At 59.2% G+C, this 57,381-nt stretch carries 51 protein-coding genes and 1 other RNA gene (2 of these 52 only partly in view); 39 read left to right on the top strand and 13 right to left on the bottom strand.

The annotated features are described in order from the left end of the window. Window positions 1–1,180, top strand: the 3' portion of a protein-coding gene (locus ABFT80_RS12010) for a cystathionine gamma-synthase family protein (RefSeq protein ID WP_347972142.1). The gene continues 104 nt to the left of window position 1, outside the view; 1,180 of the gene's 1,284 nt are visible here — the last part of the coding sequence; its start codon lies beyond the left edge, outside the window; it ends in the stop codon at window positions 1,178–1,180. 309 nt (window positions 1,181–1,489) lie between these two features. Here the strand turns inward: ABFT80_RS12010 and ABFT80_RS12005 are convergent, their stop codons facing one another. From ABFT80_RS12005 to ABFT80_RS11995, 3 genes are read right to left on the bottom strand one after another with little or no spacing between them, the layout of a single operon-like run. After that, window positions 1,490–3,139, bottom strand: a complete 1,650-nt coding sequence (locus ABFT80_RS12005) for a thiamine pyrophosphate-binding protein (protein WP_347972141.1) — start codon at window positions 3,137–3,139, stop codon at window positions 1,490–1,492. Then, window positions 3,136–4,311 carry a CaiB/BaiF CoA transferase family protein gene (locus tag ABFT80_RS12000; protein ID WP_347972140.1) on the bottom strand — a complete coding sequence of 392 codons (1,176 nt, stop codon included), beginning with the start codon at window positions 4,309–4,311 and terminating at the stop codon, window positions 3,136–3,138. Before ABFT80_RS12000 ends, ABFT80_RS12005 begins: the two co-directional genes overlap by 4 nt. Window positions 4,312–4,365: 54 nt before the next feature. Then, a complete protein-coding gene (locus ABFT80_RS11995) occupies window positions 4,366–5,313 on the bottom strand; it encodes an alpha/beta hydrolase (RefSeq protein WP_347972139.1) in 948 nt (315 codons plus the stop codon). 120 nt (window positions 5,314–5,433) lie between these two features. Here ABFT80_RS11995 and ettA point away from each other — a divergent pair, with 120 nt between their 5' ends. The 5 genes from ettA (at window position 5,434) to ABFT80_RS11970 (ending at window position 10,253) form a co-directional block, all read left to right on the top strand. Continuing rightward, window positions 5,434–7,083, top strand: coding sequence for an energy-dependent translational throttle protein EttA (ettA, locus tag ABFT80_RS11990; protein ID WP_347972138.1), 1,650 nt, complete (start codon window positions 5,434–5,436; stop codon window positions 7,081–7,083). Window positions 7,084–7,094: 11 nt separating this feature from the next. Beyond that, window positions 7,095–7,862 carry a trans-aconitate 2-methyltransferase gene (tam, locus tag ABFT80_RS11985; protein ID WP_347972137.1) on the top strand — a complete coding sequence of 256 codons (768 nt, stop codon included), beginning with the start codon at window positions 7,095–7,097 and terminating at the stop codon, window positions 7,860–7,862. Between the two features lie 116 nt (window positions 7,863–7,978). Further along, entirely contained in the window at window positions 7,979–9,100 is a 1,122-nt protein-coding gene (locus tag ABFT80_RS11980) for a beta-ketoacyl-ACP synthase III (protein WP_347972136.1), read from the top strand. 91 nt (window positions 9,101–9,191) lie between these two features. Next, a complete protein-coding gene (locus ABFT80_RS11975) occupies window positions 9,192–9,617 on the top strand; it encodes a hypothetical protein (RefSeq protein ID WP_347972135.1) in 426 nt (141 codons plus the stop codon). 21 nt (window positions 9,618–9,638) lie between these two features. Beyond that, window positions 9,639–10,253 (top strand): MOSC domain-containing protein, encoded by a 615-nt coding sequence (locus ABFT80_RS11970; RefSeq protein WP_347972134.1) that lies wholly within the window; start codon window positions 9,639–9,641, stop codon window positions 10,251–10,253. Window positions 10,254–10,481: 228 nt separating this feature from the next. Here ABFT80_RS11970 and ABFT80_RS11965 read toward each other — a convergent pair whose 3' ends face one another. Together ABFT80_RS11965 and tsaA are read right to left on the bottom strand one after the other, a co-directional pair. After that, window positions 10,482–10,790: a DUF2293 domain-containing protein gene (locus tag ABFT80_RS11965; protein ID WP_347972133.1), complete on the bottom strand. Its 309-nt coding sequence runs from the start codon at window positions 10,788–10,790 to the stop codon at window positions 10,482–10,484. Then, window positions 10,787–11,290, bottom strand: a complete 504-nt coding sequence (gene tsaA / locus ABFT80_RS11960; RefSeq protein ID WP_347972132.1) for a tRNA (N6-threonylcarbamoyladenosine(37)-N6)-methyltransferase TrmO — start codon at window positions 11,288–11,290, stop codon at window positions 10,787–10,789. The genes ABFT80_RS11965 and tsaA overlap by 4 nt, the downstream gene beginning before the upstream one ends. A 173-nt stretch (window positions 11,291–11,463) precedes the next feature. Here tsaA and ABFT80_RS11955 point away from each other — a divergent pair, with 173 nt between their 5' ends. From ABFT80_RS11955 to ABFT80_RS11945, 3 genes are all read left to right on the top strand, one after another. Continuing rightward, window positions 11,464–12,471 (top strand): ArsR/SmtB family transcription factor, encoded by a 1,008-nt coding sequence (locus ABFT80_RS11955; RefSeq protein ID WP_347972131.1) that lies wholly within the window; start codon window positions 11,464–11,466, stop codon window positions 12,469–12,471. Continuing rightward, a complete protein-coding gene (gene metF, locus ABFT80_RS11950) occupies window positions 12,471–13,382 on the top strand; it encodes a methylenetetrahydrofolate reductase [NAD(P)H] (RefSeq protein WP_347972130.1) in 912 nt (303 codons plus the stop codon). The genes ABFT80_RS11955 and metF overlap by 1 nt, the downstream gene beginning before the upstream one ends. Before the next feature lie 627 nt (window positions 13,383–14,009). Beyond that, window positions 14,010–15,230 (top strand): alanine racemase, encoded by a 1,221-nt coding sequence (locus ABFT80_RS11945; protein ID WP_347972129.1) that lies wholly within the window; start codon window positions 14,010–14,012, stop codon window positions 15,228–15,230. Between the two features lie 156 nt (window positions 15,231–15,386). Here ABFT80_RS11945 and ABFT80_RS11940 read toward each other — a convergent pair whose 3' ends face one another. Both ABFT80_RS11940 and ABFT80_RS11935 read right to left on the bottom strand, forming a co-directional pair. Beyond that, complete coding sequence (locus tag ABFT80_RS11940) at window positions 15,387–16,565, bottom strand: lytic murein transglycosylase (RefSeq protein WP_347972128.1); 1,179 nt, start codon at window positions 16,563–16,565, stop codon at window positions 15,387–15,389. Between the two features lie 171 nt (window positions 16,566–16,736). Then, a complete protein-coding gene (locus ABFT80_RS11935; RefSeq protein WP_347972127.1) occupies window positions 16,737–17,564 on the bottom strand; it encodes a glycoside hydrolase family 25 protein in 828 nt (275 codons plus the stop codon). A 213-nt stretch (window positions 17,565–17,777) separates the two neighbouring features. On the opposite strand from ABFT80_RS11935, the gene ABFT80_RS11930 reads away from it, so the two are divergent. Continuing rightward, on the top strand, window positions 17,778–19,154 hold the full coding sequence (locus ABFT80_RS11930) for a serine hydrolase domain-containing protein (RefSeq protein WP_347972126.1): 1,377 nt from the start codon (window positions 17,778–17,780) through the stop codon (window positions 19,152–19,154). Here the strand turns inward: ABFT80_RS11930 and ABFT80_RS11925 are convergent. Together ABFT80_RS11925 and ABFT80_RS11920 are read right to left on the bottom strand one after the other, a co-directional pair. Continuing rightward, window positions 19,138–19,806, bottom strand: coding sequence for a class I SAM-dependent methyltransferase (locus ABFT80_RS11925; protein ID WP_347972125.1), 669 nt, complete (start codon window positions 19,804–19,806; stop codon window positions 19,138–19,140). The two genes, ABFT80_RS11930 and ABFT80_RS11925, sit on opposite strands and share 17 nt — an antisense overlap. After that, the gene (locus tag ABFT80_RS11920) at window positions 19,803–21,047 is read right to left on the bottom strand and encodes a DUF3419 family protein (protein ID WP_347972124.1); all 1,245 of its coding nucleotides are present in this window, start codon (window positions 21,045–21,047) and stop codon (window positions 19,803–19,805) included. The genes ABFT80_RS11925 and ABFT80_RS11920 overlap by 4 nt, the downstream gene beginning before the upstream one ends. A gap of 229 nt (window positions 21,048–21,276) precedes the next feature. On the opposite strand from ABFT80_RS11920, the gene ABFT80_RS11915 reads away from it, so the two are divergent. The 27 genes from ABFT80_RS11915 to ABFT80_RS11785 all read left to right on the top strand — a co-directional run bounded on the left by ABFT80_RS11915 (window position 21,277) and on the right by ABFT80_RS11785 (window position 52,210). Further along, window positions 21,277–21,471 (top strand): hypothetical protein, encoded by a 195-nt coding sequence (locus tag ABFT80_RS11915; protein WP_347972123.1) that lies wholly within the window; start codon window positions 21,277–21,279, stop codon window positions 21,469–21,471. A gap of 249 nt (window positions 21,472–21,720) precedes the next feature. Next, complete coding sequence (locus ABFT80_RS11910; protein ID WP_347972122.1) at window positions 21,721–22,440, top strand: DnaJ family molecular chaperone; 720 nt, start codon at window positions 21,721–21,723, stop codon at window positions 22,438–22,440. Beyond that, complete coding sequence (locus ABFT80_RS11905) at window positions 22,437–23,201, top strand: N-acetylmuramoyl-L-alanine amidase (RefSeq protein WP_347972121.1); 765 nt, start codon at window positions 22,437–22,439, stop codon at window positions 23,199–23,201. Before ABFT80_RS11910 ends, ABFT80_RS11905 begins: the two co-directional genes overlap by 4 nt. 172 nt (window positions 23,202–23,373) lie before the next feature. Next, window positions 23,374–24,186, top strand: a complete 813-nt coding sequence (locus tag ABFT80_RS11900) for a transglycosylase SLT domain-containing protein (RefSeq protein WP_347972120.1) — start codon at window positions 23,374–23,376, stop codon at window positions 24,184–24,186. A 234-nt stretch (window positions 24,187–24,420) separates the two neighbouring features. Further along, window positions 24,421–24,815: RNase P RNA component class A (gene rnpB, locus ABFT80_RS11895), an RNA gene on the top strand. A gap of 746 nt (window positions 24,816–25,561) precedes the next feature. Beyond that, the gene (gene mraZ, locus ABFT80_RS11890; protein ID WP_347972119.1) at window positions 25,562–26,017 is read left to right on the top strand and encodes a division/cell wall cluster transcriptional repressor MraZ; all 456 of its coding nucleotides are present in this window, start codon (window positions 25,562–25,564) and stop codon (window positions 26,015–26,017) included. Next, window positions 26,014–27,027: a 16S rRNA (cytosine(1402)-N(4))-methyltransferase RsmH gene (rsmH, locus tag ABFT80_RS11885; RefSeq protein WP_347972118.1), complete on the top strand. Its 1,014-nt coding sequence runs from the start codon at window positions 26,014–26,016 to the stop codon at window positions 27,025–27,027. Before mraZ ends, rsmH begins: the two co-directional genes overlap by 4 nt. Before the next feature lie 4 nt (window positions 27,028–27,031). Further along, window positions 27,032–27,403, top strand: coding sequence for a cell division protein FtsL (ftsL, locus tag ABFT80_RS11880; protein ID WP_347972117.1), 372 nt, complete (start codon window positions 27,032–27,034; stop codon window positions 27,401–27,403). Beyond that, on the top strand, window positions 27,400–29,127 hold the full coding sequence (locus ABFT80_RS11875) for a peptidoglycan D,D-transpeptidase FtsI family protein (protein WP_347972116.1): 1,728 nt from the start codon (window positions 27,400–27,402) through the stop codon (window positions 29,125–29,127). Before ftsL ends, ABFT80_RS11875 begins: the two co-directional genes overlap by 4 nt. A gap of 54 nt (window positions 29,128–29,181) precedes the next feature. After that, window positions 29,182–30,636: a UDP-N-acetylmuramoyl-L-alanyl-D-glutamate--2,6-diaminopimelate ligase gene (locus ABFT80_RS11870; protein WP_347972220.1), complete on the top strand. Its 1,455-nt coding sequence runs from the start codon at window positions 29,182–29,184 to the stop codon at window positions 30,634–30,636. Beyond that, the gene (locus ABFT80_RS11865; RefSeq protein ID WP_347972115.1) at window positions 30,633–32,063 is read left to right on the top strand and encodes a UDP-N-acetylmuramoylalanyl-D-glutamyl-2,6-diaminopimelate--D-alanyl-D-alanine ligase; all 1,431 of its coding nucleotides are present in this window, start codon (window positions 30,633–30,635) and stop codon (window positions 32,061–32,063) included. The genes ABFT80_RS11870 and ABFT80_RS11865 overlap by 4 nt, the downstream gene beginning before the upstream one ends. Window positions 32,064–32,082: 19 nt before the next feature. Beyond that, on the top strand, window positions 32,083–33,165 hold the full coding sequence (gene mraY / locus ABFT80_RS11860) for a phospho-N-acetylmuramoyl-pentapeptide-transferase (protein WP_347972114.1): 1,083 nt from the start codon (window positions 32,083–32,085) through the stop codon (window positions 33,163–33,165). 10 nt (window positions 33,166–33,175) lie between these two features. Beyond that, window positions 33,176–34,579, top strand: a complete 1,404-nt coding sequence (murD, locus tag ABFT80_RS11855; RefSeq protein ID WP_347972113.1) for a UDP-N-acetylmuramoyl-L-alanine--D-glutamate ligase — start codon at window positions 33,176–33,178, stop codon at window positions 34,577–34,579. Then, window positions 34,576–35,724: a putative lipid II flippase FtsW gene (ftsW, locus tag ABFT80_RS11850; RefSeq protein WP_347972112.1), complete on the top strand. Its 1,149-nt coding sequence runs from the start codon at window positions 34,576–34,578 to the stop codon at window positions 35,722–35,724. The genes murD and ftsW overlap by 4 nt, the downstream gene beginning before the upstream one ends. A 1-nt stretch (window position 35,725) precedes the next feature. Continuing rightward, entirely contained in the window at window positions 35,726–36,856 is a 1,131-nt protein-coding gene (gene murG / locus ABFT80_RS11845) for an undecaprenyldiphospho-muramoylpentapeptide beta-N-acetylglucosaminyltransferase (protein WP_347972111.1), read from the top strand. After that, on the top strand, window positions 36,853–38,259 hold the full coding sequence (murC, locus tag ABFT80_RS11840) for a UDP-N-acetylmuramate--L-alanine ligase (protein WP_347972110.1): 1,407 nt from the start codon (window positions 36,853–36,855) through the stop codon (window positions 38,257–38,259). The genes murG and murC overlap by 4 nt, the downstream gene beginning before the upstream one ends. Further along, window positions 38,256–39,221 carry a UDP-N-acetylmuramate dehydrogenase gene (murB, locus tag ABFT80_RS11835; RefSeq protein WP_347972109.1) on the top strand — a complete coding sequence of 322 codons (966 nt, stop codon included), beginning with the start codon at window positions 38,256–38,258 and terminating at the stop codon, window positions 39,219–39,221. Before murC ends, murB begins: the two co-directional genes overlap by 4 nt. 520 nt (window positions 39,222–39,741) lie before the next feature. Further along, the gene (locus tag ABFT80_RS11830; protein WP_347972108.1) at window positions 39,742–40,668 is read left to right on the top strand and encodes a D-alanine--D-alanine ligase; all 927 of its coding nucleotides are present in this window, start codon (window positions 39,742–39,744) and stop codon (window positions 40,666–40,668) included. Further along, window positions 40,656–41,597, top strand: a complete 942-nt coding sequence (locus ABFT80_RS11825) for a cell division protein FtsQ/DivIB (protein WP_455189919.1) — start codon at window positions 40,656–40,658, stop codon at window positions 41,595–41,597. Before ABFT80_RS11830 ends, ABFT80_RS11825 begins: the two co-directional genes overlap by 13 nt. Beyond that, the gene (ftsA, locus tag ABFT80_RS11820) at window positions 41,594–42,901 is read left to right on the top strand and encodes a cell division protein FtsA (RefSeq protein WP_347972106.1); all 1,308 of its coding nucleotides are present in this window, start codon (window positions 41,594–41,596) and stop codon (window positions 42,899–42,901) included. Before ABFT80_RS11825 ends, ftsA begins: the two co-directional genes overlap by 4 nt. Before the next feature lie 75 nt (window positions 42,902–42,976). Continuing rightward, window positions 42,977–44,653: a cell division protein FtsZ gene (ftsZ, locus tag ABFT80_RS11815; RefSeq protein ID WP_347972105.1), complete on the top strand. Its 1,677-nt coding sequence runs from the start codon at window positions 42,977–42,979 to the stop codon at window positions 44,651–44,653. A 277-nt stretch (window positions 44,654–44,930) separates the two neighbouring features. Beyond that, a complete protein-coding gene (lpxC, locus tag ABFT80_RS11810; protein ID WP_347972104.1) occupies window positions 44,931–45,875 on the top strand; it encodes a UDP-3-O-acyl-N-acetylglucosamine deacetylase in 945 nt (314 codons plus the stop codon). A 219-nt stretch (window positions 45,876–46,094) separates the two neighbouring features. Further along, window positions 46,095–46,961: an outer membrane protein assembly factor BamD gene (locus ABFT80_RS11805; RefSeq protein ID WP_347972219.1), complete on the top strand. Its 867-nt coding sequence runs from the start codon at window positions 46,095–46,097 to the stop codon at window positions 46,959–46,961. 3 nt (window positions 46,962–46,964) lie between these two features. After that, window positions 46,965–48,638: a DNA repair protein RecN gene (gene recN, locus ABFT80_RS11800; protein ID WP_347972103.1), complete on the top strand. Its 1,674-nt coding sequence runs from the start codon at window positions 46,965–46,967 to the stop codon at window positions 48,636–48,638. Window positions 48,639–48,968: 330 nt separating this feature from the next. Next, window positions 48,969–51,122 carry an NAD-dependent DNA ligase LigA gene (gene ligA, locus ABFT80_RS11795; RefSeq protein WP_347972102.1) on the top strand — a complete coding sequence of 718 codons (2,154 nt, stop codon included), beginning with the start codon at window positions 48,969–48,971 and terminating at the stop codon, window positions 51,120–51,122. An 81-nt stretch (window positions 51,123–51,203) separates the two neighbouring features. Further along, the gene (locus ABFT80_RS11790) at window positions 51,204–51,917 is read left to right on the top strand and encodes an AzlC family ABC transporter permease (protein ID WP_347972101.1); all 714 of its coding nucleotides are present in this window, start codon (window positions 51,204–51,206) and stop codon (window positions 51,915–51,917) included. Then, on the top strand, window positions 51,914–52,210 hold the full coding sequence (locus ABFT80_RS11785; RefSeq protein WP_347972100.1) for an AzlD family protein: 297 nt from the start codon (window positions 51,914–51,916) through the stop codon (window positions 52,208–52,210). Before ABFT80_RS11790 ends, ABFT80_RS11785 begins: the two co-directional genes overlap by 4 nt. Window positions 52,211–52,434: 224 nt before the next feature. Here ABFT80_RS11785 and ABFT80_RS11780 read toward each other — a convergent pair whose 3' ends face one another. The 4 genes from ABFT80_RS11780 to ABFT80_RS11765 form a co-directional block, all read right to left on the bottom strand. Then, entirely contained in the window at window positions 52,435–54,261 is a 1,827-nt protein-coding gene (locus ABFT80_RS11780) for an aminopeptidase P family protein (RefSeq protein WP_347972099.1), read from the bottom strand. Window positions 54,262–54,660: 399 nt separating this feature from the next. Then, the gene (locus ABFT80_RS11775; RefSeq protein ID WP_347972098.1) at window positions 54,661–55,533 is read right to left on the bottom strand and encodes a 50S ribosomal protein L11 methyltransferase; all 873 of its coding nucleotides are present in this window, start codon (window positions 55,531–55,533) and stop codon (window positions 54,661–54,663) included. A gap of 20 nt (window positions 55,534–55,553) precedes the next feature. Next, on the bottom strand, window positions 55,554–56,132 hold the full coding sequence (locus ABFT80_RS11770) for an SCO family protein (protein WP_347972218.1): 579 nt from the start codon (window positions 56,130–56,132) through the stop codon (window positions 55,554–55,556). Between the two features lie 25 nt (window positions 56,133–56,157). Then, window positions 56,158–56,319: a hypothetical protein gene (locus ABFT80_RS11765; protein WP_347972097.1), complete on the bottom strand. Its 162-nt coding sequence runs from the start codon at window positions 56,317–56,319 to the stop codon at window positions 56,158–56,160. Window positions 56,320–56,494: 175 nt separating this feature from the next. Between ABFT80_RS11765 and ABFT80_RS11760 the strand changes: the two genes are divergently transcribed. Beyond that, complete coding sequence (locus ABFT80_RS11760) at window positions 56,495–56,983, top strand: CreA family protein (protein ID WP_347972096.1); 489 nt, start codon at window positions 56,495–56,497, stop codon at window positions 56,981–56,983. 37 nt (window positions 56,984–57,020) lie between these two features. After that, window positions 57,021–57,381, top strand: partial view of a DapH/DapD/GlmU-related protein gene (locus ABFT80_RS11755; protein WP_347972095.1) — the 5' portion only. It continues 272 nt past the right edge of the window; the window shows 361 of its 633 coding nt (coding positions 1–361); its start codon is at window positions 57,021–57,023; the stop codon falls past the right edge of the window.

Genomic DNA, 57,381 nt, shown 5'->3' with positions numbered 1-57,381 from the left:
GGTCAAGCCGCCGGTTTTCCTGACGTCTACTTTCGTGTTTCAATCTGCCGAGGAAGGCCGCGATTTCTTCGACTTCGTTTCGGGCCGCAAGGAGCCGCCGAGCGGCACCGGGGCAGGGCTCGTCTATTCCCGCTTCAACCATCCGAACAGCGAAATCGTCGAGGATCGGCTGGCCGTATACGAAGGTGCCGAAGCCTGCATCCTGTTTTCGTCCGGCATGTCGGCTATCGCAACGACCTTGCTCGCCTTCGCGCGGCCCGGCGACGTGATCCTGCATTCGCAGCCGCTTTATGGCGGCACGGAAACGCTGCTTGCGAAAACGCTGTCGAATTTCGGCATCGAAGCGGTCGGCTTTTCCGATGGCGTCAATGAAGCAGCCGTACGCACCGCCGCCGAAGAGGCCGTTGCAAAGGGGTGCATCTCGGTGATTTTCATCGAAACGCCGGCGAACCCGACCAATACGCTGGTGGATTTCGCGCTCATCGGGCGCATTGCAGACGAGATCAAGGAAAAACAGGGCAGTCGCCCTGTTGTGGTTTGCGACAACACATTGCTCGGTCCGGTCTTTCAGCGTCCGCTGGAACATGGCATCGACGTGTCGCTTTACTCGCTGACCAAATATGTCGGGGGTCACTCCGATCTGATCGCCGGTGCCGTCATGGGCAGCAAGGCAGTCACCAAGCCGATCAAGGCGCTGCGCGGTGCCATCGGCACGCAGCTCGACCCGCATTCCTGCTGGATGCTCGGGCGCTCGCTCGAAACGCTCAGCATCCGCATGGAAAAGGCGAACGACAACGCCCGCATCGTCGCCGATTTTCTGGCCGAGCACCCAAAGGTCAAGCGCGTCGCCTATCTGCCCTATCTTGGCGAGGATACGCCTGCCGGGAAGACATTCGCGACCCAGTCGACCGGTGCTGGCTCGACATTCGCCTTCGACATCAAGGGCGGCGAGGCGGCGGCGTTTGCCTTCCTCAACGCGCTGCAAATCTTCAAGCTGGCGGTCAGCCTGGGTGGCACGGAATCGCTCGCCAGCCATCCGGCAGCAATGACGCATTCGGGTGTGCCGCTGGAAGTGCGCCAGCGGATCGGTGTTCTGGATTCGACAATCCGGCTCTCGATCGGGGTTGAGCATCCGGATGATTTGATTGCTGATTTGGCTCAGGCGCTTTCGCAGGTTTGAAGTGGTGCGGTGCGCGCTTCGACGGGCTCAGCATGAGGGAAGTTGGTTCTAGCTAAAGCGGTTCCTGCTTTGACGGAATCACGAGGCGCCCCCTCTGTCCTGCCGGACATCTCCCCCACAGGTGGGGAGATTAGATTTCATCTATGATTTCGCCAGTTTTGATCGTTGCAAAATATGGCGCCTGCAAAGCGGACAGCCAATCGCCCCACCTGTGGGGGAGATGTCCGCCCTTCGACAAGCTCAGGAGGACAGAGGGGGGCGCTGTCCCGCCAGCGTTTCTATTTAAAAATGAAGGGCCTAAGCCAAACCTCAGCGCTTCTCCCGGATCTGCGTCAGCGTCTTAGCTGGCGTAATCGCCTCCGGGTCCAGCTTGATCTCGATGATCGACGGTTTGCCGCTCTGGCGCGCGCGCTCGAAAGCTGGCGCGAAATCCGCAGTTGTTTCGACCGTTTCGCCATGCCCGCCATAAGCCACTGCCAGCGCCGCGAAATCGGGATTGCGCAGATCCGTGCCGATGACGCGGCCCGGATATTCGCGTTCCTGATGCATGCGGATCGTGCCGTAAGTGCCATTGTTCACGACGATGACGATGATCGGCAGATCATATTGCACCGCAGTCGCGAATTCCTGACCGTTCATCAGGAAGCAGCCGTCGCCTGCAAAGACCACGACTTCGCGTTCCGGGAACAGGCCTTTGGCGGCGACGCCTGCCGGTGTGCCATAGCCCATCGAGCCGGATGTCGGTGCCGCCTGCGAGTTGAATTTGCGGAAGCGGTGGAAGCGGTGCACCCAGGTTGCATAGTTGCCCGCACCGTTGGTGATTATGACATCCTCCGGCAAGGTGGTTTCCAGATAGGCCATGATCGGACCCATATGGACGTCGCCCGGACCGCTCTTTGGTGGCGTCGACCATTCGAGATAGCTTTCGTGCAGTTCGGCGGTCTTTTTCGCCCAGACAGGTTCGGCCTTCGGTGAAGTCTTGGCGAAGGCCTGCGCGAATGCGGCAGGGGTCGCGTTGATTGCAAGCGATGGACGATAGACGCGGCCAAGCTCATGCGGGTCGGGATAGACATGCACCAGCGGCTGGTCCGGGTAAGGGCTTTTCAGCAGCGTGTAATCGGCTGACGGCATTTCGCCCATGCGGCAGCCGACGAGCAGCACCAGATCCGAGTTTTTGATGTAATCGCCGAGCTTGGGGTTGATGCCGATGCCGACATCGCCCGCGTAGCTCGAATGCATCTGGTCGCACAGTGCCTGCCTGCGAAAGGAGCAGCCGACCGGCAGCGACCAGCGTTTCAGCGCGGCGCACATTTCCAGCACGGAATCCTCGCTCCAGCGCGTGCCGCCCAGAATGACGAAGGGCCGCTCGGCGCGCGAAAGCATGTCTTCCAGCGTTGCAATTTCTTCTGCGCCCGGACGTGTTTCGACCGGCTGGAACGGCAATGCCGCAGGCGCTTCGACCAAATCTCTCAGCATGTCTTCAGGCAGCGATATGACGACCGGGCCGGGTCTGCCGGACGTCGCGACCGCAAAGGCGCGTGTTACTAATTCCGGCACGCGGGCGGCATCGTCGATCTCGACGACCCATTTGGCGATGCTGCCGAAGAACTGCTTGTAGTCGACCTCCTGAAACGCCTCGCGTTCCTTGATGCCGCGCGCCACCTGTCCGATGAACAGGATGAGCGGGTTGGAATCCTGCGAGGCGATATGGATACCGGCGGAGGCGTTGGTCGCACCGGGACCGCGCGTGACGAAGCAGATGCCGGGCTTGCCGGTCAGCCTGCCGTGGCAATCAGCCATCATCGCCGCGCCGCCTTCCTGACGGCAGATCACCGTGTCGATGCTGGAATCGTGCAGTGCATCGAGCACCGCCAGATAGGATTCGCCGGGAACGCAATAGACGCGGTCGACGCCGTTTACTTCGAGTGCATCGACAATCAGTTGGCCGCCGGTTTTCATCGTCTGGTCTTCTCCAGTTCAGCAAGAATTTCCGCCGTGTGCTCGCCAAGACGCGGCGAGGGGCGATCGTAGATCAGAGGCGTGCCGCCCATCACCATCGGCGCGCGCACCGATGGCAGGCTGTTGCCATGCCCGTCATTAAGGTCGAGGCGCATGCCGCGCGCAACCGTCTGCGGGTCGGCGAACATCTCGCCGATATCGTTGATCGGGCTTGCCGGAACGCCTGCTTTTTCGAGTAGACCCAGCAATGTCGCGCGTTCGAACGTGGCCAGCCTTTCAAGCAAAAGCGGGCGCAGCCGCTCGCGATTGGCGACGCGGGCGGAGTTGGTCGCGAAGTCGGGATCGCCCGGCAAATCGCCCAGCCCGATCACCTCGCAGAACCGCTTGAACTGACCGTCATTGCCCACAGCCAGAATGAAATGCCCGTCCGCCACCGGCAGCACTTCATATGGCGCGATGTTGGGGTGCGCATTGCCCATCTGCACCGGCGGTTTGCCGGAAACCAGATAGTTCAGATTCTGGTTCGCCAGCACCGAGATTTGCGAATCGAAAAGCGCCATGTCGATATGCTGGCCTTGACCCGTGCTTTCGGCATGGCGAAGGGCTGCCTGAATGGCGATGACCGAATAGAGGCCGGTGAAAATATCGGTGACCGCGACGCCCACCTTCTGCGGCTCGCCGCCTGCCGGGCCTGTAATGGACATCAGGCCCGACATGCCCTGAACGATGAAATCGTAACCGGCGCGCGCCGCGTAGGGGCCATCCTGCCCGAAGCCGGTGATTGAGCAATAGACGAGCTTCGGGTTGATCGCCTTCAGGCTTTCATAGTCGAGGCCGTATTTCTTCAACCCGCCCAGCTTGAAATTCTCGATCAGCACATCCGCGTTCGCCACCAGTTGGCGCACGGTTTCAGCGCCTTCCGGCGTCGAGAAATCGACCGCTATGGAGCGCTTTCCGCGATTGCAGGCGTGGTAATAGGCAGCCGAAAGGTTTTCCCCGTCATGGCCGGTCACGAATGGCGGACCCCATTTGCGGGTGTCGTCGCCGCCGTCGGGATTTTCCACCTTGATGACGTCCGCACCAAGATCGGCAAGCTGCTGCCCGGCCCATGGACCGGCAAGAATGCGAGCAAGCTCGATGACGCGTATGCCGTTCAGGGGAGGAGATGCCATGAATACCGTTTCGAATTTAAGATGATCCGGTCTAACAAATATTCGCGGGCAATGTCACCGCCGAACCTCTGTACCAGGTAGAACGCGGACCGCCCAATCCACGAAATCCTGCATGATGATGTTTCGATTCAACTCGTTCAGGCTTTCATGTCGCGTTTGCGGGTAAATCGTTGAAACCAGATTCGAAAATCCCATTCGCCGCATGCGGCTGGCCAGCTCCTGCACAGCCTTTCCATTGTTGGTCGCCGGGTCTTTTTCGCCGCCGACGAGACTGAACGGCAAATCCTTGCGGACATTCGCAAAGTTCCGATCGTCCGCGCCGTAGAAGATGAAGTCGAACACGTCGAGCCACATGGAGACGGAACCGTCCCAGCCGCTTAGAGGGTCTGCCACATAGGCCGCAACTTCCTGCTCGTCGCGCGACAGCCAGTCGGCATCGGTCTTGCGGTCGGGAATTTTGCGCGACCAGTCGCGGAAGGTTAGTTTTGGAATGAGGCGCGATGGCACGTCAGCGCCCATCCTGAATCGCTCGTAGCGCAGGATTAAGCGCGCCGCATGGCCCAAAAGCCCGGCGGAAAAATTCGCATTCCAGATCGCCGCAGCGTCCACCCGCTTAGGGTGCCGCAGCACGAAATTGAGTGCGATCAGCCCGCCCATCGAATGGCCGAAGACGATGACGGGCAGTCCCGGATTTTCCTGCGCAATCAGATCGTGGATCGCGAGCACATCCTCGATCACCCGTTCCGCGCCGCCTGTGGCCGCCAGCCTACCTATCGGTGCATCCGGCGCTTTGGTCGCACCGTGGCCGCGATGGTCATGCGCGTAGGTGTGAAATCCATGGCCCGCCAGAAAGTCCGCAAAACGGGCATAACGAGCCGAATGTTCGGCAAAGCCGTGATTGATCTGCACCACGCCGCGCGGCTTTTCCACTGCGCGCTTTATGTGGAGATTGAGCGTCGCACCTGTCGGTGAAGCGATTTTCCTGATTTCATCGAATGGCATGACTGACCGCCCCCATCGGTCGTTTTCATGTGCGGCGAAGCGTCCTTGCGGCATTGCCCCGTGGCGCAGTTTCGCCTACATAGCGCCCAAACTCCTCAACAGATCAGGGATCAGCCGAGCGTGGCACGCCAATTCATTTATCATATGGCCGGTCTGAACAAGGCATACGGCACCAAGAAAGTTCTCGAAAACCTCAACCTCTCATTCTACCCGGATGCCAAGATCGGCATTCTGGGTCCGAACGGCGCGGGTAAGTCCACCGTTCTGAAGATCATGGCCGGTCTCGACAAGGAATGGTCGGGCGAAGCCTGGCTCGCCGAAGGCGCGACTGTCGGCTATCTGGCGCAGGAGCCCGATCTCGATCCGAACAAGGACGTGATGGGCAATGTGATGGAAGGGGTCGCCAAGAAAACGGCGGTGCTCGACCGTTACAACGAACTCATGATGAACTATTCCGACGAGACGGCTGACGAGGCCGCAAAGATTCAGGACATCATCGACGCGCAGAATCTTTGGGATCTCGAACAGCAGGTCGAGATGGCGATGGAAGCGCTGCGTTGCCCTCCGAGCGATGCCGATGTGACCAAGCTTTCGGGCGGCGAGCGCCGCCGCGTCGCACTCTGCAAGCTGCTGCTTTCGCAGCCGGACCTTCTGCTGCTCGACGAACCGACCAACCATCTGGACGCCGAGACGACCGCATGGCTTGAAAAGCACCTGCGCGAATATCCGGGCGCCGTGCTGATCATCACCCATGATCGCTACTTCCTCGACAATGTCACCGGCTGGATTCTCGAACTCGACCGTGGCCGCGGCATTCCCTACGAGGGCAACTACACCAAATATCTGGACGCCAAGGCCAAGCGCCTCGTTCAGGAAGGCCGCGAAGACGATTCGCGCCAGAAGGCGATCTGGCGCGAGCGCGAGTGGATCGGCTCCAGCCCGAAGGCGCGTCAGGCAAAGTCCAAGGCGCGTATCAAGGCCTATGAAGAGCTTCTCGAAAAGGCCGATCAGCGCAAGCCGAGCGACACGCAGATCGTCATCCCGCCGGGTGAGCGTCTCGGTCAGGTCGTCATCGAATCCGACAATATCAGCAAGGGTTATGGCGACCGCCTGTTGATCGAAGACCTCGAATTCAAGCTGCCGCCCGGCGGCATCGTCGGCGTCATCGGACCGAACGGCGCGGGCAAGACCACCATGTTCCGCATGATTACCGGTCAGGAAACCCCCGACAAGGGCGATTTCCGCGTCGGCGAAACGGTCAAGCTCGGCTATGTCGATCAGAGCCGCGATGCTCTGGATGCTGGCAAGACCGTCTGGGAAGAAGTGTCTGGCGGGGCCGAAATCATCAAGCTCGGCAAGCATGAAGTGAACAGCCGCGCCTACTGCTCGTCGTTCAACTTCCGTGGCAGTGATCAGCAGCAGAGGGTCGGAAATCTCTCCGGCGGTCAGCGCAACCGCGTTCACCTTGCCAAGATGCTGAAGAATGGCGGCAACGTGCTGCTGCTCGACGAACCGACCAACGATCTCGATACGGAAACGCTTTCCGCGCTCGAAGACGCGCTGGAAAACTACGCAGGCTGCGCCGTTATCATCAGCCACGATCGTATGTTCCTCGACCGTCTGGCAACGCACATCCTGGCATTCGAAGGCGACAGCCATGTCGAATGGTTCGAAGGCAATTTCGAGGATTACGAGAAGGACAAGATCCGCCGTCTCGGCCCCGAAAGCGTCAACCCGCGCCGCGTGACGTATAAGCGCCTGACGCGCTAAAGGATTGGAAAATGACTGACTGGTCCGCTTCTCAATATCTCAAATTCGAGGATGAGCGGACCAGGCCGTCGCGCGATCTTCTGGCCCAGATTCCTTTGACCAATCCGCGCCATGCCGTGGATGTCGGGTGCGGGCCGGGCAATTCGACCGAATTGCTGGCCGAGCGCTGGCCAGGCTCGAAGGTCAGCGGTTTCGATACATCGCCTGCGATGATCGAGGCGGCGCGCAAGCGTCTGCCGTCTCTGGAATTCGAGCTTGCCGATGCGGCGACATGGACGCCGGACGATCAGGTCGATGTCATCTTTTCCAACGCCGTATTCCAGTGGCTGCCGGAGCATCCGCAAATTCTGCAGCGTCTGTTCGGGCTTATGGCGCCGGGCGGCTTTCTTGCCGTTCAGATGCCCGACAATCTGGCCGAGCCGGTGCATGTGCTGATGCGTGAAACGGTGAAGGCGATGCCTTTTGCCGAAAAATTCGCTTCCATTTCGCGCAAGCCTTTGCCTTCGGTCGGGCAATATTACGATTTGTTCAGTTCCAACGCGGCGCGCATCGATATCTGGCACACGGTCTACAATCATGCGCTGGCGAACAATGATGCAGTTGTGGAGTGGGTGAAATCCACAGGCCTGAAACCCTATATCGATCCGCTTCCAGAGGATGAAAAACAGGCATTCCTGAGCGATTATCGCGCGCGGATTGCGGATGCCTATCCACCTTCTGCCGACGGCAAGGTGCTTTTGCGCTTCCCGCGCCTGTTCATCGTTGCCCAGCGGAAATGACGGCCGGTTTTTGAAAACTTGCTTAAGCGGACGTAAACTGTTGCGATGCGATTCTGGCTGGCGACAGCGATTCCGCGCCAAGTGCCGGATCAGATCGCGCACAGGACAGTAAAAGCATGAATCGGGTCATCATCAGCGGTATCGGCGTAAAAATTCCCGATGCATCGATCACCAATGAAGAACTGGTCGCAAGCTTCAACGCCTGGGTGGATCAGGAAAATCCCGAACGTGAAAAGCGGGGCGAGGAGCCTCTCCAGAAATCCGACGCCGATTTCATCTTCCACGCATCGGGCGTCAAAGCCCGTCATGTCATCGAGCGCGAAGGCATTCTCGATCCGAACCGCATGACGCCGCGCATTCCGGCACGCGGTGACGACGAACTGTCGCTGCAGGCCGAATTCGGCATCGCTTCGGCCAGAAAAGCTCTTGAGCATGCGGAACTCGACGGGTCGGAAATCGATCTGGTCATATGTGCTGCCGCGCATCAGCAGCGGCCCTATCCGGCAATCGCGATTGAAATCCAGCAGGCGCTCGGTGCGGAAGGCACAGGGTTCGATATGGGGTTGGGCTGCTCGTCGGCTGCCGCCGGGCTGCATGTCGCGGTCAATCTCGTTCGCTCCGGCGCGCATAAGCGCATTCTTGTCGTGACGCCCGAAATCATCACCGGCCATCTGAATTTCCGCGACCGGCAAACGCATTTCATCTTCGGCGATGCATCGACCGCCGTCATCGTCGAGAAATTCGACAAGCGCCGCGCCCATGCGGCGAAATTCGAGGTCATGGAAACGCGTACCTGGACGCAGTTCTCCAACAATATCCGCACCAATCTTGGCTACATGACGCGCACTGCCGCCAAAGACCCCTCCTATATTTCGATGGAAGGCAATCTCATCAAGCAGGTGGGCAACAAGGTCTTCAAGGAAGTGACGGTCGCGGGCCATCGCTTCATCGTGGATTTCCTTGCCGAACACGGGCTGACACCCGAAAGCATCCGCCGCTTCTGGCTGCATCAGGCCAATGCGCGCATGAATGCGATGATCCTGAAGCTCTCCTTCGGCCACGAGGTCGATCACGACCGCGCGCCGATGGTTCTGGAAAAGCTCGGCAACACGGCCGCTGCCGGCGCGATCATCGCGTTTTCGGAAAACCATGCCGATATGCAACCCGGCGATTTTGGCCTGCTCTGCGCGTTCGGCGCAGGATATTCCATCGGCGGCGTGCTGCTGCGGCGGATGTAGAGCCCTTATCTTCCCATCAAACATTTTGTCTGGACAAGCGGTGGTGGTGCGATCCAATTGACGCGTGATGGAAGGAGCATCGTTCGCACAAATGGAAACCAAGCCTCGTCATTTGCACATTTTCATCTCGTCATTCGCGACCAAGGCGGATGCGTTGGGCTTTTCGCAAGAACAATGGGAGCCCGAACCCGGAGAAAATGTTTCGGAGGAGGAATATAAAGCATGGGAGGATCGCAATCCCATCTGGGCCATGGAGGCTGAGTTAGGTTGCGGTTATCTCGACAGCGATATGATCGAAACGATCTGGGGTACGGACGGCAAGGGTCTCGACATCAACTGGACGTATCTGACCTCCTTGATCGGCCCCGAATGTGTTGAACAATGCAAGACCTTGGCATCTTCCGTCTCGAACACGCTTATCATCATTGATGAGACGGCATTGGGCGGGTTCGATTTCGTGTTTCATTCGACGCCGACCATGAATTACTGCGGTTCGTTTCGCGTGCGAGGCTCCTGATGCGGGTGTTCGGAGAAAATTATGCTTGATCTGTTCCAGGCCGACGACGCCGTCGAAATCCTGCCCGCGATGAAGCTCAATGCCGTCGCTGCGGGTGTTTACGATGCGCCGCGCGACCATTTCGAGACGCGCACGGTGCAATCGCTGACACTCGATTTTCAAGGCATTGCGGGCGATTTCCACGCCGGTTACACGCGCCGCTCCGGCGGACGCGAGCCGTGGTATCCGCGCGGCACGGAAATGCGCAACGAGCGGCAAATCTCCATCGTCGCGCCCGATGAACTGGCAATCGTCGCCCAGCGCATGGAACTCGATGAGATCAAGCCGGAATGGGTCGGTGCCAATCTTTTGATGGATGGCGTGCGCCAGCTTTCCATGCTGCCCGCCGGCACCATGCTGTTCTTCAAGGGCGGCGTAACGCTGAAGATCGATGCCCAGAACGGCCCGTGCCGCTTTGCCGGAAAGCTCATCGCCGAGCGCGCGGGCATGGCCGATATCGACGCCGGATCGCTGCTTTTCCCAAAAGTCGCGAAGCGCCTGCGCGGTGTTGTCGCCTGGGTGGAAAAGCCGGGCAAGATCGAGCAGGGCGAGGAGATTTCCGTGCGGGTGTCCGAGCAATGGGTTTATCGGCGTTAAAGCGGTTCCTGCTTGGAAGTAATCGCGAGGCACCCCCCTCTGCCCTGCCGGGCATCTCCCCCTCAAGGGTGGAGATTGGCTGACACAACTCTCAGCCTTCATTCTGCAACGTCAGAAATTGGTGCCGCTCGTTCATGACAAGATAATCTCCACCCTTGAGGGGGAGATGCCCGGCAGGGCAGAGGGGGGTGCTGTCCAGCCAGCGTTTCCGTTTAAAAAAGGAAGGCGCTAACTCTCATCCTCATCAGGATCGAGCAGGCGCGTGGCGCGCCAGCGTGTCAGCACGGCATTGATCTGATCGACCACGAAGAACCGCGCCGAATCCCGGTCGTAGCCTTCTTCGAGCAGTTTTTCGTAATCCGTGTGCTGATGCCGGACATGGGCGACCGTCGCCAGCCAGATCGCGATGCCCGGCGGCAATGTCTTCATATGCACGCGCGTCGCGTCCGTGCGGATCGCTTCGGTGTCCGCATAGGGCGCCATCGGCAGCAGTGCCGTCAGCGATTTGGCAATGGCGCGTTGCCGTCCGGTCGTCATGCGTCACGCCCGGTGATGCTCGCATCGGGAAAGGAATCGATGGACGCGAAATAGGGCTTGATGTCGATTAGCGGCGTTCCGTCCAGCACGTCGATCGCGTCGATTTCCAGCCGTCCCGTTTCAATGTCGAGCGACAGAAGCTTTGCTACATGCAGGCCGAGCGGGTTCGGGCGGGCAGGGGAGCGCAGCGCGAAAACGCCTTTCTGTTCCGTGGCATGGCGCGGTTTTTGAACAATCAGATTCCGCGGAGCGTGGTGCAGCCAGCTTAGCAGGATCACATGGCTGGCATTGGAAAGACCGGTCAGCCCCGGTCGAAACTGCGCATCGATGTTCACCCATGCACTCTGCTCGGTCTCGCGTGCCTGGCGCATGTTCTTCGGACATTCCGAGCGCTGCTTCCACGGCGAAACAATGCGTCCGATAAAGACGATATGCCCGTCTGCCGCTACATCCGCGGGATCGTCTGGCAGGGCAATCTCCCCCTCGCGCTTTTCGAACATGCTCAAGCTCCCGACCAATGCGGCATTTAAATTTGCTGCATCGTGCTTTCCTCAACCGATTCCGGTTTTCGGGCCGATGCAGTATCTTTGCCAGAAACGACAATTCCTATTGTCAAACCGGCTTTCATCACATAAAGATATGTTTATGTCTTTTTACAAAGAGAAATAGCGATATGCGTGTCACTCTCGATACGATGGTAGATACATTGAAGGCGGCGGCTGAATCCAGCCGCTTGCGTATTCTGTGGCTTCTTTCGCGCGGCGACCTCACCGTTTCCGACATCACCGAGATCCTCAACCAGTCGCAGCCGCGCGTCTCGCGCCATCTGAAGCTGCTTCTCGAAGCCGGTCTCATTGGCCGCTATCAGGAAGGCTCCTGGGCCTATTTCCGCCTGTCGGATTCAGACAGGGCGCGCGATTTCGTGCTTGGCCTCGTCTCGCAGCTTCATGACGACGACAAACAGGTCGAGCGCGACCTTGAGCGTCTCGCTGCCGTGAAGCGTCGCAGGCAGGATCGCGCCGCCGAATATTTCAGCGAAAACGCCGAGAGCTGGGACCGTATCCGCTCGCTGCATGTGCCTGACAAAGCCGTTGAAGCCGCACTTCTCAAGGTCGTCGGCAAGCGCCCGTTCCAGTCGATGCTCGATCTCGGCACCGGCACCGGTCGCCTTCTGGAAATTTTCGCACCGCTTTATCGTCGCGGCGTCGGCATCGACATGTCGCGCGAAATGCTTTCCGTTGCGCGTGCAAATCTCGACAAGGCGGGCGTCACCACCGCGCAGGTCCGGCAGGGCGATATTTTCTCGCCGCCGGTCGAACGCGACAGTTTCGACCTCGTCAGCATCCATCAGGTTCTGCACTATCTGGACGATCCGGCCCGCGCGGTGCGCGAGGCTGCAAGGCTTCTGCGCCCGTCCGGCCGCCTGATCATCGTGGATTTTGCCCCGCATTCGCTGGAGTTCCTGCGCGAGCAGCATGCCCATATGCGTCTCGGCTTCTCTGATCGCCAGATCGAGGAATGGTTTTCGGAAGCCGGTCTCGACATGGAAGAAACGCAGGATTTCGAGCCAGCCGGCCCGTCCGATGCGGGCCTCACCGTCAAACTCTGGCTTGGACGCGACCGCCGTCTGCTGATCGCCGATCCGGCCAATAATGAAACCCTTTTTCGGGAAACAGCCTGATGAACCAGTTCCGCTTCTCCCGTCAGCCTGACATTGGCGACAAGACCAGCGTTTCCTTCGAATTCTTCCCGCCGAAGAACGACGAGATGGAAGCAAGGCTGTGGGACACGGTCACGCGTCTCGCGCCCTTGCAGCCCGATTTCGTCTCCGTGACGTACGGGGCAGGCGGCTCGACCCGCGAACGCACCGCACGCACCGTCTCGCGCATCCTGAAAGAAACAGATTTGACGCCCGCCGCGCATCTCACCTGCGTCGATGCGGACAAAGCCGACGTCGATCAGGTCATCGCGGAATTCGCCGATATGGGTGTGAAGCGCTTTGTCGCCTTGCGTGGCGATCCGGCGGAGGGCGTCGGCGCGCGCTACAGGCCGCATCCCGATGGCTACACGAACGCTGCCGAACTCACTGGCGCGCTGAAGGCTGCAGGCGATTTCGACATTTCCGTCTCGGCCTATCCCGAAAAACACCCGGAAAGCCCGGATTTCGCGACCGACATGGATATGCTCAAGCGCAAGGTCGACAATGGCGCAACGCGGGCGATCACCCAGTTCTTCTTCGATAACGATCTTTACGAGCGCTATGTCGAACGCGTCCGCCGCGCAGGCATCTATATCCCGATCGTGCCTGGCATCCTGCCAGTGCATAATTTTGCGCAGGTCGCCAATTTCTCCGGCCGTTGCGGCACCCATGTTCCTGCCTGGCTTGCCGAGCGTTTCGACGGTCTGCAGAAAGATCCGCAGACGCATGCGCTGGTCGCATCCGCCGTTGCCGCCGAGCAGGTGCTGGATCTCATCGAGCGCGGGGTGAATGACCTTCACTTCTATACGATGAACCGCGCTGATCTCGTCTTCGCCATCTGCCACATGATCGGCATTCGTTCTCATGAGGTGGAGAATTCGGCTGCTGCTTGAGCTTGTCGAAGCACGCAACCTCAGAGCTGCCTCCTAACGAAAAGGCCGGGCGTTAAGCCCGGCCTTTGACGTAGTTTGATCCACCTGCTTTTGGCTATGGAAGGAATCCCATAATCAAGGCGCCGATAACTGCAAACGCAGCGCAAATCATTAATGTATTGATTGGCCGTGTCAGTCCCATAAGTCGCCTCCTCTTCCAACTGTTCCTACATCTAATGAATGCAGGTAAGCCTCTGTTTCCGCAGCGCTTTTTCCGGGAAATTAAAGTTTCCGTATCGGATTTTCGCGTCAGACCGGTGATTGGAGTCTAGGGGAGTTTCAGGCGCAGGCAAGCGTAAAACATGCTGCATTGCGACGGAATTGTGAATAAAGCGACGTTTTTGTGGCTCTTTCGCCTTGTTTTCGTTGCCCAATTCGCGCCGGAACATGGTTAAAAAATAATTCTTATCGGTGCCGTTCTACCGCTTCCGGATAGGCTCGAAAGAGGGATGCCGATTTGCCGGCACCATTTTTATCCGCGCTGCTAATCCGGCACGGCTTCGGCCAGGGCCATTCATCGAACGGAAAAGCGATTCCGATTTACCGCCTGATGCGTTAGGTTCAGACCAGCGCAAGCAAGGAGCATTCATGCAGCGATTCGAGAATGCACAGGAGGCGGCGCTTACGCTTCGCCCCGACGATCCGATTTACTGCTTTCGGCCCGAAGTGCTGAAGGCTGACGCCGTTCAGTTCATGGAGATGTTTCCGGGAAAAACCGCTTATGCGGTGAAAACCAATGGCGAGCATCTGGTTCTGAAAACGCTCGTCGAGGCGGGCGTCAAAGCGTTCGACGTCGCCTCGCCGGGCGAATTCGCAGCCGTGCGTCAGGTCGCGCCGGATGCCGAGATGCTCTACATGCACCCGGTCAAGGCGCAGTCCGACATTCGGCTGGCGCTGGAAAGCTACGGTATTCGCGTGATCGCGATCGATCATGAAGACGAAATCGCCAAGCTGACCCGCATCGTTCGTGCGCTCGACATCGATCCCGGTTCGATTACCGTTTTCGTGCGCATCCAGACCAAGGGACAGGCCGCCTACGAACTGTCGAAGAAGTTCGGTGCGGGACCAGCGAACGCCGTCGAACTCGCGCAGCGCCTGCATCGCACCGGCTACAAGGTCGGCATCTGCTTTCATGTCGGCAGCCAGATCGAAGACCCCGACACTTATGAGCGTGCGCTTGCGTCTGCCGACTGGGTGCGAAACCGCATCGGCTTTCCGCTGGCCGGTCTCGATGTCGGCGGCGGGTTCCCGGCCGAATATGGCCGCGACCCGAACAGCCGCAAACCCGAAATGCCATCCATCGGCCAGTTGATGTCGCGGCTGCGCGGCGATCTCAAGGAATGGCAGTTCGATGAAATGCCGCTGGTCGCCGAACCCGGACGCGTCATCGTCGCGCGCGCCTTCTCGCTGATCGTAAGGGTGCTGCTTCGAAAGGGCAGGCGGCTCTACATCAATGACGGCATCTGGGCGTCGCTGTCGGATTCGTGGACCGGCAAGATAACGCTGCCTGCGCGCTTCATTCCCGATCCGGCGATCCGTTCACGTAACGGTTCGGAAAAGACCATCGTGCCGTTCAAGGTCTGCGGCGCGACCTGCGATTCCGTCGATATCTTGTCGCGACCGTTCTGGCTGCCGGAGACGATCGACACCGGCGACTGGATCGAAATCGGCCACATAGGCGCCTATTCGCTGTCGCTGCGCACACGCTTCAACGGGTTTTATCCCGATACGTTTGTGGAGGTCACGACGCCGTTCGAGGAAGGCGAGGCCCCACAGGGATTGGCGAGTTTGGAGACGATGGGAAGTTGAGCGAATAGCGAATAGTAATTAGCGAATAGGGAAGTTCGATTTGATTTGACCTAACATCATGAATTCTTAGCCTATTCGCTATTCGCTATTCGCTATTCGCTATTCGCTATTCGCTATTCGCTATTCGCTATTCGCTATTCGCTATTCGCTATTCGCTTATAGATTCGCCAGCATCTCCTGCGTCGGCCAGCCGTCAACAGGCAAGCCAAGCTTGATCTGCTCCTGGCGAACCGCCTCGCGGGTGTTGGTGCCGAGAATACCGTCTATGCCGCCGACATCGTAGCCCTTGTCCTGCAGTTTCTGCTGGAGGGCTTTCATGGAGTCGCCGGTCAGGCCTTCCTGCGGCGAGCGCTTGTCGAAAGCGGGCTGTCCTGCAAGGCGGGCTGCGAGATTGGCAGCGGTCAGCGCATATGTCGCTGACTGGTTCCACTCAAGATAAACGTCGAAATTATCGTAGGTGAGGAAGGCAGGCCCCTTGTGGCCCATTGGCAGCACGACGCCAGCCTGCAGGCCATTGTCGTCGAGCGGCGAGCCGTCGCGCTTGGTAACGCCCCATTCGGAAAGCTGCTTCATGGAAAGCTTGTTCGTGCGGCCGGTCTGGTCCCACGGCATTTCGTCGGGAACGCGCACTTCCTCGATCCAGGGCTGGCCGCGCTTCCAGCCGCGCGACAGGATTTTGTTGCCGGTGGTCATGATAACGTCCGGTACGCTGTTGCGAAGATCGATGATGCCATCGCCATCGCCATCGACGCCGCGGCCCAGATAGTCGGAGGGCAGGATCTGCGTCTGGCCGATTTCACCGGCCCATGCACCCTTCACATCGGCTGGCAAAACGCCTTGGTCGATCAGTTTCAGGAGCGGGATGATCTGCTTGCGGAAAAGTTCGGGGCGGCGGCAATCATGCGAAAGGGTGATGAGCGCGTTCAGCGTGTCGAAATCGCCCTGCACGGCGCCGAAATCGGTTTCCAGCGCCCAGAATGCCGCGATGATCGGACCGGGAACGCCATATTCCTTTTCTGCGCGGTCGAATACATCGGCGTATTTCTTGAGGTTTGCCGCACCCTGTTTCAGACGGTAATCCGAAATCATACGGCTGGAGAATTCGACGAAGGTCTGGCTGAATACGTGCTGTGTGCGGTCGCGTTGCAGGACACGCGTGTCGATGTCGGCGCGGGTAAGCGCTGCATGGCCAAGCTCGCCGACATTGGCGGCGGTCGCTTCGGTCGAGAGGACCTCTTTCCACGCGTTGAAGTCGCCGCCGCACTCCTGCGCCAGCGCAGACGATGCCGCAGTCACGGAAAGCAGGGCCGCCAAGGCACTTACTCGAAAACCCATATTGTCGATCTCCTGTATGGATCAGGCACCTGTGCCCGCAGGAAATGTCAAAATGCGGGCAGAATGCTGGTCTCACGCACTTTGTGCGCGTTGTTCCACCGGAGATAGCATTTTACTTGGGCGCAAACACAGTGCTTAGATGCCACAGGTCGCCAATAAGTAAACGCAACCTTAATTTGTGTTTTCGCTCAGCCACTTCTTCCAGGCGGCTTCGCTTCCGTGGAAAACGTTGATGTCCGCATCGCCCTTGATGCCCGGAACGATGCCGGTGCCGGTGTACTGCCAGAAGGTGAAGGGGTGAGGGCCATAGCGTTCGGCGGGGTGGCCTGCGACCGAGCGCAACCAGTAGGGATAGCCCTTGAAGCTGGCAAGGTTGTTGTCGTCAAAAAAGTCGATTGATGTGTAGATGATCGGGCGCTTGCCGTAGTGGCGCTCGATTATGTCGAGGAATATCTTCATTTCGGCGCGCACGGTCGCTGGCGAAGGGCGCAGCTTGCAGCTTGGCGAAAGATGGTTCCATTCCATGTCGAGAACGGGCGGCAGGGCGGATGGATCGCGCGGCACGTTGCGGATGTACCATGCCGCCTGTTCGGATGCCGGACGGCAGAAATAGTAGAAATGGTAGGCGCTGCGCGGAATGCCCGCGGCTTTCGTGCCCTTCCAATGCTCATTGAAATATTCATCGAAGCGGTCGCCGCCTTCGGTCGCCTTGATGAAGGCGAAGGAAATGCCGCTGGCCTTTGCCTTCTCCCAATCTACAGAGGTCTGGTATTTCGAGACGTCCGTGCCATGCACCGCATGCTGCCACGGGTCGCGGCCGGTCCATGTGTGAGGCTTGCGATCGCCGAAGCGGGGATGGCGAACCATGACCGCGCCATGACCGGCAGAGCTGCCGCGCGACGCGACCGGGCTGGACGAGCCGCCGACAGGCGCCAGATCTTCAATGGTCGTGCAGGCTGCGAGCAGGCCGAGCATGATCATAATGGCGATACGGCGCATGGATGCTCCTGTTGACCGGGACTGACTGGCCGCATTGACGGCTTTTAATGATTTGCAAGACCGCCAACCCCAAGCAGCGAGCCTGCACCCATCCGTCATGGTCCAGTATGGTTGATTTTGTATTGATTGCGGATCGGCTGCGATAAAATTTGCGTCAGGACTACAAATTTTCCTGAAAATGTATGAGTTTCAGCGCGCTGGAGGAGCGTTTTCATGAAGTTTTTGCTGAAAATACTGAAATGGACTGCCGGGCTGGTGGTACTGGCTGTGGTTGCTCTGGTCGCCTGGCTCGGCTTTTTCCCGCCTGATCTCATTCGTGTCGGATCGGGTTATTCAGCGAAAATCGTATGCTCGAATGTCTTTCTTGCCGGGCGCAATCCGAAAGACGTCCTGGAGGTCGATGTGCAAGCGCCGGGGCATCCGCTGTTGCGGCTGATGTCCGTCGATGTCGATGAAGGTACCGGAACTGTTACCGCAGGGCTTTTCGGCTTGCTTGGCAAAAGCGTCGCGATCTACCGCGAAGGGCTCGGCTGCACCTCGTTCCCGAACGGTCCGGCAGATGTCGACCGGGTCGTGACCGGGCCGCTCGTGGAAGCCGCGCAGGGCGAGGGCATGTGGCCGGATGGCGGGCAGGTTCCGCCGCCATCGCCCGAAATTGCAGCGATCCTGAACGACAGCCAACTGGCCGGGCCGGGCATGCGCGCCATCGTCGTGGTGCGCGACGGCCAGATCGTCGGTGAAAAATATGCCGATGGCTTTTCCGACAAGACCCGGCTGCTTGGCTGGTCGATGACCAAAACGGTCAATGCCGCGCTGATTGGTACTGCGGTGAAGGCCGGAAAAATGAATATCGAGAGCGGCGGGCTTTTCCCGGCATGGAATGCGGACGGCCGCAGCGCAATCAATGTGGACAGCTTGATGGGCATGTCCAGCGGCCTCGAATTTAATGAGGATTATGGCGATGTTACCGATGTTACACGCATGCTTTTCCTCGAAAGCGACATGGCGCGGTTTGCCGAGACCAAACCGCTGGCCGGTGAGGCTGGCAAGCTGTTCAATTACTCCAGCGGCACGACAGTCATGCTTTCGCGGCTTTGGCAGGATGCGGTCGGCACCGATCAGGCTGTCGATTGGCCGAAGGATTCGCTGTTTTCGCCGATTGGAATGAACAATGCAGTGATGGAGATGGATGCCGCAGGCACATATGTCGGTTCGTCCTATCTCTATGCGACGGCGAGGGACTGGGCGCGTTTCGGACAATTTTTGTTGCAGGACGGGACATGGAAAGGCGCGGAAATCCTGCCGGAAGGTTTCGTCTCGTGGATGCGGCAGGCAGCACTGGCATCGGACGGATGGTATGGACGCGGGCAGCTATGGCTGAAAGGACCGGCGCGCGGGGACACCGACACCAACCCGGACAAACGTTTCGGCCTGCCTGCCGATACATATTGGATGCTTGGCCATGACGGGCAGTCGGCGGCAATCATACCGTCGAAGGGCTTGGTCATCGTGCGGCTTGGCCTGACGCCATCGAAATTCGGCTATCAGCCGCAGGGGCTGGTCTGGGCGGTGGTCAAGGCGTCCGAGTGACGGGGCCGATGGAGGCGAGCCAGGCATAGTCTTTATAAAGCGAGGTGAACTGGAACGCGCGGCCTTCTGCCTTTGCCTGGCCTTCCATTTCAACGGCAAGCGTCTGTCTCGGCTCGACATGAAATCTGGCAAGCCAGCCGTGCAGGGCTGAGCGAAACCATGATGGCAGGCGCTGCTGCTGGCCGAAATCGACGACATAGAGAAAGCCATCCGGTGCCAGCGCTTGCAATGCGGCAGCGATGGAGCGCTCCCAGCCCGGTATCATGGAGACAGCATAGGACAGGAAGATGCGGTCGAATTTCTCCTCGCCGAACAGTGCGAGGGGGTCGAAATCCGTCGCATCGCCGCGCGCCAGCGTAACCGCACGGAGATTTTGCCGGGCGAGCGAGTTTTTTGCCGTCTCAAGCATTTCACTGGAAATATCGAGGCCGAAAAATCGCGCTTCGGGATAACGCCGCGCGGCAAGCACGATGTTGCGCCCGGTGCCGCAGCCGAGTTCGAGCACGCTGCCGCCTGCCGGAACATCCAACTCCTCTATCAGCCTGTCGCGGCCAAGCAGATAATATTTGCGGGTCAGATCATAGATGTGACGCTGATGGCGATAGATGCCATCCATCATCGCCGAATGCGGGGTGGCCGCTTGCGTGCTCATCTCTTGCTTTCATAAAGATGGAAGCCGCCATAGATCGCCGAACGATCCTTGGCCGACAATTCGCGCGAGCGCGTCTCATTATAAGACCATTGGTCGAGCAGCGCAGGCGAGACGCGTCCGGTCAAAATGCTGGGTTCGGCTGCGGTGCGGAAAATAACACGCGCACCTGCATCCGCGGTGCGGGTGATTTCCGTCCAGAGCGCGTTCAATTGCTCGTCGCTCATCCAGTCCTGCGCGTCGAGCAGAATGAAGCGATCGACCGAACCGGCAGGCTTTTGCGCGAGAAGCTCGGTGAAATTGGCGTGGTGGATTTGAATGCGGTCGAGGTTCTTGCGGATGGTTCCGTAATTTTCAGTGGCCAGATAGGCCGGAACCGCCGCCTCACCATCTTTGGCATAATGGCGCGCAAACGCCTGCCAGGCGAAATAATTGTCTTTCAGCGGAAAATCGCAGGCGAGTTTTTCGAGGCGGGCGGAAAGCACCGACGCCATGGTTCCATCGCCCGATGTGATCAGCGAATCATATTGCGCAGGCGGAATGCCAAGACCGAACAAAGAAGATTTGCGCGATGTGGCGAAGCGCACGAGGCGGCGCTGAAAGATCGGCGCAAGCTTTTCATCGAAGAAGCGACGCTGCTCTTCCATCGTCTTTGCGTTCATCAGTTCGGAGACGTCCACGCCATAGAAGCGTGCGAGGCGGTGGCCCATCGCGATGCAAAGGCCCAAAAGGCCGCCGCGGTAGAAATTGTCGTCGAAAGCGGCGAGGCGTTTCTTGCCGCGCCAGTTGCGCTTTTCCCAATAGTCCCTGCTGGACGCATCGAGATAGGGCGCGACGAACTGTTCATAGGCGAGGGAATTGTGCGTATTGCCGGGGCTTCCGAAAAAGCGGAACAAATCCGCATGGCTCGGCAGATGCCGCATGGCGGCAAGTTTCATACGGTTCAGCGCGATGTGGGCGGCGTTCAAATCGACCGCATCGATATGGGCGGGAGAGCGGGTCAGATAGGCCAGCGCATTGCAGCCGCCCGATGCGATGGTGACGACGCGATGCCCCTCAGTAAGTTCCATCGCTTCCATATCGACTTCCGGGTCTTCCCATATCTGCGGATAGACGAGGCCGGAAAACAGAAGGGTGAAGAACCGCTCGGAAAGTCCTTCTTTCGACAAAACCCGGTTCTGGTAGACGGCGTTGCCAATTTTGCGTCGTCCGGCAACAGCGATTTCCGATGAAAGGCCGATCATGGCAAAGCGATTCCCCATTTGCTTTGAGGGATCGGGTAGCGCAGGGCCATGACAGTGCGGTGACAGGCGATTGTTGAAGGAGCGAGTGTCGCGGAAGAGTTTTCCAAGAAAAGCGCGTTCTGACGAAATGTTACTTCGAGTCAGGCGATGTGACGAAACCCTTTTGTTTTTTGCGCATTTACACCACGACCGCCCTTTAGAGGTGCGTTGGTTAAGTAGGAGAGATGTTATGAAAAAACTTATTCTAGCTTCAGTTTCCGCTATTGCGCTTTTTGGCGTCGCAGCATGCAGCGACAGCACGGATAACACGACCACGCAGAGCACGCCGCCTGCAGCAGATCAGGGCACGACCCCGCCTGCAGCAGCGCCTGAGCCGGCTCCGATGGAACCAGCACCGGCTGATCCGGCTCCTCCTGCTCAGTAAGAAGCTAGAGCATCGGACCGAAAAGTGGTTCCCGGTTTTCGGATTATTCCGATGCTCATTCAAAGTGTTAGATCGTCCTTTGTGCGTCCAATAGGACGCACGGCGATCTAAGCTTCTGAGTATGCGTAATTAAGCGTTAGGCGGCGAAAGCTGTCTCGGAAGGCCGGGCGAAAGCCCGGCCTTTCTTGTTTTTTAGATTTTCGACAAGGCGGACTTCTATAAGGCGCTTTGGCGGTCTATGAAGCGGCCATGTCGATCTGGCTCAGAATAGGCGACTTTGCCGCCAGCATATCCGCTTCAGCAACATCCGGCGTTGCCGATTTCGCGAAAGCGTTACGCACTGCTTTCAAAAACAATCAGGAACTTCGCCGCAAAGTCGCGTTTTCGGTGGCGATGATCGCGCTTTCCGCCAAAATGGCGAAGGCTGACGGCGTCGTTACGCAGGACGAGATTCGCGCGTTCCAGGAAATCTTCGTGGTTCCGCAGCACGAAACCCGCAATGTCACCCGGCTTTACGATATTGCGCAGGCCGATGTTGCAGGCTTCGAAAGCTATGCGAAAACCATGGCAGGGCTTTGCGGGTCAGGCCATCGCAATTGCGTGATGCTGGAAGACATTCTCGACGGGCTGTTCCATATCGCGAAGGCCGATGGGCTTTTGCACGAACGCGAGGACAGGTTCCTTCACAGGATCGCGGAAATTTTCGAGATCGGCGAAGAACACTACCAGACGATCCTGTCCCGGCACGTCAATCTGGGCGATGCAGACCCTTATGTCGTTTTGGGCATTGAGCGCGGTAAGCCCTTCACGGAAGTAAAAAAACACTATCGCTGGCTTGTCGCCAACAATCATCCCGACAAGCTGATCGCGCGCGGCGTGCCGGAGGAATTCATTGCCATCGCAACCACGCGGATCGCGGCGATCAATGCGGCTTATGAAATGATCGAACGGGGCCTGAACCCGATATGAGCGCATGGGCGCCGGACCATCCAGACGCCGAAGTGGTTCCATCGCCGAATTTCGGCCCGCGCATCGGCGTGACGGTGCCCGATATGATCATCCTGCACTATACGGGAATGGAAACGGGCGAGGGCGCGCAGAACTGGCTTTGCAATCCTGAAAGCCAGGTATCGTCGCATTACCTTGTTCATGAGGACGGGCGCATCGTACAAATGGTGCGCGAAAGCGAACGCGCCTGGCATGCGGGAAAGAGTTTCTGGGCCGGTGCGACCGACATCAACTCGCGCTCGGTGGGCATCGAGATCGTAAATCCGGGGCATATTCTCGGTTATTCCGATTTTCCGGCGGTCCAGATTGCGGCAGTTATTCGGCTTTGTAGGGGAATTGTGGCGAGATATGGCGTTTTTGCAGAGCGCATACTTGCACATTCGGACATTGCGCCGGGCAGAAAGGTCGATCCGGGCGAAAAATTTCCATGGAAAACGCTTTGTGATGAAGGCCTCGGGCGCTTCCCGATACCGGCCCACATCGGGGTCGATTTCGTGCTTCGCGCGGGCGACAGCGGCGAGAGCGTGCAAAACCTGCAGTCGCTGCTGGCACGCTACGGCTATAATATTGAAATCACCGGAAATTTCGACGCCGCGACCGAAACCGTGGTGACAGCGTTTCAGCGCCATTTTCAACCTGAGCGCGTGAACGGACAGGCGGACGCAACGTCTGTTCAAATACTGAAAACGCTGGTCGGCAGGACCGGTTCCGATATTGCCTGAAACGCTTTTCGTTACATCCTGTAATTGAATGTGATGCGGTGCGCCTTCATTGTCGCTATTTCCACCGTCAAACACCCTGTCAGTGAGGCGAGCGAAAACTTAATTCCGTTTCTCCTCAGTTTAATTTCTCATCTGCGAAGTCCTTCGCCTAGAAATAACTGAACAGGTCGTAATGAAAAACAGGAAGATATTGGCGGTAGCCTTCGCTACCGGTGTGGCAACTTTTGCGTTTATTGGATTTGCTGGGGCAACCAACAGCCTGAGGGCCGATAATTCGGGTCTTGCTTCAAAGACGATCGAGAAGACCGAGAAGGCTGCAAAGACTGAAAAGAGCGAGACGAAAGCAAAGAAGGTGACGTCCCGCTCCAAGAAAAATTCGAAGAGCAACCGGAAGACTGCCAGCACGACCCTGGTTTCGAAGAGCGAAAGCGGATACGCGTCCGGCGTTGATGAGATGAAGACTGCGGCTATCCCTAAAGCCGAAGCCAAAAGCGCGGGTAAATCCAAGGCTTCCGCAACGAGCCAGGCCAGGAAACAGTCCAAAAAGCAGAAATCCGCTGGCCGGAACAAGAAGGCCAAGGAAAATCAGGCTGCGGCGCCTGCAGTAACCGACAAGAAATACGGAACGATCGTGCAGCGCTATGCAGCGGCCTACGGTGTTCCTGTTTCGCTCGCTCATGCGGTTATCCGCGTCGAAAGCAACTACCGCCCGGATGCGCGCGGCAGTGCAGGCGAGATCGGCCTGATGCAGATCAAGCACGCGACGGCCCGTATGATGGGTTATTCCGGATCGGCCAAGGCGCTTTACGACCCCGAAACAAACATCAAATACGGCATGAAGTATCTCGGCATGGCCCGCAATCTGAGCGATGGCTCGACCTGCGGAACGATCCTGAAATACAATGCCGGCCACGCCGCAACCCGCAACAATCCGGTTTCGACCGCATATTGCGGCAAGGTCAAGCAGCTCCTTGCAGGCATTTAAGCGGCCGTTTGCAAATTCTACCCTGCCGGTCATCTGACGCGGTTTTCTGCGCTTCCGGTGCTCACGTACCAAATGTACGCTCCGCTCCGGTTCTCGAAAACCACGCCATATGACTCGCCAGGGCGAATTATCAAACAGCCTCTTAGAACTAAACTTTCAATTCCTCATAAAAAGCCGCGCTCGACGCGGCTTTTCCAATTGCGTTTTGTCCGTCAAACGTCTTTATACGCGTTGCCAGCCGGCCGGGCGGCCGCACCAGCGAGAGCCGAAAGGCTGCGGGTGAGGAAAGTCCGGGCTCCAGGGAAACACGGTGCCGGATAACGACCGGCGGGGGCGACCCCAGGGAAAGTGCCACAGAAAGCAAACCGCCACGCTTTATGCGGGGTAAGGGTGAAAGGGTGGGGTAAGAGCCCACCGCGCTGCTGGCAACAGGAGCGGCAAGGTAAACCCCACCGGGAGCAAAACCGAATAGGGATGGTACGAGGGGCAACTCTCAGGGCTGTTTCCGGCCCACCGTCCGGGTAGGTTGCAAGAGGCGCATGGTAACATGCGTCCCAGATGAATGGCCGCCACGTTGGACGCTTAGGCGTCTGGCCATACAAAACCCGGCTTATAGGCCGGCTGGCAGTCATATTTCAGTAAAATCAGATAGTTACAGATGGAATATCGACTGTGCGCCCCCGCGGCGCACGGCGATAAAGGTCGAGAGCATCGGACCGAAAAGTGGTCGCCGGTTTTCGGGTGATTCCGATGCTCACTCAAAGTGCTATAGCGTCCTTTGTGCGTCCAATAGGACGCACGGCGCTCTAGAATATCGACAGCAGCAACGGACCATGTTCCGAGCGCCATAGAAGATAGAGTGCTACGGCGATCAGTGGCATGCCGATCAACGATTTCTGAATAATGCGTTTTTCCATAATGCGCGGTGTTAGCCTCTTGTCTCTTGCGGTTCAATCCGCACCACACGCCCATTCCACCCAGTGTGTCATTTTAACAACGCCTGAAACGGTGTTTTGCTCCCGTTCTTTTTCGCGAAGCCTCGGGAGAATCGGCTTTCGCGCCGTCAATAAAGGGATCGTTAAGCTTAACAGAGCATAAAAGTCAGGGTGCCTTTTTCACTCCTCAAAGAGGGGCGAGGAAGGCTTCCGAGAAGCTGGTTCCCATTGACGCCCATAATGCCCCATGTTATCCCATTCGGATATTCAAGATATTGTTCTGGTAACGGGTGAAGCGTTCGCCAAATGCACGGCTGCAAAGGCTGTGGGTGGCGGCATTCGCGGTCGGAAGATTGTCTTCATTTCTGAAGCATCGGGTTGGGACGGCCTGGGCTTAATTTTCGAAAGGGGCAAGGCGGCGAAAGCCGCTGATTCGAAGTATGGATCGATTTCTGTCCAATGCGGTGAACAGGATAGACGGGAAGGGACGCGTTTCCGTCCCGGCTCACTTCCGCGCCGTATTGCAGAAGCAGGGCCACTCCGAGCTCTATGCGCTTCGCGCGCTCGAAACCCCGGCACTGGATGTCGGAGGTCCAAATCTCCTCGATCGTTACGAGCAGCGCATTGCCCAGGAAGACCCGTTTTCGGCGGCCGGGGACGACATGTCGTTCTTCTGCCATGGGGATGGGGTGTTTCTGAAACTGGATCAGGACGGCCGGATCACGGTCAGCGATTTTCTGCGCGAGCATACCGGAATTTCGAACGAGGTTGCATTTGTGGGGCGCGGACATTTCTTTCAGATGTGGGAACCGGAGCGCCTTCGCGCTTATGGCGCAGAAGTGCGTGCACGGCTTCTCAAGCTTCGGCAGGGGACGCCCGGGGAGCGACCGGAATGATGGCGGGTCACGGCGATGATATCGATGCCGTTGGCGGACCGGCCCGTCACATTCCGGTTCTCCTTGAGGAAGTTCTGGGAGCGCTTGCGCCTCAATCCGGGCAGACCATAATCGACGGGACGTTCGGCGCTGGCGGCTATACGCGTGCATTGCTGGAACGCGGCGCAAATGTCGTTGCGGTCGATCGCGACCCCGATGCAATCGAAGCCGGTCGCGCGATGGAAAAGGAATTCGACGGTCGCCTGCGGCTCGTTCATGGCCCTTTCTCGCAGCTCGACGATTATGCTGAGGGCGTTGACGGTGTCGTTCTCGATATCGGCGTGTCCTCCATGCAGCTCGATCAGGCCGAGCGCGGCTTCTCGTTTCGTGCCGATGGTCCGCTCGACATGCGCATGGCGCAGCAGGGCTTGAGCGCTGCCGATGTCGTCAACCGCTTCAAGGCTGGCGATCTGGCGCGCATTTTCGGATTTCTGGGCGAGGAGCGTCATGCGGGACGCATTGGCCGGATGATTGAAAAGCGGCGCGCTACGACCCCTTTCACGCGCACCCGCGATCTGGCCGAATCGATTGCCGATCATGTCGGGCGCAATCCCAAGGACAAGATCCATCCCGCCACGCGCGTTTTTCAGGCGCTGCGCATTTACGTCAATGACGAGCTCGGCGAACTGGCGCGGGCATTGTTTGCGGCGGAGCGATCGCTGAAGCCCGGCGGCCGTCTGGTCGTCGTGACGTTCCATTCGCTGGAAGACCGTATCGTGAAGCGTTTCATCGCGGACCGTTCGGGCTCCGTCGCCGGTTCGCGCTACTTGCCCGAAACGCAGACATCCGTCGCGACATTCGAAAAGGCAGGCAAGGTCATCGCCGCAAGCGAGGCCGAGACAGAAATCAACCCGCGTGCGCGCTCAGCCAAGCTGCGGGCGGCAATCCGGGCCAAAACGCCTGCGCGTGCTGCCGATTTTTCCATCTTCGGCCTTCCGAAGCTTCCTGAAATCCGATCAGGGGAGAAGTAATTCCGTGTTTCGCACCAGCGATATGATCCTCATTGCAGTCATGGTTTCGGCGGCAGCCTTTACCTACCAGACCAAGCACGACGCCGAGGAGCAACTCGGCAAGGTGCGCAGGCTGGAAGCGCAAATACGGTTTGAAGAAGAGTCGATCGATCTGCTGAAGGCGGATTGGAGCCTGCTTACCCAGCCTTCGCGCCTGCAGCGCCTCGCCGAAGTCTACAAGACGCAGCTCGATCTCGAGCAGGTGCAGGCACGCCAGATCGTCGGCCTGAACGAATTGCCGGAAAAGCCGATCGTGATACCCGACCCGTCCAAGCAGACCGAAAGCACGGCGGGACTTTCCATCGACGAGATCATCACCGGGGGTATCGACCAATGATCAGACGTTGGTGGCGCAAGAAGCCGATTGCTGGCGATACCGCGGAAAATGCCGAGCAGATCGTGCTGGACAGCGCGCGCAAGGCAACTGGCGGCAAGACGAAGACGCGCGTGGTCATGACCATGGCTGTGTTCTTCGGCATCTATGCGGTGATCGGCGGACGTCTCGTGCAGCTTGGCATGGCGGAACCGGACGCAGGCGCTGGCCCGGCTTCGCGCGTAACTGCGTCGCGCCCCGACATCGTCGATCGGAATGGCGAAGTGCTTGCGACCGACATCAAGACCGCGTCGCTGTTTGCCGAGCCGCGCCGCATCGTCGATGCGGATGAGGTGATCGAAAAGCTTTCCACCGTTCTGCCGGACATCGAAGTCGAGCAGACCTATCTGCGCCTGAAAAGCGGGGCTGGTTTCGTATGGCTGAAGCGTCAGCTCACGCCCAAGCAGCAGTCGGACATTATGGCGCTTGGCCTGCCGGGCATCGGGTTCCGTACCGAAAAGCGGCGCTTCTATCCGAGCGGCGAGACGGCTTCGCATATCGTCGGCCTGACCAATATCGACAATAAGGGCATTTCCGGTCTCGAAAAATATATCGACGATCAGGGCCTTGCAGACCTTCAGGCTTCCGGCCTTGCCGTCGCCAAGGATTTGCAGCCGGTAAAGCTGTCGATGGATCTGCGCGTGCAGCACATCGTACGCGACGAGCTGGTCGCGGCGATGGAAAAATATCACGCGATCGCTGCCGGTGCCGTCGTTCTCAATGCCAAGACCGGCGAGGTCGTGGCGATGGGTTCGTTGCCGGATTTCGATCCGAACAATCCTTATAATGCGCTTCAGAAGGACCGGCTGAACCGTATGTCTGCCGGTCTGTTCGAGATGGGCTCGACCATCAAGAGCTTCACGACCGCCATGGCGCTGGATTCCGGCAAGGTGACGCTCGACAGCACTTTCGATGCGCGCCGCCCGATCACCATCGGTCGTCAGACGATCCGCGATTTTCACGGCAAGGGCCGCATTCTGACCGTGCCGGAAGTCTTCATCTATTCATCGAATATCGGTTCGGCGCGCGAGGCAGATGTTGTCGGCATCGAAGGCCACCGCGAATTCCTGCACCGGATGGGCCTTCTCGATCGCATGAAGACCGAACTGCCGGAAGTGGCGCGCCCGACAGAGCCGCGCGTCTGGAAGAAGGTGCACTCGATCACGATCTCCTTCGGCCACGGCATGTCCACCACGCCGTTGCAGACGGCAGTTGGCGCAGCGGCACTTATGAATGGCGGCAAGCTCATGGAGCCGACTTTCCTGCCGCGCACGCAGGCTATGGCGGAAGCCAACGCGAAACAGGTCATCAACGAAAAGACCAGTGCCGAGATGCGCTATCTTTATCGCCTCAACGCCACGGCGCCGGGCGGTTCGGGCAAGCGCGCGACCGTTCCGGGCTACCGGGTCGGCGGAAAGACGGGTACGGCTGAAAAGGTCGTCAACGGACGCTACTCGAAGGACACGCGCTTCAACGCATTCCTCGCGGCGTTCCCGATGGACGATCCCCAATATATCGTTCTGTCCATTGTCGACGAGCCGAAGCCGGAAAAGCCGGGCATGGGCGCAACTTCGGGCCTGAATGCGGCACCGATCGTTGCGAATATCATCCGCCGTTCGGCTCCCATGCTTGGCGTGAAGCCAGATTTCGGCCATGAAAATGAACCACTGCTGGTATCCTACAGATGATTCTCAGGCGTGCCGGTGTTCGGCGCGCCATTTGTTTATGACGACTGGAACTCGATGAAGCTCAAGGATCTTGCCGGTATTCTGCCTGTCGAAGGGCCTGTTCCCGGCGACGTGGAAATTACCGGCATTTCGTCGGACTCCCGCAAGGTGTCCGCGGGCACCTTGTTCGTTGCCATTCCCGGCACGAAAGCCGATGGCGCGGCCTTTGCGAAGGATGCGGCCGCGCGCGGCGCAAGCGCCGTCATCGTTTCCAAAAATACCAGGCTCGAAGGCCTTTCCGTACCGGTTTTGACCGTCGATGAGCCGCGCCTTGCGCTTTCGCTGGCCGCCGCGCGCTTTTTCGAAAAGCAACCTGAAACCATGGTCGCCGTGACCGGCACGAGCGGAAAAACCTCGGTCGCCGCCTTCACGCGCCAGATTTGGGAGAAAGCGGGCCACGCCGCAGCCAGCATAGGCACGACCGGCGTGGTCGCACCCGGCCGCAACGATTACGGAGCGCTGACGACGCCCGATCCGGTCGATCTTCACCGTCTGCTGGCCGAACTTGCCGATGCAGGCGTCACGCACGCCTCTATGGAGGCTTCCAGCCACGGCCTCGATCAGCATCGCCTTGACGGCGTGAAGCTGAAGGCGGGCGGGTTTACCAATCTCGGTCGCGACCACATGGATTATCATCCGACCGTCGAGGATTATCACCGCGCCAAACTGCGGCTGTTCAATGAGCTGCTGCCCAAGGGTGCGCCTGCGGTGATCTTCGCCGACGATCCTTGGTCTGAGCCGACGATCGAGGCAGCGCGCGCTGCCGGTCTTGAGGTTTTGACGGTCGGCAAGCGCGGCTCGTTCCTGCGGCTGACGCGCGTCGAACATGAACGTTTTCGCCAGCGCGCCGAGATAGTTGCAAATGGAACTATCCATGAAATCGACCTACCGCTGGCTGGCGATTTCCAGATATTCAACGCGCTGGTTGCGGCAGGTCTCGCAATTGCGACCGGAACGGAAACCGGTATCGCCCTGCGTGCTCTGGAAAAGCTGAACGGCGCTCCGGGCAGGCTGGAACTGGTCGGCACAACCGTCAATGGCGCGCCGGTCTATGTCGATTATGCGCATAAGCCCGATGCGCTGGAAAACGTTCTCGCATCGGTTCGGCCTTTTACGACTGGCCGCGTGCTTGTCGTGTTTGGTTGCGGCGGCGACCGCGACCGGGGCAAACGCCCGATCATGGGTGAAATCGCGACGCGTCTTGCCGATGTGGTGATCGTTACCGACGACAATCCGCGTTCCGAAGTTCCAGCGGAAATCCGCTCTGCAATTCTCGACGCCGCTCCCGGCGCCATCGAGATCGGCGACCGGCGCAAGGCGATAGGCGAGGCGGTTTCAATGCTGCTTCCCGGCGATACGTTGATCGTTGCCGGTAAAGGCCATGAAGAAGGCCAGACGATCGGCGCGGAGACTTTTCCGTTTTCCGACCATGACGAGGTGCGCAAGGCGCTTCAGGGGCGGGCGGCATGAATTTGCTCTGGACTTCCGACGACCTCGTTGCCGCCATGGGCGGACGTCCGCTCGGCAACATGCCGGCTGGCATTACCGGCATTTCCATCGACAGCCGCACGCTGAAGCCCGGCGAAGCCTTTTTCGCCATCAAGGGCGACACGATGGACGGCCATGATTACGCGACCGCGGCGGTTAAAGCGGGTGCGGGACTTCTGATCGTCGCCGAAGGAAAACTGCCTGCGCTCGGACGGCTGACTGCGCCGATGATTGTCGTACCGGACGTTCTGGTGGCGCTCGAAAAAGTTGGGATAGCAGCGCGCGCCCGGGCCACCGGCAAGATCATTGCCGTTACCGGTTCTGCCGGAAAGACCAGCACCAAGGAAGCCTTGCGCCATGCGCTTTCTTCCGTCGGCACCGTGCATGCGTCGGACAAATCCTTCAACAATCATTGGGGTGTGCCGCTGACGCTGGCGCGTATGCCTGCCGATGTCGATTATGCGATCTTCGAAATCGGTATGAACCATGAGGGCGAAATTCGCCCGCTGGTGAAAATGGTGCGGCCTCACATTGCGATCATCACGCTGGTTGCAGCGGCCCATCTCGGCCATTTCCGTAGCCTCGACGATATTGCGGCTGCAAAGGCCGAGATTTTCGAAGGCATCGAGCCGGGCGGCACTGCACTTTTGAACCGAGACGATTCACGCTGGAAGCTTCTCGAAAAGCTGGCCACCGAAGCCGGTGTCGAACATATCGTCGGCTTTGGCGAACATATGCGGGCCAATGTGAAGCTGGTTCGCGCTTCGATGGAAGGCGACCATTCGCTGATTTCGGTGAAGCTGAACGGCAAGGAAATCGACCTGCGCGTCGGCACTCCGGGCAGGCATGTCGTGCAGAACGTGCTGGCCGTTCTTGGAGCCGCGCAGCTTGCCGGTGCAGACATCACCAAGGTCGCGCTTTCGCTTTCGGATCTGAGTGCGGAAGCCGGTCGCGGCAAGCGCCATCAACTGCCTCATCTCGGCGGCACGATCACGCTGATCGATGAAAGTTACAACGCCAATCCCGCCTCGATGAAGGCGGCACTTTCGCTCCTGGCGGATTCTGCCGTGACGGGAGAGGGCCGCCGCATCGCGGTTCTGGGCGATATGCTGGAACTCGGCGCGCATTCGGAAAAGCTGCATGCGGCACTTGCCAATTTCGTGGTCGCGGCCAAGACGGACATGGCGTTTCTCGCCGGTCCCGAAATGAAGACGCTGGCTGCCGCGCTGCCTGGCGAATTGCATGTCGAGCATCGCGAAGCCGTTTCCGATCTGGCGCCTCTGCTTTTTGCGGAATTGCGGCCCGGCGACGTCGTGATGGTCAAATCGTCCAAGGGCATCGGACTTTCGAAGATCGTTGATGCACTCATCAAAAAATACCCGGCGAAAGCCGGAAACTCACCTGTTTGAACGGGGTTGGAGATAAATCATGCTGACCCTGCTAGTTGAATTTTCAGACCACATCGCGGCCTTTAACATCTTCCGCTACATCACGTTCCGCACCGGCGGCGCGCTGATTACTTCGGCGCTGATCGTCTTCATTTTCGGGCCGATGATCATTAACGCGCTGCGCATCCGGCAGGGCAAGGGTCAGCCGATCCGTGCCGATGGCCCGCAGACGCATTTCAAGAAGGCAGGCACGCCGACGATGGGCGGGCTGATGATCCTGTGCGGTATCGTCGGATCGTCTCTGCTCTGGGCGAATATCTCCAGCGTCTATGTGTGGGTGGTGCTTCTGGTAACGCTCGGCTTCGGCGCGATCGGTTTTTACGACGATTATCTCAAGGTCACGAAGCAGTCGCATCTGGGCTTTTCGGGCAAGGCGCGCCTTGCCGCCGAATTCGTGATTGCCGCGATTGCAGCCTGGGTCATCATGTATAATGGTCAGGCGCCGTTCTCTTCGTCGCTGACCTTTCCTTTCATCAAGGATTTCCTGATCAATCTCGGCTGGTTCTTCATTCCCTTCTCCTGCATCGTCATCGTCGGCGCTGGCAATGCGGTGAATTTGACGGACGGTCTGGATGGTCTGGCCATCGTGCCGATCATGATTGCAGCGGCGTCGTTCGGCGTTATTGCCTATCTTTCCGGTAACGCGGTTTTCGCGGAATATCTGCAGATTCATTTCGTTCCAGGCACAGGCGAACTGGCCGTCATTCTGGGCGCGGTGATCGGAGCGGGGCTTGGCTTCCTCTGGTTCAACGCGCCGCCTGCCGCCATTTTCATGGGCGACACAGGCTCGCTCGCCATGGGTGGTCTGATCGGGGCGATTGCGGTCGCGACCAAGCACGAGATCGTGCTGGCGATTATCGGCGGCCTGTTCGTCATTGAAGCGCTATCGGTCATCATTCAGGTCGGTTTCTTCAAGATGACCGGCAAGCGCGTGTTCCTTATGGCGCCGATCCATCATCATTTCGAGAAACTCGGCTGGACGGAAAGTCAGGTCGTGATCCGCTTCTGGATCATCGCCGTCATTCTGGCGCTGGTCGGTCTTTCGACCCTCAAGCTTCGATAGGACCGGCTCGGTGATCCCGGCTCGGACATTCGGCGGAAAGCGCGTCGCACTCTTCGGGCTCGGAGGCTCAGGGATAGCGACCGCGCGCGCTCTCGTGGAAGGCGGCGCAGACGTGCTTGCGTGGGATGACAATCCCGAAAGCGTGGCCAAGGCGAACGCCGCAGGCATCACGACGCAGGATTTGCGAACCGTCGAGTGGCACGGTTTCTCGTCCTTCGTGCTTTCGCCCGGCGTTCCGCTGACGCATCCCAAGCCGCACCGCACCGTAGAGCTTGCGCGAAGTGCCGGCGTCGAAATCATCGGTGACGTTGAGTTGTTCGTGCGCGAGCGCATTGCGCAGGCACCCGATGCCCCCTTCATCGCGATCACCGGAACCAACGGCAAATCGACCACGACGGCGCTGACCGCGCATATTTTGCGCTCCGCCGGACGCGACGTGCAGATGGGCGGCAATATCGGCCGCGCGGTGATGACGCTCGATCCGCTGAAATCCGACCGGCACTATGTCGTCGAATGCTCGTCCTACCAGATCGAGCTTGCGCCATCGCTGAACCCGACCGCCGGTACCCTGCTAAATCTGACGCCTGACCATCTCGACCGTCACGGCACGATGCAGCACTACGCGTCGATCAAGGAGCGTCTCGTCGCCGGTGCGGATACCGCAATTGTCGGTGTGGACGATGCCTATTGCGTGCAGATCGCCGACCGGCTCGAAAAGGCTGGCAAAAAGCTGATCCGCATTTCCAAGCGCCTGCCGCTGACCGATGGATATTTTGCCGCCGGAAACAATCTGATGGAAGCGGTCGATGGCAATTACAGCCGCATCGGTTTCCTTGAAGGCATCGGTTCGCTGCGCGGCCAGCATAATGCGCAAAACGCGCTTGCCGCCGTCGCGGCATGCCTGAAAGTCGGTCTCGACCTTGGAGAAATCCAGGCGGGGCTGGAAAGCTTTCCGGGGTTGGCGCATCGCATGGAACAGGTGGCGCGCAAGGATCGCGTTCTGTTCATCAACGATTCCAAGGCGACGAATGCGGATGCATCGGCACCAGCACTTTCCAGCTTTCCGCGAATCTATTGGATTGCGGGCGGGCTTGCGAAAGAGGGCGGCATCGAACCATTGCGTGGCTTCTTTTCGCGTGTCGCCAAGGCCTATCTGATCGGTGAGGCGGCGCCCGCGTTCTCGGCAACACTTGGTGAAGCAATTCCTTATGAAATTTCAGGCACGCTTGCGGCTGCGGTCGCGAATGCTGCGCGTGACGCCGCTGCCGATGATTCGGACGAAGCCGTGGTGCTGCTGTCGCCAGCATGCGCGAGCTTCGACCAGTTCAAGAATTTCGAAGTGCGCGGCGAGGCGTTCAAGGACGCCGTTGGCGCAATACCGGGCGTAATGCCTATCGGAGGGACAAAGCCATGATGAGCCGTCTGGACAAAAGCCCAATCGCTACCTGGTGGTGGACGATCGACAGGTGGTTCCTCGCGGCTTTTCTTTCGCTCATGGGTCTCGGCATCGTGCTTTCCTTCGCGGCAAGCCCGGCAGTCGCTGAACGCATCGGCCTCGGCAGCTTCCACTTCGCGACGCGCCAGATCATCTTCATGATCCCGGCATTGGCCGCGATGCTTTCGGTTTCCTTTCTCAGCCCGCGTCAGGTCCGGCGGCTGGCGATCGTCATGCTCAGCGTATCGCTGGTGCTGATGGTTGCGGTTCTTTACATCGGCGTCGAGGTCAAGGGCGCGCGGCGCTGGGTGTCCATGCTGGGCGTTTCGATTCAGCCTTCCGAGTTCCTGAAGCCCGCATTCGTTATCGTCTGCGCATGGCTCTTTTCGGAGCATACGCGCCGCCCCGATATTCCGGGCAATCTCTTCGCCATGATCCTGCTTGGTCTGGTGATTGCGCTTCTCGTCGCACAGCCTGATTTTGGCCAGACGCTGCTGGTGCTCGGCACATGGGGCGTCATGTTCTTCATGGCCGGTATGCCGTGGTTCTGGATCATCGTGCTGGGCGGCGCAGGCGTCGTCGGCGGCCTGGCGGCATACAGTCTCTTCCCGCACGTCGCAGGCCGTATCGACCGCTTCATGACCGGTGAAGGCGATACGTTCCAGGTGGATATGGGCCGTGATGCGGTTATCCATGGCGGCTGGTTCGGCGTCGGACCGGGCGAAGGCACGGTCAAGCGCGTCATTCCCGACAGTCACGCCGACTTCGTGTTTGCGGTGGCGGGCGAGGAGTTTGGCATCATCCTGTGCTTCATCATCATGTCGATCTTCGCCTTCATCGTGCTGCGCGGCCTGAACACGGCGCTGAAGGAGCATGACGATTTCACGCGATATGGCGTGGCGGGCCTCGTCGTGGTGTTCGGCTTCCAGTCGGTCATCAATATGGGCGTGAATTTGCAGCTTATGCCCGCCAAGGGCATGACGCTTCCCTTCATCTCCTATGGCGGTTCGTCGCTTATCGCGATTGCGATTTCGATGGGCATGGTGCTGGCGCTGACCCGCAAGAAGCCGGAAAAGCGCAAGCAGTTCGGCGGCACCTTCCATCGCGCTGTTCCGGCGGAATAAGATGTCGAAAGGCACGATCATTCTCGCCGCCGGGGGAACCGGCGGCCATCTTTTTCCGGCCGAGGCGCTGGCGCATGAGCTGATCGAGCGCGGCTGGACGGTGGAGCTGGCGACCGACGAACGCGCGGGCCGTTTTGCAGGCCACTTTCCGGCATCGGCCTTTCACACGATTTCGTCTTCGACGATCGGGTCCAGAAATCCGCTTGCGCTGGCAAAATCGTTCTGGAGCATCTGGCAGGGCGTTCGGCAGACCTCGAAAATCATCGCCAAGGTCAAGCCTGCAGCCGTTGTGGGCTTTGGCGGCTACCCGACTTTGCCGCCGCTCTATGCTGCGGTCAGGCGGCGCGTGCCGACGCTGATTCATGAACAGAACGCCGTGATGGGCCGCGCGAACCGCGCGTTGGCTGGTCAGGTGTCAGCAATCGCCGGTGGCTTCCTTACGTCTGAAAAGGGCGGTGCGAATGCAGCGAAAATCGTCGTTACCGGCAATCCTGTGCGGCCTGCCGTGCTTCAGGCTGCCAAAAGCCCCTATGTCGCGTCGATAGAAGCCGATCCTTTCCGGCTGCTGGTGTTCGGTGGCAGTCAGGGCGCGCAGTTCTTTTCGGATGCCATTCCGCCTGCAATCGCCTCGCTGCCCGAAAATCTGCGCAGGCGCTTGAAGGTCACGCAGCAGGCGCGTGTCGAGGACATGGAGCGCGTTCGCGCTGCCTATGCCGAGCTTGGCGTTGATGCCGAGGTCGAGCCATTCTTCAACGACATGGCGCACCGCATGGCGCTGTCGCATCTCGTCATTTCGCGCTCCGGCGCGTCGACGGTCTCAGAGGTGGCCGTGATCGGGCGTCCGGCGATTTTGGTGCCTTACCCGCATGCGCTGGATCACGATCAGGCGGCGAATGCCGCAGCGCTTGCGCAGGCTGGCGGGGCGGAAGTGCATAAGCAGGATACGCTTTCGCGCGAGAAACTGGCCGAGCTTATCGGCCGCCTGATGCAGGAGCCGAAGAAGCTTGCTTCGATGGCTGCTGCCTCGCGAACAGCAGGCAAGCCGGATGCCGCGCGGTTGCTTGGCGACCTCACAGAGGCTATTGCGTCGCGAACGCCGCTGGCAGACTACAAAAAAGGAGTGCATCCATGAAGATGCCCGAAACGATCGGACTGGTTCATTTCATCGGCATTGGTGGCATCGGCATGAGCGGCATTGCCGAGGTGCTGCACAATCTCGGTTATCGCGTGCAGGGGTCCGATCAGGCTGAAAGCGCCAACGTCCAGCGTTTGCGTGACAAGGGCATCGAGTGCTTCGTTGGCCACAAGGCCGAAAATCTGGGCGACGCCGAAGTCGTCGTGGTCTCGACCGCGATCAAGAAAACCAATCCCGAATTGAAGGCCGCGCGCGAGCGCCTGCTGCCCATCGTACGGCGTGCCGAAATGCTGGCTGAACTCATGCGCTTCCGCCAAGCCGTCGCCATCGGCGGCACGCATGGCAAGACGACGACGACCTCGATGGTCGCGACGCTGCTGGATGCAGGCGGGCTCGATCCGACCGTCATCAATGGCGGCATCATCAACGCCTATGGCACCAATGCGCGCATGGGCGAGGGCGAGTGGATGGTGGTGGAGGCCGACGAGAGCGACGGCACCTTCCTGAAGCTGCCTGCGGAAATCGCGGTCGTGACCAATATCGATCCCGAGCATCTCGACCATTATGGCAGCTTCGACAAGGTGCGCGAGGCGTTCCGGCAGTTCGTCGAGAATGTGCCGTTCTACGGCTTCGGCGTCATGTGCACCGACCACCCGGAAGTGCAGGCGCTGGTGTCGCGCATCGAGGATCGCCGCGTCATCACCTATGGCGAGAACACGCAGGCCGATGTTCGTTTCGTCAATCACCGCATGGTGGGCGCGACATCGCATTTCGACGTGCTGGTGCGCGACCGCAAATCCGGCAAAGACGAGATCATCAGCGATCTGGCCTTGCCGATGCCTGGCCGCCACAATGTTTCCAACGCCACTGCGGCAATCGCCGTTGCGCATGAGCTTGGGCTTACGGCCGAGCAGATCCGCAAGGGCCTGTCGTCCTTCGGCGGCGTGAAACGGCGCTTCACGCATACGGGTTCGTGGAACGGTGTCGAGATATTTGACGATTACGGACACCACCCGGTCGAGATTAAGGCTGTGCTGGGAGCCGCGCGCGATGCCACGAAAGGCCGCGTCATTGCGATTGCCCAGCCGCACCGCTTTACGCGTCTGCGCGACCTGTTCGACGATTTCTCGTCCTGCTTCAACGATGCGGATACGGTGCTGCTCGCGCCGGTCTACACGGCTGGCGAGGAACCGATAGAGGGCGTGAATTCCGAAACGCTGACCTCGCGCATCCGCGCAGGCGGCCATCGCGACGCGCGCTACATCGAAGGTCCGGGCGATATTGCGCCCATTATTCGTGACGTTGCCAAGCCTGGCGATTTCGTCATTTTCCTCGGCGCGGGCAACATCACCCAATGGGCCTACGCGCTCCCCAAGGATCTTGGCGGGCAGTCTGTATGACGCGGGGTGAAGAGCTTCTTGCCTCGCTGGGGGACCGTCTTTCAGGACTGCGCGGGCGCTTAACGCCCGACGCGGAGATGGAAAAGATCACCTGGTTCCGCGCGGGTGGCGTGGCGGACGTGCTTTTCCAGCCTGCCGACGAGGCCGACCTTGCAGCTTTCCTGAAAGCCGTGCCGCGTGAAATCCCGATCCTCGTCGTCGGCATCGGCTCCAACCTTCTGGTGCGCGAAGGCGGCATCCGGGGCTTTGTCGTGCGTCTCTCGGCGAAGGGTTTCGGCGAAGTCGAAATCATCGATGCAACGCATCTGCGCGCCGGTGCTGCAACGCCCGACAAGCGGGTCGCGTCGGCAGCGCTCGAAGCTGGCATTGGCGGCTTCCATTTCTATTACGGTATTCCCGGTGCCATCGGCGGCGCGCTGCGCATGAATGCAGGCGCCAATGGCGTCGAGACGCGCGAGCGTGTTGTCGAAGTGCGCGCGCTGGATCGCAAGGGCGAGCTTCACATCCTGTCCAACGCCGATATGGGCTATGCCTATCGTCATTCCTCGGCATCAGCGGACCTGATCTTCACCTCGGCGCTGTTCGAAGGTTACCCCGAAGACAAGACCGTCATAAAAGAGGCGATGGACGCCGTTCAGCATCATCGCGAAACGGTGCAGCCCATTCGTGAGAAGACCGGCGGCTCCACCTTCAAAAATCCCGAAGGCACGTCTGCCTGGAAGGAAATCGACGCTGCGGGTTGCCGCGGACTGATGATCGGCGGCGCGCAGATGTCGCCGATGCACTGCAATTTCATGATCAATACCGGCACGGCGACGGGCTACGATCTCGAATATCTGGGTGAGTCCGTCCGCGTCCGCGTTCTGGAAAATTCCGGCATCCGCCTGCATTGGGAAATCAAACGGATCGGCGAGTTCCTGCCGGATCGGCACATCGACGAATTCCTCGGCCAGCTTCTTTAGCCGCTTCCTGTTTTGATGGAATCGCGAGGCCGTCTCGTGGGAAGGACAATTGCATATGGCACAGCCTACCCCCACTCCGCCTCGCTTTGCTCGGCACCTCTCCCCTCAAAAGGGGAGAGGAAACGCCGTCCGCAATGTTGGCACCCTTCCTCTCCCCTTTTGAGGGGGAGAGGTGGTTTGCGAAGCAAATCGGAGTGGGGGGTAGGCTGTGCCATATCCGATTGCCCTGCCTCGTGGGGCGCTGTCTCGCCAGCGTTTCTATTCACTCCGCTTTTGTGCCGGAATGAATCATGCCGAAGGCCTTTGATGCGGAATTTTCATACAAATTGAATCTCATTGAATCATAAGGGCTTGTCACGGAATCAACTCTCTGATTCTTTGGCTCTCAAGCGTTTCCTGATTTGAGTCGTCCGAGTGTCGGCCGCGTTTTTCGTCTGGGGGATTGGTCCCGCCGGAAGTGTAAGACTCAAGCCTGCGAAACATTGTTTCTGGACCTGCTCGATGAGGGGAATGTCGGGGTATGGCGTCTAAGCACGTGGCTGTATTGCTGGGAGGATTTTCGTCGGAGCGCCCTGTGTCGCTCTCTTCCGGAAATGCCTGTGCAGATGCCCTTGAAGCGGTCGGTTACAAGGTGACGCGTGTCGATGTGGCGCGTGATATTTCCTCGGTGCTTTCCGATCTGAAGCCCGATGTGGTGTTCAATGCGCTGCATGGTCCGTTTGGCGAGGATGGCACCATTCAGGGTGTTCTCGAATATCTCCAGATTCCCTACACGCATTCGGGTGTGCTTGCGTCCGCGCTTGCCATGAACAAGGAGCAGGCAAAGCGCGTCGCGAAGGCTGCGGGCATTCCTGTTGCCGAATCGAAAGTCATGAGCCGCTTTGCCATCAAGGGCGCGCACCCGATGCCTGCGCCCTATGTGGTCAAGCCGATCAGCGAAGGGTCGAGCTTCGGCGTCGTCATCGTTCATGAAGGGCAGTCGCATCCGCCGCAGATTTTGTCGTCTTCCGAGTGGAAGCTTGGCGATGAAGTCATGGTCGAGCGCTACATCCATGGCCGTGAGCTGACATGCGCGGTGATGGGCGATGTGGCCCTTGGCGTCTGCGAGATTATCCCGACGGGCCATTCCTTCTACGATTACGATTCAAAATACGTCGCCGGAGGATCAAAACACGAATGCCCGGCAAAAATTTTACCGAATATTTACCAAAAAATACAGACACTGGCACTCAAGGCTCATCAAGCAATCGGCTGCCGCGGGGTTTCCCGCTCGGACTTCCGCTATGACGACCGCCATTCGGAAAATGGCGAGTTGATCTGGCTGGAGGTTAACACGCAGCCGGGCATGACGCCGACGTCGCTGGTGCCCGAGATCGCAGCGGAAGCTGGGCATTCCTTCGGTGATCTCTTGAGTTGGATGGTGGAGGACGCATCGTGTTTGCGTTGAAACAAGGATATTCCGGAAGGCCGGGCGGTAAACGCCTGGGGCTTTTTGGCATGTCTTTTTCTGCCGACGGTTTCGTCCTGCCGCGCTTGCTTCGCAAGCCGGTGCGCATGCTTGGTCGTATGGTCAGCGGCGAGGTCGAGGCGCCCCGTTTTGCCGCGACGATCATGACCGCAACCTTTCTCGGCGCGTCGAGCGCTTACGGTGCCTATCTCGGCGGGCACATGCCGTCGGTCGTTCAGGCTGTCACGGCGCGTACGGGTTTTGCTGTCAATCAGGTGCGCGTGCTGGGTTATCGCCAGACGTCCGAAATCGACATTCTCGACAAGCTCGAACTCGACGGCTGGACCTCGCTGATCGGCTTCAGCGCGGATGCCGCACGCACGCGCATTGCCGATCTTCCATGGGTTCAGGAAGTCTCCGTCCGCAAGGTCTATCCCAATACGATCGAAGTGAAGATCGAAGAGCGCGACGCCTTCGCCGTCTGGCAGCAGGGCAGCCAGCTTTCGGTCATCGAATCGTCGGGCCGCATCATCGCGCCCTTCGTTCTTGGCCGTCACACCGATCTGCCTTTGCTGGTCGGTTATGGCGCGGCTGACGACGGTGCCGCATTCATCGCGCGAGTGAAGAAGTTCCCCGAACTCGCATCGAAAGCGCGCGGCTATATCCGCGTTGCGCAGCGCCGCTGGAACATCCGCCTCGACAATGGCGTGACGGTAAAACTGCCGGAGCAGGGTGAAGAGCGCGCAATGGCGGCACTTGTCGCTATGGACAAGGAAAACGGCCTGCTTTCGCGTGATATCGCAGCCGTCGATATGCGTCTCGACGATCGCGTCGTCGTTCAGCTTACCGAAGAAGCAGCCGAAAAACGCGAAGCTGCCCTCAAAGAACTCATGAAGCCAGGCAGAAAGCCGGCGGAGAAGCGGATATGAGCTTGTTCGGCGGTCAAAAGGACATTTCCTCAAAACAATCCGGCATCGTCACCGTTCTGGATGTCGGCTCCAGCAAGGTCTGCTGCATCGTTGCCGAACTCAAGCCGTGCGAGGAGCGCCAGATTCTGCGCGGACGCACTCATAAGGCGCGCGTCATCGGCATCGGGCATCAGAAGTCGCAGGGCATGAAATCCGGCGTCGTGGTCGATCTCGACCGTGCCGAACGCGCGATTCGTCTGGCTGTCGATGCCGCCGAGCGCATGGCCGGGCTGACGGTCGATTCGCTGATCGTGAATCTCAATGCCGGGCGCCTGAAAAGCGAAGCGTTTTCGGCGACGATCAATCTCGGCGGCCATGAAGTCGAGGCAAGCGACATCAAGCGCGTTCTGGCGGCAGGCGCAAAGCAGGCATTGAAGGCGGAGCGTGAAGTCGTTCATTCGCTGCCGGTCGGCTTCTCGCTCGATTCGGAGCGCAGCATTCGCGATCCGCGCGGCATGGTCGGTGATACGCTGGGCGTGGACATGCATGTGCTGACCGGCGATTCCGCGCCGATGCGCAATCTCGAACTTTGCATCAACCGTTCGCATCTTTCGGTCGAGCGCATGGTTGCAACGCCTTACGCGAGCGGCCTTGCCGCACTCGTCGATGACGAGTTGGAAATGGGTGCCGCCTGCGTGGATATGGGCGGCGGCACGACGACGATTTCGGTCTTTTCGGAAGGCAAATTCGTCTATGGCGACGCAATCCCGATCGGCGGCAATCATGTGACGATGGATATGGCGCGCGGTCTTTCGACGCGCCTGGAAGACGCCGAGCGCCTGAAAGTCATGCATGGTTCGGCGCTGCCCGACAGCGCGGACGACCGCGATCTCGTGACAATCCAGCCGATTGGCGAGGATGGCGACGTGCCCACGCAGATCCCGCGCTCGGTCATGACGCGCATCATCCGCGCCCGCATCGATGAGACACTGGAGCTGCTTCGCGACAGGCTCGCGAAATCTGGCTATGGCAATGCTGTTGGCAAGCGAGTCGTTTTCACCGGCGGTGCGAGCCAGCTTTCGGGGTTGCCTGAAGCCGCGCGTCGCATTCTGGGACGGAATGTTCGAATCGGTCGGCCACTGGGCGTTGCGGGTCTTCCCGAAGCGGCAAAAGGCCCGGCCTTTTCAGCAGCAGTCGGACTTCTGATCTATCCGCAGGTTGCGGATTTCGAGATCAATCAGGTCAAGGGATTGTCGAGTTTGCGTATGACGGGGACAGGCGGTCGGTTTCACCGCATGGGTCAGTGGTTGAAAGACAGTTTTTAGAGTTTGACGGGGACAGCCCCATAGGCGGCCGCGGCGGCGAAGCGGCGTTCAAGGCGAAAAAAAAGGACGAGGACTATGACGATCAATCTGCAGAAGCCAGACATAACCGAGCTAAAGCCACGCATCACCGTTTTCGGTGTTGGCGGCGGCGGCGGAAATGCCGTTAACAACATGATCACGGCGGGCCTGCGCGGCGTTGAATTCGTGGTCGCAAACACCGATGCTCAGGCGCTGACGATGTCGAAGGCCGACAGGCTGATCCAGCTCGGCGCGCATGTAACCGAGGGTCTCGGTGCCGGTTCGCAGCCTGAAGTCGGTCGCGCCGCCGCTGAAGAATGCATCGACGAATTGATCGATCATCTGTCCAACACGCATATGTGCTTCGTCACCGCAGGTATGGGCGGCGGCACCGGCACCGGTGCTGCTCCCGTCGTCGCCCGCGCCGCCCGCGAAAAAGGCATCCTCACCGTTGGCGTCGTCACCAAGCCTTTCCACTTCGAAGGCCAGCGCCGCATGAAGACTGCAGACCTCGGTATCGAGGAACTGCAGAAGTGCGTCGATACGCTGATCGTCATCCCGAACCAGAACCTGTTCCGTCTTGCCAATGACAAGACGACCTTCGCCGATGCATTCGCAATGGCTGACCAGGTGCTGTACTCCGGCGTTGCCTGCATCACCGATCTGATGGTCAAGGAAGGCCTGATCAACCTCGACTTCGCCGACGTTCGCTCGGTGATGCGCGAGATGGGCAAGGCGATGATGGGTACGGGCGAAGCTTCGGGCGAGGGCCGTGCAATGGCTGCCGCAGAGGCCGCAATTGCCAACCCGCTGCTCGACGAGACCTCGATGAAGGGTGCCAAGGGCCTGCTGATCTCCATCACCGGCGGTCGCGACCTGACCCTGTTCGAAGTGGACGAAGCAGCAACCCGCATTCGCGAAGAAGTCGATCAGGATGCCAACATCATCCTCGGCGCGACCTTCGATGAAGATCTCGAAGGCGTCATCCGCGTCTCGGTCGTGGCCACCGGCATCGACAAGACGGCAGCCGAAATCGCTGCCGCCCCGATCGCCATTCGCCAGCCGCAGCAGCCGAAGCCCGGCCTGCAGCGTCCTGCCGAAGCGCGTCCGATTGCGCAGCAGCCGATCCAGCAGGAGCCGATCCGCGAGTTTCGTGCGGCAGCAGATCCGGTAGCCGATGCGATCCGTCAGGCGGAAGTCAGTGCAGCACAGCGTCCGGCCGCTGCCCCGCAGGCGGATTTCCGCCCGCAGAGCAAGCTGTTCCAGGCACCGCCAGCAGCGCTTCAGCAGCCGCAGGTCCAGATGCAGCCACAGCCTGCACCGGCCCCCGTTCAGCTTCGCGAGCCGCAGCAGGCAGCGCCGGTTCAGCCGCGCATGCCGCGCGTCGAAGACTTCCCGCCGGTCGTTCAGGCAGAGCTGGAAGCCAAGTCGCGTGTTGCAGAGCCTTCGCACGACCATGACGAGCGCGGCCCGATGGGCTTGCTCAAGCGCCTGACCAACGGCCTTACCCGCCGTGAGGAAGAGCCTGCCCGTCTTCAGCCTGCGCAGCCGCGCGAGCCGAAGCTGCGCCAGCCTGCTCCTGAGGCCCGCCGTCTCGCCAGCCAGGACCCGCAGCTTTACGCTCCGCGCCGTGGCCAGCTCGACGAACATGGCCGTCTCGCACCGCAGGCACGTGCGCAGCACGAGGACGATCAGCTTGAAATTCCTGCCTTCCTGCGCAGGCAAGCCAACTAAACTTTAACGAGTTGGTAACGAAATGTTACAGGCGGGCATCAAGGTGCCCGCCTTATTTTTTGTAAAACCTTTTTAAAACAGAGATTTGCGTGGCTTTCCTGAGTTATCCACGGCGTTACAAAGGGAAAGAAACAGTGATTTGGAGACTCTCCGCGGCGCTACTATCTTCCGGCCAACTGAATAGTTGTGCCGGATTCCTTGGGGTTGGTGCCGGGCTGCTATTGCAAACGTCGTATTTTGACGGCGTATTTTTAGCTTTGGAAAGCTGGCGGATATAATGGGTACTGATTTGTTCGATCGTCAGACCACAATCAAGTCGCGCGTTTCCTTGTCCGGTATAGGTGTTCACAGCGGCAAGGATGTCGCGGTGCACTTTCACCCGGCAAGCGCGGATACGGGCATTGTGTTTCGCGGCATGGATAGCGCGGGGCAGGAGCTTCGCGCGTTGCATTCCGAGGTCGGCAGCACCGATCTCTGCACCATGCTGGGTGATCCTTCCGGCTATCACATCGGTACGGTCGAGCATCTGATGGCCGCCGTCTTCGGCCTCGGCATCGACAATCTGGTGATCGAAACGGATGGCAACGAAGTTCCGATCCTCGACGGAAGTGCCGCACTTTTCGTCGACGCCTTCGATCAGGTCGGGCTGGAAATTCTTGCGAGCCGCCGTCGTTATATCCGCGTCACCAAGCCGGTTCGCATCGAGAATGGCGCGTCATGGGCGGAGTTCAAACCTTATGACGGCACGCGTTTCGATGTGACCATCGATTTCGAAAGCCCTGCCATCGGGCGCCAGAATTTCGCGGTCGATCTCAACGCTGATGTGTTCCGCCGCGATCTTTCGCGCGCCCGCACCTTCGGTTTCATGAAGGATGTCGAGCGCCTCTGGGCTGCGGGCTATGCGCTGGGTTCATCGCTGGAAAACTCCGTCGTCATCGGCGAGGACAGCCGCATTATCAATATGGGTGGCTTGCGCTATCCCAACGAATTCGTGCGCCACAAGATGCTCGACGCCATGGGCGATCTGGCGCTTGGCGGCGCACGCTTCATCGGTGCGTTCCGCTCCTATCGTGGCGGTCACAAGTTGAATGCGGCAGCACTTCATCGTCTGTTGTCGGATCGTTCGGCGTTTGAAATCGTCGAGACGTCGAGCCCGGCGCGGGGACGTTCGGCGGAGATGATCGTGGTGAATGCGCCGGTTCACGCACCCTGGGTTTTGTGATTCGCGCGACTGCAATTTCGATGCGAAGCCATCGATCTGTTGCTGGAGCGTCGCATAAATCACGAAAAAACCCTGCAGGCGCCGCTAATGCGCCGATAAGGGTTCAGCGTGCCACAAAAATGCGCCATTGCCGGATGATAGCGTTGCCGTGCAATGGCACTTATGATTTATGGCACAATGCTTTCGAGTGAAATAATGCCGAAAGGGCGGAATACGATCATGGTCTTCCAGAAAGCCGCTCCTTCGGGCAGGCAGTTTCGTTTGGCGCTTGTTGCGCTTTCAGCATTTGCCGGCCCGGTCCTGCTTTCAGGCTGCATGTCTTCCGAGGCAGACGTCGATCTCTCTACCTATGTGGAGCAGACGGAGCCTGCGGACGTGCTCTACAATCAGGGCCTCGCCAATCTGAATTCCGGCCGCCTTACCGAAGCCAGCCGCAAGTTTGATGCCGTCGATCGCCAGCACCCCTATTCGGAGTGGGCGCGCAAATCGATGGTGATGGGCGCATTCGCGAATTATCGCCAGGGCAAGTATGAGGAAGCGGTCGCTTCTTCGCAGCGTTATCTGTCGCTCTACCCGAACACGGATGATGCGGCCTACGCGCAGTACATTATCGGCCTCAGCTATTTCCGCCAGATCCGCGACGTGACGCAGGACCAGAAGGAATCGCGCCGCGCCATTGAGGCGATGCAGGAAGTGGTCGATCGCTGGCCCGAATCCGAATATGTCGAAGACGCCAAGGAAAAGATCCGCGTTGCCCGCGACCAGCTCGCCGGCAAGGAAATGCAGATCGGCCGCTATTATCTCGAACGGCGCGAATATATCGCTGCCACGAAGCGCTTCCGCGGTGTGGTCGAGAATTATTCCAACACAAGACAGGTCGAAGAAGCGCTCGCGCGTCTCGTCGAAGCCTATTACGCGATGGGTCTGACTTCGGAAGCCCAGACGGCTGCCGCGGTGCTTGGACACAATTATCCGGACAGCTCTTGGTACAAGGATTCCTACAAGCTGCTGCAATCCGGCGGGCTTGAGCCTCGCGAAAGCGCGGGTTCGTGGATTTCCAAGGCCGGGAAGCTTATCACCGGGTAAGCGATGCTCTCGCGCCTGTCGATCCGCGATATTGTCCTCATAGAACGGCTGGATATGGATTTCCTGCCGGGACTTTCCGTCCTGACAGGTGAAACCGGGGCTGGTAAATCCATTCTCCTCGATTCATTGTCGCTGGCGCTTGGTGCGCGCGGCGACGCTTCCCTTGTGCGGCATGGCGCTAGCCAAGGGCAGGTGACGGCCGTCTTCGACGTGCCGGCCAACCATCCCGCGCGGCAATTGCTGATCGACAACGCCATCGACGACGAAGGCGACATCATCCTGCGCCGCGTGCAGACGGCGGATGGGCGCACGCGCATCTTCGTCAACGATCAGCCGTCAAGCGTGACGCTGGTGCGCCAGATCGGGCGTGCTCTGGTCGAAATCCACGGCCAGCATGATGAGCGCGCGCTGGTCGATCCCGGCGCGCATCGCAATCTTCTGGATTCCTTTGGCGGTCATGTCGGAGAAACGCTGAATTGCGGTGCCGCATGGCGGCGCTGGCGCGACAGCGAACAAGAGCTTGCCCGCGCAAAGGCGAGGGTGGATGCAGCCGCGCGCGAGGCGGATTATCTGCGCGCAGCGGTGGCCGAGCTCTCCGGGCTCGATCCCCAGCCGGGCGAAGAAACCGAACTGGCCGACATTCGCCAGACCATGATGCGGGTCGAAAAGATCGCGTCCGAGATCAAGGATGCGCAGGACGTCCTGTCCGGCCCGACATCGCCATTGCCCGCCTTAGCGAGCCTGTTGCGCCGCTTGCAGCGCAAATCAGCCGAAGCGCCGGGTCTGCTCGATGATGTCGTGACCTCGCTCGATGAGGCCATGCTGTCGCTCGACGCCGCGCAATCGAGCGTTGATGCGGCGATGCGGGCGACCGAATACGATCCGGCGCGGCTCGAGAAGGCGGAGGAGCGTCTGTTTGCGCTTCGCGCCGCCAGCCGCAAGCACAATGTCCCGGTCGATGATCTGGCCGAGCTTCGCGATAAGATGGAGGCAGACCTTGCCGACCTCGATGCGGGCGAAAGCCGTTTGCACGGGCTGGAAAAACAGGCTGTCGCGACACGCGAAGCCTATGATTCCGCTGCTGCCGGGCTTTCCGAATTGCGAAAAGCCGCAGCCGCTGGCCTGCAGAAAGCCGTGATGGCCGAACTGCCCGCGCTCAAGCTGGAGCGCGCCGAATTCATCGTCGAGATTTCCAGCGAAAAGGACAATCGGCAGGAAGAGGGCATCGATCAGGTCGAATTCTGGGTGCGCACCAATCCAGGCACGCGGGCAGGACCGATGATGAAGGTCGCGTCCGGCGGCGAGCTTTCGCGCTTCCTGCTGGCGCTCAAAGTCGCGCTTGCCGATCGTGGTTCCGCGCCAACGCTGGTTTTCGACGAAATTGACACGGGCGTCGGCGGTGCGGTGGCAGACGCCATCGGCCAGCGCCTGTCGCGTCTTTCGGCGCGTGTGCAGGTTCTGTCTGTCACCCACGCGCCGCAGGTTGCTGCGCGCGCCGCAACCCATTTCCTGATTTCCAAATCCGGTGGCACCGACCGCGTTTCGACGCGCATTGCCGAAATGGACAAGCCCGCCCGCCAGGAAGAAATCGCCCGCATGCTTGCCGGCGCGACCATCACCGACGAAGCGCGTGCAGCCGCTGAACGTCTCCTGCGCGAGAATGTCGTACCTAGCTGATTTTGGCAGTAGGGCGGTTCCTGTTTTGACGGAATCGCGAGACACCCCCCTCTGCCCTGCCGGGCATCTCCCCCTCAAGGGTGGAGATTGGCTGACATAAATATCCGCCTTTTTTCTGCAACGCGGGCAATTGATGCCGTGCGTTCATGACGGAGTAATCTCCACCCTTGAGGGGGAGATGGCCGGCAGGCCAGAGGGGGGTGCTGCCCCGCCAGCGTTTCCATTTAAAAAATGAAGAGCTTTAGGTTGTGCGCCGACAAGAAACGGAATTCCACTTTCATCGCGCTAACTCTATTGTGCCGAAAACATCCAGAAGCCGGAATTTTCGACATGGCAGACACACAAAAACCGGTAGAGACTCTGACTGAAGATCAGGCTGCGGAAGAACTTGCGCGTCTGGCCGAAGAAATTGCGGGTCACGACAAGCGCTATCATCAGGAAGATGCGCCGACCGTAACGGACGCCGAGTACGATTCTTTGCGTCTGCGCAATGCCGAGATCGAGGCTCAGTTTCCGAGCCTGATCCGGTCGGATTCGCCGTCAGTCAAGGTCGGGGCAACGCCGTCAGCAGCCTTCAGCGCGGTCCCTCACGTCAAGCCGATGCTTTCGCTGGACAATGTGTTTTCCGACGGAGATGTCGTTGATTTCGTCGGTTCCGTACGCCGGTTTCTGAAATATTCGGCTGAAAACGAACTGATTTTCACGGCAGAGCCCAAAATCGACGGACTTTCCATGTCGCTGCGCTACGAAAACCGGCAGCTCGTGACGGCAGCGACGCGCGGCGACGGATCGACCGGCGAAAACGTCACCGCCAATATCCGCACCATCTCTGAAATCCCCGACCGTCTGCCCAAGGACGCGCCGGATGTCGTGGAGGTGCGCGGCGAGGTCTATATGCGCCGTGACGATTTTCTGGCACTCAATGAAAGAATGGCCGAAACGGGCCGTGTTTTCGCAAATCCGCGCAATTCTGCTGCCGGAAGCCTGCGCCAGATCGACCCCAACGTGACCAAGACGCGGCCTTTGCGGTTCTTCGCTTATGCGTGGGGCGATGCCAGCGAGACGCTTGGCGACACACAGTATGACGTGGTGCAGCGCTTTGCCGATTGGGGCTTCAAGATCAACGATCGCATGGTGCGCTGCGCCAGCGTCGAGGAAATGCTGGCGCGTTATCAAGCCATCGAAATGGACCGCGCCGATCTGCCCTACGACATTGACGGGGTGGTCTATAAGGTCGACCGGCTGGATTTGCAGGAGCGCCTCGGCTTTCGTTCGCGCAGCCCGCGCTGGGCGACCGCTCATAAGTTCGCAGCCGAAAAGGCGACGACCGAATTGCTCGGCATCGACATTCAGGTCGGCCGCACAGGCGCGCTGACGCCGGTCGCTCGGCTCCAGCCCGTCACGGTTGGCGGAGTGGTCGTTACAAATGCAACTTTGCACAATGAGGATTACATCAAGGGTATCGGCAATAGCGGCCAGCCGATCCGCGAGGGCAGGGACATTCGCGTTGGCGATACGGTTCTCGTTCAGCGCGCAGGCGATGTGATCCCGCAAATCCTCGATATTTTCCCCGAAAAGCGCGCATCCGACAGCGTTCCTTATGTCTTCCCGGACCATTGCCCGGCCTGCGGCAGCCATGCGGTGCGCGAGGAAGGCGAGGTCGTGAAGCGGTGCACCGGCGGGCTGATCTGCCCGGCACAGGCGGTCGAGCGGCTTCGGCATTTCGTTGCGCGCGGCGCGATGGACATTGACGGTCTTGGCGAAAAGCAGATCGAATTCTTCTTCCATGCGGAAGACGAGGCGCTTCTGGTACGCTCGCCAGCCGATATTTTCACGCTGGAAGCGCGGCAGTCGAAATCCCTGACCAAGCTCGAAAACATCGACGGGTTTGGTGCAACGTCCGTTCGCAAGCTGTTTGCGGCGATAAATGAGCGGCGCAAGGTCGATTTCTCGCGCTTTCTTTATGCGCTAGGCATTCGCCATATCGGTGAAACCAACGCCAAGCGCATCGCGCGCCACTATGTGCAGTTCGACAAGTTCAAAGAAGCGGGGCTTGCCGCGCAAATGCCGGAAGGCAAGGGCGATCCGGGCAATAGCGCCTGGCAGGAACTCAACGCCATCAACGGCATCGGCGCAACGGTTGCGGAGGCCGTGGTCGAGTTTTTCGCGGAAGATCACAATCGCGCTGCCCTCGACGCGCTTCTGGCTGAGGTAAAGCCGCAGGACGAGCCGCAAGTCGGTGGCGTGTCGTCGCCCGTATCCGGCAAGACGGTGGTTTTCACTGGGTCGCTGGAGCGCATGTCGCGCGACGAGGCGAAGGCAATGGCCGAGAATTACGGGGCGAAGGTTTCGGGCTCTGTTTCCAAAAAGACCGATCTGGTGGTGGCCGGGCCGGGTGCTGGCTCGAAACTCAAGCAGGCGACCGATCTCGGCATAGAAGTCATCGATGAGGATGCCTGGTTCGTGCTCGTGGGGCGTGATTAACAACTTCATTGACGCTTTGGCTCAATGGAATTGGCGTGACATGGCAACCGTGCTGACCTAATCAGGTCGGTGGGAGAAGGTATGTCATCTCAAAATCAAAGCGGTGAATTTTGGCGCGGCGCGCGCCTCAGCGTGCCTATTGTCGTGGCATCCGCTCCGTTCGGCATGCTGTTCGGCGCAATCGCCGTCGATAATGGTTTTACCATTTTCGACGCCGTGTTGATGAGCGCGACCGTCTATGGTGGTGCGAGCCAGCTTGTCGGTATCGAGCTTTTCGGTCAAAAAGTTGCGCCGTGGCTGATCGTTTTGTCGGTTTTTGCCGTCAATTTCCGGCATGTTTTGTATTCGGCGGCGGTCGGGCCATACATAAAGCATTGGCCGATCATGCAGCAGGCGATCGGTTTTTTCCTGCTGGTCGATCCGCAATATGCCGAGACGGAACGCAAGGGCGAGCGCGGCGAAACCGTCAGTTTCTGGTGGTATCTGGGGCTTGGCCTGCCGGTCTATATATGCTGGTTGCTCGATGCCTTTATCGGTGCGGTGTTTGGCAAGCTGATCCCTGACCCGCACGCATTGGGCCTCGACTTCCTGTTGCCGCTCTATTTCCTCGGCCTCGTCATGAGCTTCCGCACGCGTCCGCTCTGGCTGCCTGTGGTGCTCGCAAGTGCTGCCGCCTCGATAGTTGCATATGTAACTGTCGGGTCGCCCTGGCATGTTTCGATCGGTGCTGCGGCCGGCATTCTGCTTGCCGCGATCGTTGCGCCGCGCGACAGGCATGGAGGCGATGTGCTGTGAACGAGACGTTCTGGATCATCTTCTTCTCGGCAATCCTGACCTATCTGACGCGCATCGCAGGGCATATGGTCATGTCGCGTTTCGAGCGGATCAATCCGCGTGTCGAGGCAGGGCTGAATGCTGTTCCGGCTGCCGTGCTGACGACGCTCGTTGCGCCGTCGATCCTGTCGGCAGGGCCTGCGGAGTTCGCTGCCCTGTTGATCGCGGGCCTCGTCTCATTACGCGGCGGGCTGATGACGATGTTCCTCACCGGTGCGGCCACGCTGATTATCTTGCGGTATTTTTTGGCTTAGGGCGGTTCCTGTTTTAACGGAATCGCGAGGCACCCCCCTCTGCCCTGCCGGGCATCTCCCCCCCAAGGGTGGAGATTGGCTTTCACAACGCTCCGCCTCTGTCTTGCAACGTCAGAAATTGGTGCGATGCGCTCATGACGGAGTAATCTCCCCCCTTGAGGGGGAGATGCCCGGCAGGGCAGAGGGGGGTGCCTCGCGCCTGCTTTCTATCTAAAAGTAACCGCCTAAAGCGCTGCCGTCGCTTCCTCGAGCCAGGCCAGCGTTTCGCCTTCGACCAGCGTGCCGATCTCTTCCAGAACGCGCTCATGATAGGCGTTCAACCATTCAAGCTCATCGCTGGACAACAATTCGACTTGCACCATACGGCGGTCGAAGGGCGCCAGCGTCAGGGTTCCGAAACCGTGCATGGCAATGTCGCCGTCTTCGATCTCTTCCGCCTTGTCGACAAGGATGAGGTTTTCGAGGCGGATGCCGTAGTGGCCTTCCTTGTAGTAGCCGGGCTCGTTGGAAAGGATCATGCCTTCCAGCAGCTTTTCCGTGCCGGTCTTGGCGATGCGTTGCGGCCCTTCATGGACCGAGAGATAGGAACCGACGCCGTGGCCGGTGCCGTGGGCGAAGTCGAGGCCCGATTTCCAAAGTGCGATGCGCGCGAAAGCGTCGATGTCGCAGCCGCGTGTGCCTGCCGGAAAGCGCAGCGTCGAAATGGCGATGAGGCCTTTCAGCACCAGCGTATAGCGCTCACGCATTTCCTCTGTCGGTTTTCCGATAGGAACGGTGCGCGTGATGTCCGTAGTGCCGTCCTGATATTGCGCGCCGGAATCGAGCAGGAAAAGCTCGCCGCTTTTCAGCTTACGGCTGGTTTTTTCGGTCACGCGATAATGCATGATCGCGCCGTTCGGGCCTGCACCTGAAATCGTATCGAAGGAGACGTCGCGCAGCGGCATCTGCATTTCCTCGCCGGTGCGGGTGCGGAATTGCTCAAGCTGTTTTACGACGGCGATCTCATCAAGCGATCCCGGCTTCCTGCCGTCCAGCCAATGAAGCAGCTTTACGACTGCCGTGCCGTCGCGAATGTGGGCGGCTTTTGAGCCGTCTATTTCGGCGCGGTTCTTGGTGGCTCTGGGGAGGCGTGCCGGATCAGCGGCTGAGACGACCGTGCCGCCATTTTCCTTGACCAGCGTGCGCAGCCTGTCTGCCGCCAGAACCGGATCGAGCGCGACGCGCGCGCCGTCTTTTGCCAACGCCGCAACGGCATTTTCAAGCTCGTCGGGCGCATGCAATTCGGTGAGTTGCGTCAGATAGGCTTTCGTCTCGATCGAGAATTTCCGCTCGTCCATGAAAAGCGAATGCTCGCCTTCTGCTGAAAGGATCGCGAAACCCAGGGCCAGCGGCGTATGGGGAACGTCGTTGCCGCGAATGTTGAACGCCCATGCAATGGATGACGGGTCGGTCAGCACGGCATGGGTCGCGCCGCTTTTGGTAAGCGCGTGCGCCAGCCTATCGAGTTTGCTTTTTGCCAGCTCACCGGCAAAGGCAATCGGGTGGATTTCCACCTGAGCGAGCGGCGGTTCCGGCTGGTCTTCCCAGATTTCGTTGATCGGGTTGGTGCCGAGCGCCACGAGTTCGGCGCCGGATTTTTCGGCGGCGGCCCGCAGTGCATTCACATCGGAAATCGTGTGAAGCCAGGGATCGAAGCCGATGCGCGCGCCCTTGCCGAGGTTTTCGCCGATCCAGGAGGGCGGCGGATTGTCGACGAGGCTTTCAATCTCGAAAATCTGCGTATCGACCTGCGAGCGCACCTGCAGCGTGTAGCGCCCATCGACGAAAACGAATGCGCGTTTCAGAAGGATCAGCGCGACGCCTGCCGAGCCTGTAAAGCCGGTCAGCCATTTCAGGCGCTCGGAGCGGCTGGCGACATATTCGCCCTGATGCTCGTCGGAGCGGGGAACGAGAAAACCGTCCAGCGAATGATGCTCCAACCATTCCCGCAACCGCGCAACGCGTGGTGCACCCACTGATGGATCGCTCTCGGATGTGAAGGACTGGAACATGAGGATTTGCTTTCCGAGTTTCGACTCTGACCGGGGCAAACTAACTGGCCTGAAACTGCCATGCAATGTGCCAAAGAAAGCGGCATTCTGACGCTTATTGTGCATTGCGATATTTCATCTCGCATATGCGAAATAAGATGGGTGCTATGCAAAATTTGCGTTACGGAATTCGAGCTATGCACCCTATCTTGAGGTCGTGGAGGATCATTCTTCTCAACCAGAGATAGGGAACGATAATGATCGATAAGAAGCCAGGTTTTTTCAAAAGCGCCATCAAGGCACTCATCGCCGCTCGTGAGCGCGAAGCAAAGCGTTACCTCGAGACGATGAAGCTGCGCGGATACGGCCAGTACTAAAAATACCGGGCTTCGACAGGCGCTTTCCAGCAGCTTGTCGAAGTCATCTCTTCAGATGAATAGTTACCCAGCCTTCTCGCGAAAGCGTGCTTACGTGCCGGAAGTGCTGCTGGGTGTATGCGGCGATCACCGCATTGCGCTGCCGGTCGAGAATTCCCGACAGCACCAGTGACCCGCCCGGCGAGACGAATTTCGTCATTTCCGGGGCAAGACGCATCAAGGGTCGCGCAAGAATATTCGCGACGATCAGCGGGAAGGGCGCACGCGCTGCAAATACCGGGTGATGAAACCCGGTTGCCGTGTGCGTTTCCACGAAAGCGCCAACCTCGTTCAGCTTTACATTCTGCGCCGCGACCTTCGTGGCTATCGGGTCGATGTCGGTCGCCAGAACCGGAATGCGCGCAATCTTCGCAATCGCGATGGCAAGCACGGCACTGCCGGTTCCGAGATCCAGAGCGTTTGCGGGCTTCTCGCGGCGGATGACTTCTTCCAGAACCTGAAGACAGCCGGAGGTCGTGCCGTGGTGGCCGGTGCCGAAGGCAAGGCCCGCCTCGATCTCGATGCCCATATCGCCTGGGCGCTTCTTGTCGCGGTCATGCGCGCCATGGACGAGAAAGCGCCCGGCACGCACCGGCTGCAGGCCTTCCAGCGAAAGCGTGACCCAATCTACATCCGGCAGCACTTCGCGTTCGATGGCGAATTTGAAGGATAGCCCGGCCAGCAGATCGCGTATCGTGGCTTCGATCTGGTCGAGGTCGCCTTCGGCATAGAGCGAGACTTCCTGAATGTCGTTGTCTTCGTCGCGCTCGAAGACGGAAATCGCATAGCCTTCATCCTCGAAGGCTGCCTCAAGTGCTGGAAATATTCTGGCTGCCTCGGCGCGGCCGGTTTCGAAATAAAGGCGCGTCTGGGTCATGATCTTCCGGGAATGAGAGGTCAGCTTTTTCCGGCCAGCCGCTTGAGCTTGGCAATCGCGGCGTCCGGATTCTCGCCATACGCTATGGTGCCGGCAAAATCACCCGATTTGTCCAGCAAAATGATGGAAGCGGTGTGGTCCATCGTGTAGTCGCCGCCTTCCAGATCGACCTTTTTCGAGAAAATGCCGAAGGACTTGGTCATTGCCTGCACTTTCGCGGGTTCGCCGGTGATGCCGGTGATGCGGTCTGAAACGTTGCCGACATAATTGTTGAGGATTTCCGGCGTGTCGCGCTCAGGATCGACCGAAACGAAATAGGCGCGAATGTCCTTGCCTTCGTCACCGATCGTCTTCAGCCAGCCATCCATCTCGAAAAGCGTGGTCGGGCAAATTTCGGGACAGTGGGTGAAGCCGAAGAAGACGGCGCTCGGATGGCCCCGGAAGGCTGCTTCGGTGATCTCGTTGCCCTGCTGGTCGGTCAGCGCAAAAGGCGCGCCATAGGGCTGGCTGCTGTTCTTTTCGCGATACCAGTCATAGCTCAACCAGCCTATTCCCGCGGCCATCAAGACCACCATGCCGACAAGTATCGTGCGCATAATCATATTTTTTACCGTGAAAAATTGGTCAGAAGCACCAGGACAGGCCGGATTCGACCATGGTGATGAAGATCGATGCGCCATGCTGTGCCCAAGCCGCAAAGGCAAGGCCGCTCGCTGCCGCGAAAGCCGCAACACCGATTGTGATTTTCGCAACGCCCGAAGGCGTAAGGGAAAACGGCCAATTCATGGACTATAGATAGCCTTTATGATGAAACAGAAAAAGATGGCATCTTGCCGCTGAACTCCTCTATTTGCTTTTATAACCGCGTTCCGCGATCAGTTTTTCGTGTAAATCAGGCTTGTAAGGCACAGTTTTTCTTCCCAATTGAGCCGGACCCATTCGGATGAAGAGGTTTTCGACGATGCGCGCAGCAGTTTTCGCTCTTGTTTCAGGTGCCTTGATCGGCCTTTCCGGCACCGCCTCCGCACAGAAGGTGGGCGAGGTCGGTGTCGACTGGCTGGGCAATGACATCATCGTCGAGGCGGTGAAAGACCCGAAAGTCGAGGGTGTGACCTGCCATGTGTCCTATTTCGATCGTGGCGTGGTGGATCGCCTGCAAAAGGGCAACTGGTTCGAAGACCCTTCTGATTCATCCATTTCCTGCCGCCAGACCGGCCCGATCACCATCGGTGAAATCGATTTGTCGGAGGATGGCGAGGAGGTGTTCAAGCAGGGCATCAGCCTTATCTGGAAGAAGCAGGTGGTGAACCGGATCTACGACAAGCAGAACGAAACCCTGATCTATCTCTCGCATTCGCGGCAGGTGCAGGACGGGTCTGCAAAGATGTCGATTACGACGGTTCCGCTTTACGGCCAGAATGTCGTGTGGACGAAAGCCAAGCCGGAGTAGGCTTGCAGGCATAAAGTTCGCGGCGTAAAGCCTGCTTATGAGCGAACAATCCGACCTGCGCTTCAAGGATTCCGAGCCCCGCATTCACCCGACGGCGGAGCTTAAATCGTGCCGCCTCGGCCGCTATGCGATCGTCGGCGAACGGGTGATCCTGCGCGAAGTGACGCTTGGCGATTTCTCCTATTTCGAGCGTCATGCGGAGGCAATCTACACCAGCATCGGCAAATTCTGCTCCATCGCCGCCAACAGCCGCATCAACGCGCTGGAGCACCCGATGGAGCGGCTGACCACGCACAAGGTTTCCTACCGGCCGAACGAGTATTTCCGCTATCTCGGCGTCGATGGCGATTTCCGGGAGAGGCGGCGCGGAAAGGCCGTCACGATCGGCCACGATGTCT

The organism is Foliimonas ilicis, from assembly GCF_039939195.1.
Classification (GTDB): Bacteria; Pseudomonadota; Alphaproteobacteria; order Rhizobiales; family Rhizobiaceae; genus Foliimonas; species Foliimonas ilicis.
The sequence above is the reverse complement of the archived record's forward strand: the minus strand, read 5'-3'. Positions and strand labels throughout refer to the sequence as shown.

Coding starts and splice junctions, on each gene's coding strand:
- ABFT80_RS11930 (WP_347972126.1), top strand. CDS start 17,778: ATGAAGTTTTTGCTGAAAATACTGAAATGGACTGCCGGGCTGGTGGTA.
- tsaA (WP_347972132.1), bottom strand. CDS start 11,290: ATGTTCGAAAAGCGCGAGGGGGAGATTGCCCTGCCAGACGATCCCGCG.
- ftsZ (WP_347972105.1), top strand. CDS start 42,977: ATGACGATCAATCTGCAGAAGCCAGACATAACCGAGCTAAAGCCACGC.
- ABFT80_RS11940 (WP_347972128.1), bottom strand. CDS start 16,565: ATGGGTTTTCGAGTAAGTGCCTTGGCGGCCCTGCTTTCCGTGACTGCG.
- ABFT80_RS11945 (WP_347972129.1), top strand. CDS start 14,010: ATGCAGCGATTCGAGAATGCACAGGAGGCGGCGCTTACGCTTCGCCCC.
- ABFT80_RS11980 (WP_347972136.1), top strand. CDS start 7,979: ATGAATCGGGTCATCATCAGCGGTATCGGCGTAAAAATTCCCGATGCA.
- ABFT80_RS12000 (WP_347972140.1), bottom strand. CDS start 4,311: ATGGCATCTCCTCCCCTGAACGGCATACGCGTCATCGAGCTTGCTCGC.
- ABFT80_RS11790 (WP_347972101.1), top strand. CDS start 51,204: ATGTCATCTCAAAATCAAAGCGGTGAATTTTGGCGCGGCGCGCGCCTC.
- ABFT80_RS11875 (WP_347972116.1), top strand. CDS start 27,400: ATGATCAGACGTTGGTGGCGCAAGAAGCCGATTGCTGGCGATACCGCG.
- ABFT80_RS11775 (WP_347972098.1), bottom strand. CDS start 55,533: ATGACCCAGACGCGCCTTTATTTCGAAACCGGCCGCGCCGAGGCAGCC.
- ABFT80_RS11935 (WP_347972127.1), bottom strand. CDS start 17,564: ATGCGCCGTATCGCCATTATGATCATGCTCGGCCTGCTCGCAGCCTGC.
- murB (WP_347972109.1), top strand. CDS start 38,256: ATGACGCGGGGTGAAGAGCTTCTTGCCTCGCTGGGGGACCGTCTTTCA.
- ABFT80_RS11910 (WP_347972122.1), top strand. CDS start 21,721: ATGTCGATCTGGCTCAGAATAGGCGACTTTGCCGCCAGCATATCCGCT.
- ABFT80_RS11870 (WP_347972220.1), top strand. CDS start 29,182: ATGAAGCTCAAGGATCTTGCCGGTATTCTGCCTGTCGAAGGGCCTGTT.
- ABFT80_RS11915 (WP_347972123.1), top strand. CDS start 21,277: ATGAAAAAACTTATTCTAGCTTCAGTTTCCGCTATTGCGCTTTTTGGC.
- ABFT80_RS11920 (WP_347972124.1), bottom strand. CDS start 21,047: ATGATCGGCCTTTCATCGGAAATCGCTGTTGCCGGACGACGCAAAATT.
- ABFT80_RS11805 (WP_347972219.1), top strand. CDS start 46,095: ATGGTCTTCCAGAAAGCCGCTCCTTCGGGCAGGCAGTTTCGTTTGGCG.
- ABFT80_RS11995 (WP_347972139.1), bottom strand. CDS start 5,313: ATGCCATTCGATGAAATCAGGAAAATCGCTTCACCGACAGGTGCGACG.
- lpxC (WP_347972104.1), top strand. CDS start 44,931: ATGGGTACTGATTTGTTCGATCGTCAGACCACAATCAAGTCGCGCGTT.
- ABFT80_RS11760 (WP_347972096.1), top strand. CDS start 56,495: ATGCGCGCAGCAGTTTTCGCTCTTGTTTCAGGTGCCTTGATCGGCCTT.
- tam (WP_347972137.1), top strand. CDS start 7,095: ATGACTGACTGGTCCGCTTCTCAATATCTCAAATTCGAGGATGAGCGG.
- ABFT80_RS11970 (WP_347972134.1), top strand. CDS start 9,639: ATGCTTGATCTGTTCCAGGCCGACGACGCCGTCGAAATCCTGCCCGCG.
- ligA (WP_347972102.1), top strand. CDS start 48,969: ATGGCAGACACACAAAAACCGGTAGAGACTCTGACTGAAGATCAGGCT.
- ftsA (WP_347972106.1), top strand. CDS start 41,594: ATGAGCTTGTTCGGCGGTCAAAAGGACATTTCCTCAAAACAATCCGGC.
- ABFT80_RS11925 (WP_347972125.1), bottom strand. CDS start 19,806: ATGAGCACGCAAGCGGCCACCCCGCATTCGGCGATGATGGATGGCATC.
- mraZ (WP_347972119.1), top strand. CDS start 25,562: ATGGATCGATTTCTGTCCAATGCGGTGAACAGGATAGACGGGAAGGGA.
- ABFT80_RS11765 (WP_347972097.1), bottom strand. CDS start 56,319: ATGAATTGGCCGTTTTCCCTTACGCCTTCGGGCGTTGCGAAAATCACA.
- rsmH (WP_347972118.1), top strand. CDS start 26,014: ATGATGGCGGGTCACGGCGATGATATCGATGCCGTTGGCGGACCGGCC.
- mraY (WP_347972114.1), top strand. CDS start 32,083: ATGCTGACCCTGCTAGTTGAATTTTCAGACCACATCGCGGCCTTTAAC.
- ABFT80_RS12005 (WP_347972141.1), bottom strand. CDS start 3,139: ATGAAAACCGGCGGCCAACTGATTGTCGATGCACTCGAAGTAAACGGC.
- ABFT80_RS11865 (WP_347972115.1), top strand. CDS start 30,633: ATGAATTTGCTCTGGACTTCCGACGACCTCGTTGCCGCCATGGGCGGA.
- ftsW (WP_347972112.1), top strand. CDS start 34,576: ATGATGAGCCGTCTGGACAAAAGCCCAATCGCTACCTGGTGGTGGACG.
- murG (WP_347972111.1), top strand. CDS start 35,726: ATGTCGAAAGGCACGATCATTCTCGCCGCCGGGGGAACCGGCGGCCAT.
- metF (WP_347972130.1), top strand. CDS start 12,471: ATGAACCAGTTCCGCTTCTCCCGTCAGCCTGACATTGGCGACAAGACC.
- murC (WP_347972110.1), top strand. CDS start 36,853: ATGAAGATGCCCGAAACGATCGGACTGGTTCATTTCATCGGCATTGGT.
- ABFT80_RS11905 (WP_347972121.1), top strand. CDS start 22,437: ATGAGCGCATGGGCGCCGGACCATCCAGACGCCGAAGTGGTTCCATCG.
- ABFT80_RS11830 (WP_347972108.1), top strand. CDS start 39,742: ATGGCGTCTAAGCACGTGGCTGTATTGCTGGGAGGATTTTCGTCGGAG.
- recN (WP_347972103.1), top strand. CDS start 46,965: ATGCTCTCGCGCCTGTCGATCCGCGATATTGTCCTCATAGAACGGCTG.
- ABFT80_RS11900 (WP_347972120.1), top strand. CDS start 23,374: ATGAAAAACAGGAAGATATTGGCGGTAGCCTTCGCTACCGGTGTGGCA.
- ABFT80_RS11975 (WP_347972135.1), top strand. CDS start 9,192: ATGGAAACCAAGCCTCGTCATTTGCACATTTTCATCTCGTCATTCGCG.
- ABFT80_RS11955 (WP_347972131.1), top strand. CDS start 11,464: ATGCGTGTCACTCTCGATACGATGGTAGATACATTGAAGGCGGCGGCT.
- ABFT80_RS11965 (WP_347972133.1), bottom strand. CDS start 10,790: ATGACGACCGGACGGCAACGCGCCATTGCCAAATCGCTGACGGCACTG.
- ABFT80_RS11780 (WP_347972099.1), bottom strand. CDS start 54,261: ATGTTCCAGTCCTTCACATCCGAGAGCGATCCATCAGTGGGTGCACCA.